At 42.0% G+C, this 57,671-nt stretch carries 64 protein-coding genes (1 of these 64 cut by a window edge); 58 read left to right on the top strand and 6 right to left on the bottom strand.

Going from position 1 to position 57,671, the window contains the following annotated elements:
• Positions 1-131: 131 nt before the first annotated feature.
• From ACP69X_RS12000 to ACP69X_RS11860, 29 genes are all read left to right on the top strand, one after another.
• Positions 132-659: a YqhR family membrane protein gene (locus ACP69X_RS12000; protein WP_041086150.1), complete on the top strand. Its 528-nt coding sequence runs from the start codon at positions 132-134 to the stop codon at positions 657-659.
• 108 nt (positions 660-767) lie between these two features.
• Positions 768-1,211: a type II 3-dehydroquinate dehydratase gene (gene aroQ / locus ACP69X_RS11995; RefSeq protein ID WP_034280247.1), complete on the top strand. Its 444-nt coding sequence runs from the start codon at positions 768-770 to the stop codon at positions 1,209-1,211.
• The gene (locus ACP69X_RS11990) at positions 1,205-2,269 is read left to right on the top strand and encodes a M24 family metallopeptidase (RefSeq protein ID WP_175297149.1); all 1,065 of its coding nucleotides are present in this window, start codon (positions 1,205-1,207) and stop codon (positions 2,267-2,269) included. The genes aroQ and ACP69X_RS11990 overlap by 7 nt, the downstream gene beginning before the upstream one ends.
• A 25-nt stretch (positions 2,270-2,294) precedes the next feature.
• A complete protein-coding gene (gene efp, locus ACP69X_RS11985) occupies positions 2,295-2,852 on the top strand; it encodes an elongation factor P (RefSeq protein ID WP_024422954.1) in 558 nt (185 codons plus the stop codon).
• Positions 2,853-3,180: 328 nt separating this feature from the next.
• Positions 3,181-3,462 carry a YqhV family protein gene (locus ACP69X_RS11980; protein ID WP_039179893.1) on the top strand — a complete coding sequence of 94 codons (282 nt, stop codon included), beginning with the start codon at positions 3,181-3,183 and terminating at the stop codon, positions 3,460-3,462.
• Positions 3,463-3,528: 66 nt separating this feature from the next.
• Positions 3,529-4,452 (top strand): stage III sporulation protein AA, encoded by a 924-nt coding sequence (gene spoIIIAA / locus ACP69X_RS11975; RefSeq protein WP_073979623.1) that lies wholly within the window; start codon positions 3,529-3,531, stop codon positions 4,450-4,452.
• A complete protein-coding gene (gene spoIIIAB / locus ACP69X_RS11970; RefSeq protein WP_024428003.1) occupies positions 4,446-4,961 on the top strand; it encodes a stage III sporulation protein SpoIIIAB in 516 nt (171 codons plus the stop codon). The genes spoIIIAA and spoIIIAB overlap by 7 nt, the downstream gene beginning before the upstream one ends.
• Positions 4,962-4,980: 19 nt before the next feature.
• Positions 4,981-5,187, top strand: a complete 207-nt coding sequence (gene spoIIIAC, locus ACP69X_RS11965; RefSeq protein ID WP_003153142.1) for a stage III sporulation protein AC — start codon at positions 4,981-4,983, stop codon at positions 5,185-5,187.
• Complete coding sequence (spoIIIAD, locus tag ACP69X_RS11960) at positions 5,184-5,597, top strand: stage III sporulation protein AD (RefSeq protein ID WP_087978339.1); 414 nt, start codon at positions 5,184-5,186, stop codon at positions 5,595-5,597. The genes spoIIIAC and spoIIIAD overlap by 4 nt, the downstream gene beginning before the upstream one ends.
• Positions 5,598-5,616: 19 nt before the next feature.
• Complete coding sequence (gene spoIIIAE, locus ACP69X_RS11955; protein ID WP_212040006.1) at positions 5,617-6,810, top strand: stage III sporulation protein AE; 1,194 nt, start codon at positions 5,617-5,619, stop codon at positions 6,808-6,810.
• Positions 6,811-6,824: 14 nt separating this feature from the next.
• Positions 6,825-7,457, top strand: a complete 633-nt coding sequence (gene spoIIIAF, locus ACP69X_RS11950; protein ID WP_426052702.1) for a stage III sporulation protein AF — start codon at positions 6,825-6,827, stop codon at positions 7,455-7,457.
• On the top strand, positions 7,450-8,118 hold the full coding sequence (gene spoIIIAG / locus ACP69X_RS11945; protein WP_338527462.1) for a stage III sporulation protein AG: 669 nt from the start codon (positions 7,450-7,452) through the stop codon (positions 8,116-8,118). The genes spoIIIAF and spoIIIAG overlap by 8 nt, the downstream gene beginning before the upstream one ends.
• A complete protein-coding gene (locus ACP69X_RS11940; RefSeq protein WP_024428006.1) occupies positions 8,118-8,750 on the top strand; it encodes a SpoIIIAH-like family protein in 633 nt (210 codons plus the stop codon). Before spoIIIAG ends, ACP69X_RS11940 begins: the two co-directional genes overlap by 1 nt.
• A gap of 195 nt (positions 8,751-8,945) precedes the next feature.
• Positions 8,946-9,428, top strand: a complete 483-nt coding sequence (gene accB / locus ACP69X_RS11935) for an acetyl-CoA carboxylase biotin carboxyl carrier protein (RefSeq protein ID WP_039179875.1) — start codon at positions 8,946-8,948, stop codon at positions 9,426-9,428.
• 11 nt (positions 9,429-9,439) lie between these two features.
• A complete protein-coding gene (gene accC, locus ACP69X_RS11930) occupies positions 9,440-10,789 on the top strand; it encodes an acetyl-CoA carboxylase biotin carboxylase subunit (protein WP_041086141.1) in 1,350 nt (449 codons plus the stop codon).
• A 25-nt stretch (positions 10,790-10,814) separates the two neighbouring features.
• Positions 10,815-11,222 carry an Asp23/Gls24 family envelope stress response protein gene (locus ACP69X_RS11925; RefSeq protein WP_034280262.1) on the top strand — a complete coding sequence of 136 codons (408 nt, stop codon included), beginning with the start codon at positions 10,815-10,817 and terminating at the stop codon, positions 11,220-11,222.
• A gap of 209 nt (positions 11,223-11,431) precedes the next feature.
• Positions 11,432-11,827: a transcription antitermination factor NusB gene (gene nusB, locus ACP69X_RS11920; protein ID WP_012010530.1), complete on the top strand. Its 396-nt coding sequence runs from the start codon at positions 11,432-11,434 to the stop codon at positions 11,825-11,827.
• An 11-nt stretch (positions 11,828-11,838) separates the two neighbouring features.
• Positions 11,839-12,690: a bifunctional methylenetetrahydrofolate dehydrogenase/methenyltetrahydrofolate cyclohydrolase FolD gene (gene folD, locus ACP69X_RS11915; protein ID WP_039179869.1), complete on the top strand. Its 852-nt coding sequence runs from the start codon at positions 11,839-11,841 to the stop codon at positions 12,688-12,690.
• A 70-nt stretch (positions 12,691-12,760) separates the two neighbouring features.
• The gene (xseA, locus tag ACP69X_RS11910; protein ID WP_426052701.1) at positions 12,761-14,107 is read left to right on the top strand and encodes an exodeoxyribonuclease VII large subunit; all 1,347 of its coding nucleotides are present in this window, start codon (positions 12,761-12,763) and stop codon (positions 14,105-14,107) included.
• Positions 14,104-14,364: an exodeoxyribonuclease VII small subunit gene (locus tag ACP69X_RS11905; RefSeq protein ID WP_003215880.1), complete on the top strand. Its 261-nt coding sequence runs from the start codon at positions 14,104-14,106 to the stop codon at positions 14,362-14,364. The genes xseA and ACP69X_RS11905 overlap by 4 nt, the downstream gene beginning before the upstream one ends.
• Positions 14,348-15,244, top strand: a complete 897-nt coding sequence (locus ACP69X_RS11900) for a polyprenyl synthetase family protein (protein WP_426052700.1) — start codon at positions 14,348-14,350, stop codon at positions 15,242-15,244. The genes ACP69X_RS11905 and ACP69X_RS11900 overlap by 17 nt, the downstream gene beginning before the upstream one ends.
• A gap of 150 nt (positions 15,245-15,394) precedes the next feature.
• Positions 15,395-17,296, top strand: a complete 1,902-nt coding sequence (dxs, locus tag ACP69X_RS11895; RefSeq protein ID WP_426052699.1) for a 1-deoxy-D-xylulose-5-phosphate synthase — start codon at positions 15,395-15,397, stop codon at positions 17,294-17,296.
• Entirely contained in the window at positions 17,293-18,147 is an 855-nt protein-coding gene (locus tag ACP69X_RS11890) for a TlyA family RNA methyltransferase (RefSeq protein WP_073979629.1), read from the top strand. The genes dxs and ACP69X_RS11890 overlap by 4 nt, the downstream gene beginning before the upstream one ends.
• A 369-nt stretch (positions 18,148-18,516) precedes the next feature.
• Entirely contained in the window at positions 18,517-18,966 is a 450-nt protein-coding gene (gene ahrC / locus ACP69X_RS11885) for a transcriptional regulator AhrC/ArgR (RefSeq protein WP_024422938.1), read from the top strand.
• A gap of 33 nt (positions 18,967-18,999) precedes the next feature.
• A complete protein-coding gene (recN, locus tag ACP69X_RS11880; protein WP_034280267.1) occupies positions 19,000-20,733 on the top strand; it encodes a DNA repair protein RecN in 1,734 nt (577 codons plus the stop codon).
• Between the two features lie 198 nt (positions 20,734-20,931).
• Complete coding sequence (gene spoIVB, locus ACP69X_RS11875; protein ID WP_041086128.1) at positions 20,932-22,209, top strand: SpoIVB peptidase; 1,278 nt, start codon at positions 20,932-20,934, stop codon at positions 22,207-22,209.
• A gap of 295 nt (positions 22,210-22,504) precedes the next feature.
• Positions 22,505-23,308, top strand: a complete 804-nt coding sequence (spo0A, locus tag ACP69X_RS11870) for a sporulation transcription factor Spo0A (RefSeq protein WP_041086125.1) — start codon at positions 22,505-22,507, stop codon at positions 23,306-23,308.
• A 456-nt stretch (positions 23,309-23,764) separates the two neighbouring features.
• A complete protein-coding gene (locus ACP69X_RS11865) occupies positions 23,765-24,865 on the top strand; it encodes a Rap family tetratricopeptide repeat protein (protein WP_073979631.1) in 1,101 nt (366 codons plus the stop codon).
• 228 nt (positions 24,866-25,093) lie between these two features.
• On the top strand, positions 25,094-25,831 hold the full coding sequence (locus tag ACP69X_RS11860) for a glycerophosphodiester phosphodiesterase (RefSeq protein ID WP_041086120.1): 738 nt from the start codon (positions 25,094-25,096) through the stop codon (positions 25,829-25,831).
• A gap of 36 nt (positions 25,832-25,867) precedes the next feature.
• Here ACP69X_RS11860 and ACP69X_RS11855 read toward each other — a convergent pair whose 3' ends face one another.
• Complete coding sequence (locus tag ACP69X_RS11855; RefSeq protein WP_039179838.1) at positions 25,868-26,104, bottom strand: DUF2627 domain-containing protein; 237 nt, start codon at positions 26,102-26,104, stop codon at positions 25,868-25,870.
• 149 nt (positions 26,105-26,253) lie between these two features.
• Here ACP69X_RS11855 and ACP69X_RS11850 point away from each other — a divergent pair, with 149 nt between their 5' ends.
• The 9 genes from ACP69X_RS11850 (at position 26,254) to ACP69X_RS11810 (ending at position 36,680) form a co-directional block, all read left to right on the top strand.
• Positions 26,254-28,326 carry a sigma-54 interaction domain-containing protein gene (locus ACP69X_RS11850; RefSeq protein ID WP_041086117.1) on the top strand — a complete coding sequence of 691 codons (2,073 nt, stop codon included), beginning with the start codon at positions 26,254-26,256 and terminating at the stop codon, positions 28,324-28,326.
• A 123-nt stretch (positions 28,327-28,449) separates the two neighbouring features.
• The gene (yqiS, locus tag ACP69X_RS11845; RefSeq protein ID WP_426052698.1) at positions 28,450-29,343 is read left to right on the top strand and encodes a phosphate butyryltransferase; all 894 of its coding nucleotides are present in this window, start codon (positions 28,450-28,452) and stop codon (positions 29,341-29,343) included.
• Between the two features lie 26 nt (positions 29,344-29,369).
• The gene (gene bcd, locus ACP69X_RS11840; protein WP_073979633.1) at positions 29,370-30,464 is read left to right on the top strand and encodes a branched-chain amino acid dehydrogenase; all 1,095 of its coding nucleotides are present in this window, start codon (positions 29,370-29,372) and stop codon (positions 30,462-30,464) included.
• 33 nt (positions 30,465-30,497) lie between these two features.
• A complete protein-coding gene (buk, locus tag ACP69X_RS11835; protein ID WP_426052697.1) occupies positions 30,498-31,619 on the top strand; it encodes a butyrate kinase in 1,122 nt (373 codons plus the stop codon).
• Positions 31,609-33,033 carry a dihydrolipoyl dehydrogenase gene (lpdA, locus tag ACP69X_RS11830; RefSeq protein WP_426052696.1) on the top strand — a complete coding sequence of 475 codons (1,425 nt, stop codon included), beginning with the start codon at positions 31,609-31,611 and terminating at the stop codon, positions 33,031-33,033. Before buk ends, lpdA begins: the two co-directional genes overlap by 11 nt.
• Positions 33,034-33,050: 17 nt before the next feature.
• Positions 33,051-34,043, top strand: coding sequence for a thiamine pyrophosphate-dependent dehydrogenase E1 component subunit alpha (locus ACP69X_RS11825; RefSeq protein WP_041086107.1), 993 nt, complete (start codon positions 33,051-33,053; stop codon positions 34,041-34,043).
• Positions 34,044-34,055: 12 nt separating this feature from the next.
• Entirely contained in the window at positions 34,056-35,039 is a 984-nt protein-coding gene (locus ACP69X_RS11820) for an alpha-ketoacid dehydrogenase subunit beta (protein WP_024422925.1), read from the top strand.
• A 19-nt stretch (positions 35,040-35,058) separates the two neighbouring features.
• Entirely contained in the window at positions 35,059-36,321 is a 1,263-nt protein-coding gene (locus ACP69X_RS11815; protein ID WP_041086103.1) for a dihydrolipoamide acetyltransferase family protein, read from the top strand.
• A gap of 65 nt (positions 36,322-36,386) precedes the next feature.
• Positions 36,387-36,680: a YesK family protein gene (locus ACP69X_RS11810; protein WP_041086101.1), complete on the top strand. Its 294-nt coding sequence runs from the start codon at positions 36,387-36,389 to the stop codon at positions 36,678-36,680.
• A gap of 13 nt (positions 36,681-36,693) precedes the next feature.
• Here the strand turns inward: ACP69X_RS11810 and ACP69X_RS11805 are convergent, their stop codons facing one another.
• A complete protein-coding gene (locus tag ACP69X_RS11805) occupies positions 36,694-37,590 on the bottom strand; it encodes a YegS/Rv2252/BmrU family lipid kinase (RefSeq protein WP_041086099.1) in 897 nt (298 codons plus the stop codon).
• Positions 37,591-37,759: 169 nt separating this feature from the next.
• Here ACP69X_RS11805 and ACP69X_RS11800 point away from each other — a divergent pair, with 169 nt between their 5' ends.
• The 6 genes from ACP69X_RS11800 (at position 37,760) to ACP69X_RS11775 (ending at position 42,279) form a co-directional block, all read left to right on the top strand.
• The gene (locus ACP69X_RS11800) at positions 37,760-38,197 is read left to right on the top strand and encodes a BrxA/BrxB family bacilliredoxin (RefSeq protein ID WP_024428021.1); all 438 of its coding nucleotides are present in this window, start codon (positions 37,760-37,762) and stop codon (positions 38,195-38,197) included.
• 195 nt (positions 38,198-38,392) lie between these two features.
• On the top strand, positions 38,393-39,157 hold the full coding sequence (locus ACP69X_RS11795) for a transporter substrate-binding domain-containing protein (RefSeq protein WP_041086095.1): 765 nt from the start codon (positions 38,393-38,395) through the stop codon (positions 39,155-39,157).
• Between the two features lie 114 nt (positions 39,158-39,271).
• Positions 39,272-39,928 carry an amino acid ABC transporter permease gene (locus tag ACP69X_RS11790; RefSeq protein ID WP_041086093.1) on the top strand — a complete coding sequence of 219 codons (657 nt, stop codon included), beginning with the start codon at positions 39,272-39,274 and terminating at the stop codon, positions 39,926-39,928.
• On the top strand, positions 39,921-40,643 hold the full coding sequence (locus tag ACP69X_RS11785; protein ID WP_338527467.1) for an amino acid ABC transporter ATP-binding protein: 723 nt from the start codon (positions 39,921-39,923) through the stop codon (positions 40,641-40,643). Before ACP69X_RS11790 ends, ACP69X_RS11785 begins: the two co-directional genes overlap by 8 nt.
• Positions 40,644-40,763: 120 nt before the next feature.
• Entirely contained in the window at positions 40,764-41,717 is a 954-nt protein-coding gene (locus tag ACP69X_RS11780; RefSeq protein ID WP_024422917.1) for an aromatic acid exporter family protein, read from the top strand.
• A 52-nt stretch (positions 41,718-41,769) separates the two neighbouring features.
• Positions 41,770-42,279, top strand: a complete 510-nt coding sequence (locus ACP69X_RS11775; protein WP_411264257.1) for a L,D-transpeptidase — start codon at positions 41,770-41,772, stop codon at positions 42,277-42,279.
• A gap of 38 nt (positions 42,280-42,317) precedes the next feature.
• Here ACP69X_RS11775 and prli42 read toward each other — a convergent pair whose 3' ends face one another.
• Positions 42,318-42,410 carry a stressosome-associated protein Prli42 gene (gene prli42 / locus ACP69X_RS11770; RefSeq protein WP_149126490.1) on the bottom strand — a complete coding sequence of 31 codons (93 nt, stop codon included), beginning with the start codon at positions 42,408-42,410 and terminating at the stop codon, positions 42,318-42,320.
• Between the two features lie 101 nt (positions 42,411-42,511).
• Between prli42 and mce the strand changes: the two genes are divergently transcribed.
• Genes mce through ACP69X_RS11750 form a run of 4 tightly spaced genes read left to right on the top strand, consistent with a single transcriptional unit; the run spans position 42,512 to position 46,007 of the window.
• Entirely contained in the window at positions 42,512-42,934 is a 423-nt protein-coding gene (gene mce / locus ACP69X_RS11765) for a methylmalonyl-CoA epimerase (protein ID WP_411264256.1), read from the top strand.
• Positions 42,927-44,390: an acyl-CoA carboxylase subunit beta gene (locus tag ACP69X_RS11760; RefSeq protein ID WP_411264255.1), complete on the top strand. Its 1,464-nt coding sequence runs from the start codon at positions 42,927-42,929 to the stop codon at positions 44,388-44,390. The genes mce and ACP69X_RS11760 overlap by 8 nt, the downstream gene beginning before the upstream one ends.
• A 16-nt stretch (positions 44,391-44,406) precedes the next feature.
• Positions 44,407-45,528 (top strand): tripeptidase T, encoded by a 1,122-nt coding sequence (locus ACP69X_RS11755; RefSeq protein WP_073979640.1) that lies wholly within the window; start codon positions 44,407-44,409, stop codon positions 45,526-45,528.
• A gap of 14 nt (positions 45,529-45,542) precedes the next feature.
• Positions 45,543-46,007: a chemotaxis protein CheW gene (locus tag ACP69X_RS11750; RefSeq protein WP_039179788.1), complete on the top strand. Its 465-nt coding sequence runs from the start codon at positions 45,543-45,545 to the stop codon at positions 46,005-46,007.
• Positions 46,008-46,043: 36 nt separating this feature from the next.
• Here the strand turns inward: ACP69X_RS11750 and ACP69X_RS11745 are convergent, their stop codons facing one another.
• Together ACP69X_RS11745 and ACP69X_RS11740 are read right to left on the bottom strand one after the other, a co-directional pair.
• The gene (locus tag ACP69X_RS11745; RefSeq protein WP_426052695.1) at positions 46,044-46,862 is read right to left on the bottom strand and encodes a membrane protein insertase YidC; all 819 of its coding nucleotides are present in this window, start codon (positions 46,860-46,862) and stop codon (positions 46,044-46,046) included.
• Positions 46,863-46,890: 28 nt separating this feature from the next.
• Positions 46,891-47,172, bottom strand: coding sequence for a hypothetical protein (locus tag ACP69X_RS11740; protein ID WP_039179781.1), 282 nt, complete (start codon positions 47,170-47,172; stop codon positions 46,891-46,893).
• A 180-nt stretch (positions 47,173-47,352) separates the two neighbouring features.
• Between ACP69X_RS11740 and ACP69X_RS11735 the strand changes: the two genes are divergently transcribed.
• The 10 genes from ACP69X_RS11735 (at position 47,353) to ACP69X_RS11690 (ending at position 57,431) form a co-directional block, all read left to right on the top strand.
• On the top strand, positions 47,353-48,345 hold the full coding sequence (locus ACP69X_RS11735; protein WP_041086846.1) for a carbon-nitrogen hydrolase family protein: 993 nt from the start codon (positions 47,353-47,355) through the stop codon (positions 48,343-48,345).
• A gap of 114 nt (positions 48,346-48,459) precedes the next feature.
• On the top strand, positions 48,460-49,704 hold the full coding sequence (locus tag ACP69X_RS11730) for a DNA polymerase IV (RefSeq protein WP_039179779.1): 1,245 nt from the start codon (positions 48,460-48,462) through the stop codon (positions 49,702-49,704).
• Positions 49,705-49,802: 98 nt separating this feature from the next.
• On the top strand, positions 49,803-51,212 hold the full coding sequence (gndA, locus tag ACP69X_RS11725; RefSeq protein ID WP_041086071.1) for an NADP-dependent phosphogluconate dehydrogenase: 1,410 nt from the start codon (positions 49,803-49,805) through the stop codon (positions 51,210-51,212).
• A 114-nt stretch (positions 51,213-51,326) separates the two neighbouring features.
• Positions 51,327-52,175, top strand: a complete 849-nt coding sequence (locus tag ACP69X_RS11720) for a GRP family sugar transporter (protein WP_039183192.1) — start codon at positions 51,327-51,329, stop codon at positions 52,173-52,175.
• A gap of 12 nt (positions 52,176-52,187) precedes the next feature.
• The gene (locus ACP69X_RS11715; protein WP_426052694.1) at positions 52,188-52,973 is read left to right on the top strand and encodes an SDR family oxidoreductase; all 786 of its coding nucleotides are present in this window, start codon (positions 52,188-52,190) and stop codon (positions 52,971-52,973) included.
• 135 nt (positions 52,974-53,108) lie between these two features.
• Positions 53,109-53,420 (top strand): PTS sugar transporter subunit IIB, encoded by a 312-nt coding sequence (locus ACP69X_RS11710; RefSeq protein WP_041086064.1) that lies wholly within the window; start codon positions 53,109-53,111, stop codon positions 53,418-53,420.
• A 3-nt stretch (positions 53,421-53,423) separates the two neighbouring features.
• Positions 53,424-53,756 (top strand): PTS lactose/cellobiose transporter subunit IIA, encoded by a 333-nt coding sequence (locus ACP69X_RS11705; protein ID WP_426052693.1) that lies wholly within the window; start codon positions 53,424-53,426, stop codon positions 53,754-53,756.
• A 25-nt stretch (positions 53,757-53,781) separates the two neighbouring features.
• Complete coding sequence (gene celB, locus ACP69X_RS11700; RefSeq protein WP_041086060.1) at positions 53,782-55,128, top strand: PTS cellobiose transporter subunit IIC; 1,347 nt, start codon at positions 53,782-53,784, stop codon at positions 55,126-55,128.
• Entirely contained in the window at positions 55,112-56,518 is a 1,407-nt protein-coding gene (locus ACP69X_RS11695) for a glycoside hydrolase family 1 protein (protein WP_426052692.1), read from the top strand. The genes celB and ACP69X_RS11695 overlap by 17 nt, the downstream gene beginning before the upstream one ends.
• A gap of 190 nt (positions 56,519-56,708) precedes the next feature.
• Positions 56,709-57,431, top strand: coding sequence for a GntR family transcriptional regulator (locus tag ACP69X_RS11690; RefSeq protein ID WP_075611607.1), 723 nt, complete (start codon positions 56,709-56,711; stop codon positions 57,429-57,431).
• 46 nt (positions 57,432-57,477) lie between these two features.
• Here the strand turns inward: ACP69X_RS11690 and zwf are convergent, their stop codons facing one another.
• Positions 57,478-57,671 carry the 3' end of a glucose-6-phosphate dehydrogenase gene (gene zwf, locus ACP69X_RS11685; RefSeq protein WP_269103299.1) on the bottom strand. 1,282 nt of this gene lie beyond the right edge of the window, so only the last 194 of its 1,476 coding nucleotides appear in the window; its start codon lies off the right edge, out of view — the gene reads right to left on this strand; the stop codon is at positions 57,478-57,480.

The raw sequence follows: 57,671 nt of genomic DNA, 5'->3' as shown, positions 1-57,671 counted from the left end.
CGATTATCTACTAGAATTCTATCTACCTCTTTTTAGCCAGTATACCCTGTTTTAAAAATTTTACACTCACGTATGGAAATCCTTTTTTTTCATGACATTTTGGACATACTACTTGCTGGAGGTGTTCACAAATGAAACGTGATGAAAAGAAAAACCAAGAAGAAAAAAATCAGTCCGTGCAAACGACATCACTTGTGGCAAGAGCAGCTGCTACAGGCTTTGTAGGCGGTGTTTTTTGGGGCTTTATTGGGTTTCTGACCCATGTGTTTCATTTTTCAGAGGTGAGTCCCAATATGCTGCTTCAGCCATTTGTGCTTGGAGAATGGAAAAAGGGAGGACTTGGTACTTTTATCAGTATTGTGCTGTTAGGAATTTTATCGATTGGAGCCGCCTTTATTTATTATGGGCTTTTAAAAAGGATCAAAGGCTTTTGGATGGGTTTGGTTTATGGCGGGCTTTTATGGCTCCTTGTTTTTTACGTATTTAATCCCATTTTCCCAGATGTCAAGCAAGTACAAGACTTGCAGCAAAGCACCATTGTTACGACATTTTGCCTATATATTTTATATGGCATGTTTGTCGGGTACAGCATTTCGTTTGAATATAATGAATTGACGAGTCAAAAGCTTGCGAGGGCACTCGGGAAAAAGACAGAATAAAGTGTAAATCACCTATTCATATGATAAAATATTTTTGGAAACGAAAGGTTTCTAAGGAAAAAGAAACAGATCTCAATATAGATTGAATTAGGGTGAAGGAGTGGTCATATGCCTCATTTTCTTGTACTGAATGGACCCAATTTAAATAGGCTTGGCAAAAGAGAGCCTGCTGTTTATGGAAGTAAGACGCTGACAGATTTAGAGACGGATTTGTTCCAGTTTGCAGAACGAGCAAACATCCAATTAACGTTCTTTCAATCAAATCACGAAGGGGATTTGATTGATGCGCTCCACGAAGCAGAAGATCAGTACGATGGTGTCGTGTTTAACCCGGGTGCATTTACCCACTACAGCTATGCGCTGAGAGATGCCATTGCAAGTATTTCTTTATCAGTCATTGAAGTACATATCTCAAATGTTCATAAGAGAGAGGAATTCCGCCATCATTCTGTACTTGCTCCAGTATGCCAAGGGCAAATCGTTGGACTAGGCTTAGAAGGGTATAAATTGGCGATTCGTTATTTAGTCAGTGAAGGGGGAGCAGTATCATGAAACTTGAAAAACTAAGAACACTTTTAAGTGAATTAGAGATCGATGGCCTTGTCATTACGAGCAGCTTTAATTTACAGTACATGACCAGCTTTACCGGATCTGCCGGCCTTGCAGTTGTTTCAAAGGACCGGGCAGCTTTTATCACGGACTTCCGTTATACAGAGCAAGCGAAGGACCAAGTCAAAGGTTATGACATCATTGAACATAAAGGAAACATTGTGGAAACGGCTGCCCAAACGGCGAAGGAATTTGGAGTAAAAAGCCTTGGGTTTGAACAAAACCATATGACATTTGCCACATATCAGCAGTACGTAGCCAAAGCAGGTGATATAGAGCTTGTTCCAGTCTCTGAATCAGTTGAAAAGTTGCGCTTGATTAAGTCTAGTGAAGAGATTAAGATATTAGAGGAAGCTGCGAAGATTGCAGATCAAGCCTTTGATCATATTCTCACTTACATCAAGCCGGGCCTGACGGAAATTGCTGTCATGAACGAGCTTGAATTTTTCATGAGAAAAGAAGGTGCTGAAGGATCTTCATTCGATATGATTGTTGCCTCTGGTGTTCGTTCAAGCCTGCCGCACGGAAGAGCGAGTGAAAAGGTAATTGAATCTGGTGATTTAGTGACACTCGATTTCGGTGCTTACTATAAAGGCTATTGTTCTGATATGACAAGAACAATAGCTGTCGGAACACCAAGCGACAAGCTAAAGGAAATTTATCATATCGTATTAGAAGCAGAAAACGCTGGTGTGGATAGAATCAAGCCAGGCTTAACAGGAAAAGAAGCTGATCGCATCACACGAGACATCATTGAAAAGTACGGCTATGGTCAATACTTCGGGCATTCAACCGGACACGGCCTAGGTATGGAAGTACATGAAGCGCCAGGCCTTTCCTCACGATCAGAGGTCGTTTTAGAAGAGGGAATGGTCGTCACAGTTGAGCCGGGGATTTACTTGCCAGATGTCGGCGGCGTGAGAATTGAGGATGATATTGTCCTGACAGCTGACGGCAATAAACGATTGACCCACTCACCGAAAGAACTTATCATATTATGATGGTGAAATGTAGGAGGATGACAAAATGATTTCAGTAAACGATTTTCGTACTGGCCTGACAATTGAAGTGGACGGCGGTATTTGGCGAGTAGTGGATTTCCAGCACGTAAAACCAGGGAAAGGCGCAGCGTTTGTTCGTTCGAAACTGCGTAACCTGCGTACTGGTGCCATTCAAGAAAAAACATTCCGCGCAGGTGAAAAAGTAGCGAAAGCTCAAATCGAAACAAAAACAATGCAATACTTGTATGCTAATGGCGATCAGCATGTCTTCATGGATACAAGTTCTTATGAGCAGCTTGAACTAAGTGAAGCACAAATTAAAGATGAGCTGAAATATTTGCTTGAAAATATGTCTGTTCAAATCGTGATGTACGGTGCTGAAACACTTGGAGTAGAACTTCCAAACACAGTAGAACTAGAAGTAGTAGAAACAGAGCCTGGTATTAAAGGTGATACAACATCAGGCGGTTCAAAACCTGCAAAAACTGAAACTGGTTTAATCGTCAACGTTCCTTTCTTTGTGAACCAAGGAGATAAACTAGTAATTAATACATCAGACGGCTCATACGTTTCAAGAGCGTAATGAACGAAAAAAGGCTGTAAACCTCGTGTTTACAGCCTTTGTCTTCTTTTCAGCGTGATAGAAAACCTTTGCAGTCTAGGAAGGGTGAGCACTGGCGCGGAGCGAATTTGTTATTCGTGAGCACCAGCGCGCAGACCTGACACCGAATGCGAGGGTTTGTCTACACGCTGAGACTGTAAACCTCGTGTTTACAGTCTTTTTTTATTGAAAAATGACTCCTCAAGACTGGTCTTCTCTCAATTCTCTCATTCATCTCTCTTCCTTCCTGAAAAACAAGACTACTTCTAGCTGGTCAAGCATATAGTGTAAAAAAAGCTGGAGGTTCTATATGAAACAATTTCTCCCAGGCATACACCCGTCGGTCGCTGCAATGGCAGGCATGAGATTCTTATCCGCCGCCATTGAACTGACGGCAGCCATCCTCATTTTAATCACAAATGATGTACGGAAAGCGGTGGTCATCAATAGTATATTGGCGATCATCGGGCCGCTCATTTTTATCATCACGATGACGATTGGAATCTATCAAATTGCAGGGCAGCTATCCTATGCAAAGCTCGTGTTCATTTTCATTGGTGTCGTGTTTATTCTTGTTGGGATCTATAAGTGAAACGGCTTGGCATAATTAACGGCTCACATCATACATTTTAGAGAAGAAAAAAAGGAGGGGAATTCGTTGCGGAGTTTGTTGGATATTCTCCCTCACTCGATTGGACAAGAACTCAGGTTGCTGAATGAGGCGGAATGGGCGCAAATAGAAGAAATTCGCATTCGCACGGATCGTCCGATTGAATTGATGCAGGGAGGAAGACCACGTTTCCTTTCTTATCACACAACCTGGGAAGATGCGTCTCAGCTATTAGGCAGGCTGAGCAATTACAGCATGTACACACTTGAGGAAGAGCTAAAACAGGGCTATATCACCATATCTGGCGGACACCGAGTAGGACTTGCAGGAAAGGTGGTCGTTGAAAACGGATTTGTCAAAGGGCTAAGAGATATTTCTTCATTTAATATCCGCATTGCGAAAGAAAAAATCGGGATTGCGCTTCCCTTTCTTCCTTATTTATATGAAGAGCACTGGCACAATACACTGATCATCGGTCCCCCGCAAACGGGAAAAACCACATTGCTCCGAGATATAGCACGTCTTGCTAGTACTGGCACAAAGACAATCCCTCCTAGAAAAACAGGCATTATTGATGAGCGTTCTGAAATCGCCGGTTGTATAAGAGGGGTGCCGCAGCATCATTTTGGCCACCGGATTGATGTACTCGATGCGTGTCCAAAGGCTGAAGGGTTGATGATGATGATTCGGTCAATGAGCCCAGAGGTCATGATTGTCGATGAAATCGGAAAAAGTGAGGATGTCGAGGCACTTTTAGAAGCGATTCATGCTGGAGTCAACATCATCGTTTCAGCTCATGGCTACTCACTTGAAGATGTATATAAACGTCCTTCATTTAAGCCGTTATGGGAGCTCCGTGTCTTTGAACGATATGTTGAATTAAATCGAAACAATGGACCGGGTACGATCGGGCGGATGTACGGCGGGGACGGCCAAGAGATGAAATGGAGGCGGGGAGTGGACGTATGTTAAAGCTCATTGGCGCTATTTTCATTGTCGCGGCCACGACTTGGGGAGGATTCGAGTTTGCCAAACGATACAGCGACAGACCTAAACAAATTCGGCAGCTGCGATTTGCTCTCCAGTCTCTTGAAGCTGAAATTATGTATGGCCAAACCCCTTTAGCGCGGGCTGCAGAGCAAATTGCAGCACAGGTAGGTCCTCCTGTGAATCAGCTGTTTGAACAATTTGCAGAAAAGCTGAAAGTGGGGACTTTTTCTGCACGTCATGCATGGAACGAAAGTCTTGAAGATGTTTGGAAAAAGACTGTATTGAAAAAAGGCGAATATGAGGCGCTGAAGCACTTTGGGGAAACTCTTGGCCAGCATGATGTCACTTCTCAGCAAAAGTACATCAAGCTTGCTTTAGGCCATTTGGAATCAGAGGAGAAAGAAGCAGAAATCGCCCAAGCGAAAAATGAAAAAATGGTCAGAAGCCTCGGGTTTTTAAGCGGATTGTTACTGATTCTTTTATTGATGTGAGAGGAAGGGAGTCGAGAGCATGGGCGTTGATGTAAACGTCATTTTTCAAATTGCCGGAGTAGGCATCGTCGTGGCCTTTCTCCATACGATTTTAGACCAAATGGGGAAGAAAGAGTACGCTCAGTGGGTGACGCTGCTTGGGTTTATCTACATTTTGTTTATGGTGGCAACCATTGTAGACGATTTGTTTAAAAAGATTAAAGCCGTATTTCTATTTCAAGGATAGGGGAGGGCTTACAAATCGAAATCATACAAATTGTTGGACTTGGTTTAATCGCTACTTTTTTAGCATTAATCGTCAAAGAACAAAAGCCAACCTTCGCCTTTATGCTTGTCGTTTTTACTGGATGTGTGATTTTCCTTTATTTAATTGATCAAATCTATGCCATTATCTCAATGATTGAAAAAATTGCAGCAAGTGCCGGCGTCAATATGAAGTATGTTGAAACCATATTGAAGATCATCGGCATTGCCTATATTGCGGAATTTGGTGCTCAGCTGACGAAAGATGCTGGGCAAGGCGCCATTGCATCAAAAATAGAGCTAGGCGGTAAGATTCTCATCTTGGTCATGGCAGTCCCGATTTTAACAGTCATCATTGAGACGATCTTAGGAATGATCCCGTCCATGACGTAAATGAAAAGAGGTGATGACAATGAAACGGGTGACCGCTGTAATGGGATTGATGCTTTTCTTTTGGCTGATTGCTCCGCATGCAGGGGCAGAAGAAAAAGAACCTTTATCTAATGAACAGCCAGCAGCAGAGGAAGTGGCGAATGGACAGGCTGATGCACTTGAGCTTCATTCCATCAGTGACTTTTGGGAAACCATTTTGGACGAGTATGGCGGCTTTTTGCCAGAAAGCCAAAAGGGCACAGTGAAGGAAATGATTGACGGCGATAAAGAGCTGTCTCCCCAAACATGGCTGAAAGCCTTTGTACATTATCTATTTCACGAGGTCATTGCAAACGGAAAGCTCCTAGGTACTCTCATTTTACTCACCATCTTTTGTTCGCTTTTGCAGCTTTTGCAAAATGCCTTTGAACAAAGCACTGTCAGCAAAGTCGCATATGCTCTTGTTTATATGGTACTGATTATTATTGCACTCAACAGCTTTCATGTGGCGATTTCCTATGCCACAGAAGCCATTCAAACGATGACCAGTTTTATTCTTGCTCTTATTCCTCTTTTACTAGCGCTTATTGCTTCATCAGGCGGACTTGTCTCAGCCGGATTCTTTCATCCCGTTATTTTATTTTTAATGAACACGAGCGGTGTTTTCATTCAATATGTTGTTCTCCCGCTCATCTTTTTATCAGCAATATTAAGCATTATCAGTACCCTGACCGAACAATACAAGGTCACTCAGCTTGCGCAGCTGTTAAGAAATGTGGCAATTGGCGGGCTTGCCGTTTTTTTAACCGTTTTTCTCGGCGTCATTTCCGTTCAGGGTGCATCTGCAGCGGTTACTGATGGAATCGCTCTTCGTACAGCCAAATTCATTACCGGAAACTTCATCCCTGTCCTAGGCAGAATGTTTACAGATGCGACGGATACCGTGATCAGCGCCTCTGTTTTACTTAAAAATACAGTTGGACTAGTTGGGGTCGCCATTTTGATTTCAATTGCCGCCTTCCCGGCGATTAAAGTACTTTCGTTAGCCCTTATATATAAGCTTGCTGCAGCGATCCTTCAGCCGTTAGGGGGCGGACCCATCATTAGCTGTCTTGATGTCATTTCAAAAAGTGTGCTGTATATATTTGCCGCACTTGCTGTTGTGTCGCTCATGTTCTTTTTAAGCATTACCGTCATCATTACTGCGGGTAACCTGACCATGATGATGAAGTAAGGAGGGGACACCTTTTGAGCTTTCTCACGGAATGGATCACAAGTATTATTCTCTTTATCTTATTTGCGATTGTCATTGATCTTCTGCTTCCCAATTCGAGCATGCAAAAGTATGCAAAAATGGTCGTCAGTCTGCTGCTCATCGTGGTAATGCTCAATCCGATTTTTGCTTTATTTCGAGCAGATCCTGACCAAATTTTTGCAGAATTGATGAAAGGGAAGGAAGAAGCGCAGTCAGAAGAAATAAAAAATCAGATGAATTTAGAAAAAAAAGAAATACAAGCCTCTCAGCGTGCATATATTTTAAAGCAAATGGCTGTCCAACTAGAAAAAAGCGCAAAGGAGCCACTGGAGAAGGAGAGCTATGAAATGAAACACGTAGAAGTGCTGGCTGATGGGGAGCATCTGGATCAGAATATGGAGGCGGATCAATTTCGCATCAAAGCAGTTCTTTCCCCGCTCACAGGTGATGCTGTAGAAACGGTGGCAAAGGTGGACATTGATCTCTCCAGGCAAAAGGAGGAAAGCGCTGAATCTTCTAGCAAAGAGATCACAAGGGTGAAAGAGACACTGGCTGATGTTTGGAATACGAGTCCTGAGCACATCGCGCTGAACATTGAGGGAGGTGACGCAGCAGATCATGAATAACAAGGACTGGAAACAAAAGCTGAAATCATTCTTCCAGCCGCCTGAAAAAGGTGAAGGGAAACCCAAATTAACGAAGCACCATTACTTGCTGCTTGTATTCATTATCGGCGTATCTTTCATGTTAGTCAGTCAGATCTTGTCACCGCCATCAAGCAAACAACAAGCTGCGGTTCCTGCTGCAAAAACATCCTCAGAAGAGCAGGAGGTATTCAAACCGGCATCCTCAGGTAAACCAAAGAATTCAATTGAGGACGTGGAGCAAGAATACGAAAACCAGCTGAAAGAAATTTTAGAGACCATCATCGGCGTTGAGGATGTATCCATCGTGGTCAATGTAGATGCAACGTCTTTAAAAGTGTTTGAAAAAAACAAATCCAATAAAAGTACAACGACCGAGGAAACAGATAAAGAAGGCGGCGTACGAAGTGTCACCGATCAAACAAAAGAAGAAGAAGTCGTCATCATCAAAAATGGCAATGAAGAAACACCAGTCGTTGTGCAAACGAAAAAACCAGAAATTCGAGGTGTCCTCGTTGTTGCTCAAGGAGTAGACAACGTTCAAATAAAGAAAACCATCATTGAAGCGGTTACACGAGTGCTTGATGTACCGAGCCATAGAGTGGCTGTTGCCCCTAAAAAAATCAAGGAGGATTCGGAATGATGTTAAAAAAACAAACGGTTTGGCTATTAACGATGCTAAGTTTAGTTGTCGTATTAAGTGTGTACTATATCATGTCTCCACAGGGTGAAAATGCAGTGACAGTAGAAGATACGAAATCAAAAGGGACTGAAGAGAAAAAGGTTGAAACCGAAAAAGGGACGGACAAGGGAATGGAAAAAGGCGCTGATAAGAAATCCACTGACAAAGAAACAAACGGCAAACAAGAGGATATCGAAACAAGCGGTGAAGAAGGAAAGGCTGTGTCAGAGCAAACAGACGATGAGCTATTTACAACATACAGACTAGAGCTTGAAGATAAACGAAGCAAGCAGCGCGAAGAATACAACGAAATCGTTTCTAGTGACGATGCGACGGCACAAGAAAAAAGTGAAGCATACGATCAAATGACAGCACTTAGTGAGGCAGAAGGAACTGAGCGTCAGCTCGAGACCTTGATCAAAACAAAAGGCTATAAAGATGCGCTCGTAAGTGCTGAAGGAGATAAAGTGAGCATCACGGTTCGTTCTGATAAAAAATCAAAGTCTCAAGCGGCCGATATTATTGATATGGTCACAAAAGAAATGAGAGGTCTTGATAACGTAGCTGTCACTTTTGAGCCCACTAATCAATAAAAAATGAATTGGCGCCCTTTGCCGAAAAGGGCGTTTTTTGATGCGGCTTGACGCCCCTTCCAAGGTGCTTTCGCGAGACGCTTCGCCACAATAGTAGTTGAATTCATTGAAATCCTCCTGTAAGATGTGTATAGTACGTACTTTTAGTACTAGCCTATAATTAAAAGATAAATCCATACATAGGGGTGCAAATCCATGTTAAAAATTGAAGAAATTCATGAACTGATTAAATTAATTGACGACTCTACAATCGACGAATTTACGTACGAAAACGAAGGTGCGAAAATCAAACTGAAGAAAAATAAAGAAGTCGTTCAGCAAGTTGCGGCACAAGCACCAGTGGCTCCTGTCCAAGCAGCTCCAGCTCAACAAGCTCCTACAGCACAAGCTCCAGCTCAGACTGAAGCCCCTGCACAAGAGGCAACTGCGTCTGAAAATCTGCATAAAATCACATCCCCAATGGTTGGCACATTTTATGCTTCCTCTTCACCAGAAGCAGATCCATACGTGACAACAGGTTCTAAGGTGAAGGAAAATTCAGTTGTATGTATCGTTGAAGCGATGAAACTGTTTAATGAAATCGAAGCAGAAGTAAAAGGTGAAATCGTCGAAGTATTAGCTGAAAACGGTCAGCTTGTAGAATTCGGACAACCCCTCTTTCTAGTGAAAGCAGAGTAAGGAGTACGATCATGATTAAAAAGCTATTAATTGCAAACAGAGGAGAAATCGCAGTTAGAATTATCCGCGCTTGTAAAGAGCTTGGAATTGAAACTGTTGCGGTATTTTCTGAAGCGGATCGCGATGCGCTGCATGTACAAATGGCTGATGAAGCATATTGCATCGGACCGACTGCTTCTAAAGATAGTTATTTAAATGTCACGAATATTGTCAGCGTAGCAAAATTAACAGGAACAGATGCGATCCATCCAGGATACGGCTTTTTAGCAGAAAATGCAGACTTTGCAGAGCTTTGCGAGGAATGTAATGTGATCTTTGTTGGACCAACCGCGTCAGCGATTTCCAAAATGGGAACGAAAGATGTCGCGCGAGAAACAATGAAGAGTGCAGGCGTCCCGATCGTTCCTGGTTCGCAAGGAATTGTAAAAGATCTGGATGATGCTGTTTCAACAGCAGCTAGTATTGGGTATCCTGTCATTATTAAAGCAACTGCAGGCGGAGGCGGTAAAGGAATCCGTGTGGCTCGTACAGAAGAAGAGCTTATTAACGGAGTCACCATCACGCAGCAGGAAGCGGCGCAAAACTTTGGGAACCCAGGTGTCTATTTAGAAAAGTTCATTGAAGACTTTAGACATGTGGAAATTCAAGTGCTTGCAGATCAGCATGGCAATACCATTCACTTAGGAGAGCGTGATTGCTCGATCCAAAGAAGAATGCAAAAGCTGCTTGAAGAAACGCCATCACCAGCACTGAATGCAGACATCCGTGAACAAATGGGGGAAGCAGCCGTAAAAGCAGCAGAAGCTGTTGAATACACAGGTGCTGGAACAGTCGAATTCATTTATGATTATAATGAAGAGAAGTTCTACTTCATGGAAATGAATACTCGTATTCAAGTAGAGCATCCTGTGACAGAAATGGTCACAGGTGTAGACTTGATCAAAGAACAGATCAAGGTTGCATCAGGTGAGAAGCTTTCTCTTACACAAGAGGATGTCGTATATGAAGGCTGGGCAATCGAATGCCGTATCAATGCAGAGAACCCAGAGAAAAACTTCATGCCTTCAGCTGGTGAAATTAAAATGTATCTTCCGCCAGGCGGTTTAGGAGTACGTGTTGATTCTGCCGCTTATCCGGGCTATGTGATTCCGCCATATTATGACAGCATGATTGCAAAAGTGATCACATATGGTAAGTCGAGAGAAGAAGCGATTGCGAAAATGAAACGTGCGCTTCAAGAATTCGTCATTGAAGGAGTCTACACAACGATTCCATTCCACCTTAGATTGCTCGAGCATGAAACATTTGTGAGCGGTAATTTTAATACGAAGTTTTTAGAAACATACCAAATCATGAAATAATTACAGCTTTCGGAGGTGAATGATCGTGTCAGAAAACAATTTGCTTGAAATGAACCTTGATGAAGATCAATTGGGAAAAGTGCAAATTGCACCAGAAGTGATTGAAGTCATTGCTGGGATCGCCGCTTCAGAAGTCGAAGGCATTGCCGAAATGCGAGGCAATTTCGCTGCTGATGTAGCAGAACGCTTTGGTAAGAAAAATCACCGTAAAGGTGTAAAAGTAGATGTCTCTGATGAAGGCATCACAATCGATGTGTATTGTGTGGTTGAATTTGGCCTATCCATTCCAAAGGTATCCACTGCTGTACAAGAAAATATCCGTCAAACCCTTTTAAACATGACTGCCTTAACGATTAATGAAATTAACATTCATGTTGTTGGCATTCAATTTGATACAAAAGCACCTGAGGCTGAAGTAGATCAAGAAATGTAAAGAAGGGTTCAAGTGAAACCAAGGAGGCATTGCCTCTTTGGTTTTTTAAAGCCCATTTTGGGTGATTTCCGAATATTGATAACGTCACGCGTTGATTGATTCGTTTTTCGTCACAGCTCGCATGGATCTTGGTGCGACCACGGTCAAAATATGTTATGATCTCTGTATGGCTTAACGACAAGCGGATAAAGTGGTTAAAGGAGTAAATAATGAAAAGAAGAACTGCAAGAGAAAAGGCGCTACAAACATTATTTCAAATTGATGTGAGCAATATTGATCCGAAAGAGGCCATTACACATGCGCTGGATGAACAAGAATCAGATCCTTTTTTCGAGGAACTGGTTTTCGGTGTGCTTGAACAAAAGGACAAGCTTGATGACATGATCTCCCAGCATCTAGTGAATTGGAAACTCGATCGTATTGCAAACGTAGACAGAGCCATTTTAAGGCTGTCTGTGTACGAGATGGTGTATCAAGAAGACATCCCAGTTAGTGTCTCAATGAATGAAGCGATTGAACTCGCCAAATTATTCGGCGATGATAAAGCACCGAAATTTGTAAATGGTGTACTTTCGAACATTAAAAACGACCTAAAGCAGCAATAGGAGGATTCGACATGACAGCAACAATCATCGATGGGAAAGAAACAGCAAAAGAAAAGCGTGAACAATTAGCAAAAGAAGTAGAAGAGCTAAAACAAAAAGGAGTCACACCTGGTCTTGCCGTTATTCTAATCGGTGATGATCCGGCTTCACTTTCTTACGTACGCGGGAAGAAAAAAGCAGCAGAAGCAATGGGCATGCATTTCCAGCTTGATCATTTAGATGCTTCTTTAACAGAAGAAGAATTGCTTCAGCTGATTGATCAGTACAATGCGAACGATCAATTCCACGGGATTCTTGTTCAACTTCCACTGCCTAAACACATTTCTGAAAAAGCCGTTATTGAACGTATTTCACCTGAGAAAGATGTAGATGGTTTCCATCCTTTAAATATCGGGAAAATGCTGCTTGGGGAAGATACATTCCTTCCTTGTACACCAGCAGGCATTGTTGAATTATTGAACAAAACGGGTGTCGATCTTTCTGGAAAAGAAGTGGTTGTTGTGGGGCGCAGCAATATTGTCGGCAAACCAGTTGGACAATTGCTGTTAAATGAAAACGCAACGGTTACTTACTGCCATTCAAGAACAGCGAATATTTCAGAACACACGTTAAAAGCGGACATTTTAGTTGTTGCCGTCGGTCGAGCAAACTTTATTAAAGCTGACCAAATCAAAGAAGGCGCAATTGTCATCGATGTAGGAGTCAATCGTTTGGATACTGGGAAGCTTGTTGGGGATGTTGATTTTGAAGGAGCAAAAGAAAAAGCTTCTTACATCACACCAGTCCCTGGCGGAGTTGGTCCAATGACGATTACGATGCTTGCACACAATACGGTTAAATCAGCAAAACGTACATTAGCATAAGCTTTATCCATTCATCCACCTGCATGTTGCCGGTGGATGAATGTGCGTTTTTGAAGAGGAGGAATACGTCATGAGTGAAAAAGCCTTTGTGACGGTCACAGCCCTTACAAAATACATAAAAAGAAAATTTGATGTTGATCCGCATTTAGAAGATATTTGGATCAAAGGTGAGTTATCCAATGTGAAGATTCATTCAAGAGGTCATGTGTACTTCACCTTAAAAGACGAAAACGCACGCATGCAAGCTGTCATGTTCCAGCGTTCCGCAGCAAAGCTGCCTTTTACACCAAAAAGCGGAATGAAAGTGTTTGTACGCGGCGGGATTCAAGTATATGAACCAAGCGGCAACTATCAATTATATGCAAAAGAAATGCAGCCTGATGGTGTTGGTGCTCTTCATCTCGCTTATGAAGAGCTGAAGAAAAAGCTGGCAAGTGAAGGCTTATTTGATGTGCGCTATAAAAAACCAATTCCTGAATATCCAGAGATTGTTGGTGTCATTACATCCCCAACAGGAGCGGCTGTCCGGGATGTCATTACAACGATTAACCGGCGCTATCAGCAGGCGAAAATCATTGTGCTTCCGGCGCTTGTCCAAGGTGAAAATGCCATCCGTTCAATCGTAGAGCGGATCAAGGAAGCAAATGAAAAACAGCTCTGTGATGTCTTGATTGTCGGAAGAGGAGGCGGTTCGATCGAAGAACTTTGGGCCTTTAATGAAGAAGCTGTCGCAAGAGCGATCTTCGCATCAGACATTCCAATCATTTCTGCAGTGGGGCACGAAACGGACTTTACGATCAGTGATTTCACTGCAGACATGAGAGCACCCACACCAACAGGAGCAGCCGAGCTCGCTGTTCCAAGCACAGCCGATTTAATAGAACGAATCAAATCCATCGACATTCAGCTGACAAGGGCCGTGAAGAATCGAACTTCACAAGCGAAAGATCGTCTTGTGGCGCTGCAATCCTCTTATGCTTTCCGATTTCCAAAACGATTGCAGGAGCAAAAAGAGCAGCAATTCGATTTGGTATTTGACCGTTTTCAAAAACAGCTGACGAGACAAATTGAACAAAAACGCAGTCAACTAGATCGCCAGACATACAGGCTGAAGCCGCTTCATCCAAAAGAGCAGCTGCTTCAGGCGAAAAAACGCCATGCCAATGAAACAGAACAGCTCATCCGCAGCATGAATGTGCAAATGAAAACAATTCATTCGCAGTTCCAATCTGTTCTTGGTAAACTAAATGCATTAAATCCACTTCAGGTGATGGAAAGAGGCTACAGTTTAGCCTATAAAGATGATGAACTGATTAAAAGTGTGAACCAAGTTGATACGAAGGATCAGCTGGCTATTACCATGAAGGATGGACGTCTGATTTGTGAGGTTATTGAGAAGGAGGGGCAATCATCATGACAGAATCAAATAAACAAAAAGAAGAACAAATGACATTTGAGGAAGCGATGAAAGGTCTTGAGGAGATCGTTGGGAAGCTCGAAGAAGGAGATGTACCACTTGAGCAAGCCATTCATTATTTCCAAGAAGGAATGACACTTTCAAAGCTTTGTCATGAAAAATTACAGCACGTTGAAAAGCAGATGGATTTCATTTTAAAAGAGGACGGTGAGCTGGCTCCTTTCTCAGTGAAGGAGGCAGATGCTGGTGACAAGTAATTTGCAGGTTTTTTTAACAACACGAAAACAGGCCATTGAAGATTATTTATTTACATATGTTCAGGAATTGGAGATTCCAGAAGATCTAAAATCTTCGATGCTTTACTCTCTTAAAGCTGGAGGGAAAAGACTTCGTCCTGTTCTCGTTCTTGCTTTATTACATGCCTACGGAAAAAACGAAGAAGACGGCATACCGGTTGGCTGTGCTGTAGAGATGATTCATACGTATTCATTGATACATGACGATCTTCCTTGCATGGACGATGATGACCTTCGCAGAGGAAAGCCGACCAACCATAAAGTATACGGGGAAGCAACAGCGGTTCTCGCAGGTGATGCACTTTTAACAGAAAGCTTCCGTCTGATTACATCGGAGTTATCTAGCAGCGTCTCTGCTGACCAAAAGCTCAGAATCGTAGATGAGCTTGTGAGGTCAGCAGGTGCACTAGGAATGGTTGGCGGTCAATTTGATGACATGGAAGCAGAGCAAAAACAAGTCCCGCTTGCAGAACTAGAATCCATTCACGCCCGGAAAACAGGAAAGCTTCTCACATTCAGCGTCACAGCAGGTGCCATGCTGGCAGGAGCATCAGATGACGATATCGAAAAACTAAGAGAATTCAGCTATCATATTGGCATTGCTTTTCAAATCCGTGATGACATTTTAGACCTCGAAGGAAGCGAAGAAAAAATAGGAAAACGGGTCGGCTCTGATACAGCGAATGAAAAGTCGACATATCCTTCTTTATTAACGCTTTCAGGAGCAAAAGAAAAACTGCATGAACACATCACACGTGCAAAAGAAATTGTCTCAAATCTTGAATTAGAGCAGCAATTGCTGCATGAGTTATGTGATCTAATCGCCTCAAGAGATCATTAAAAACAGCCTAGATTTGAGGGTCTTCGAGCAATTGTGGTAAACTGTAAACAGTTTATCATGATGAGACAACTCTTATTCCCGCTTGGTTTTCAAAGGAATAAGGCATTATATATGTAGATAGAAATTTTGTTGAAAGCGAGTTGATCCTGATTGGATCTTTTATCAATAAAAAATCCAACGTTTCTAAAAGGAATGTCAAATGCAGAATTAGAGGAGCTTAGTGCTGACATTCGCATGTTTTTAATTGAGTCCTTGGCTAACTCTGGCGGGCATATCGGTCCGAACCTGGGTGTCGTTGAACTTACGGTTGCCCTTCATAAAGTATTTGACAGCCCGAAAGATAAATTCCTTTGGGATGTTGGACATCAGTCTTATGTTCACAAACTGTTAACTGGAAGAGGGGCGGAGTTTGATACACTTCGTCAATATAAAGGACTTTGCGGTTTTCCTAAACGAAATGAAAGTGAGCATGATGTTTGGGAAACAGGCCACAGCTCAACCTCATTATCTGGCGCGATGGGTATGGCAGCGGCGCGGGATATTAAAGGGACAGATGAATATATCCTGCCGATTATCGGAGATGGTGCATTAACCGGAGGTATGGCGCTGGAAGCCTTGAATCATATCGGTGATGAAAAGAAAGATATGATCGTTATCTTAAACGATAATGAAATGAGTATTGCACCAAACGTCGGTGCAATTCACACAATGCTTGGCAGACTACGCACAGCAGGCAAATACCAATGGGTAAAGGACGAGCTTGAATATTTATTCAAGCGGATCCCAGCCGTAGGCGGAAAGCTTGCTGCTACAGCAGAGCGTATTAAAGACAGTCTCAAGTATTTACTTGTGTCTGGCATGTTCTTTGAGGAAATGGGATTCACTTACTTAGGTCCTGTCGATGGACATTCTTATGACGATCTTTTTGAAAACCTTGAATATGCAAAGAAAACAAAAGGCCCTGTCCTGCTGCATGTCATCACGAAAAAAGGAAAAGGCTATCAGCCGGCAGAATCCGATAAAATTGGGACATGGCACGGCACAGGTCCATACAAAATTGATACTGGTGATTTTGTAAAACCGGCAGCAGCTGCACCGTCATGGAGTGGTCTTGTCAGTGAAACTGTCAGAAAGCTGGCGCGGAAAGATGAGCGAATTGTGGCCATCACGCCTGCGATGCCTGTTGGCTCAAAACTTGAAGGCTTTGCAAAGGAATTTCCAGAGCGAATGTTTGATGTAGGAATTGCTGAGCAGCATGCAGCCACAATGGCAGCTGGGCTTGCGACGCAGGATATGAAGCCATTTTTAGCGATTTATTCAACGTTCCTGCAAAGAGCCTATGATCAAGTGCTGCATGATATTTGCCGTCAGAACCTCAATGTCTTTATCGGGATTGACCGTGCGGGTCTTGTCGGCGCAGATGGAGAAACGCATCAAGGTGTGTTTGATATTGCCTTTATGCGTCATATGCCGAATATGGTGCTCATGATGCCGAAGGATGAAAATGAAGGTCAGCACATGGTCAATACAGCCATTCAGTATGATGACGGTCCTATTGCCATGCGTTTCCCGCGTGGAAATGGGCTGGGCGTGAAAATGGATGAACAGCTGAAAACCATTCTGATTGGGTCTTGGGAGGTTCTTCGTCCAGGGAAGGATGCCGTCATCTTAACATTTGGTACGACGATTAAAATGGCGCTGCAAGCAGCTGAGGAACTTCAAAAAGAAGGAAAATCAATTCGTGTCGTCAATGCTCGATTTATTAAGCCGCTTGATGAAGCGATGCTAAATGACATTCTTTCAGAAGGGATTCCGATTTTAACAATTGAAGAAGCTGTGCTCCAAGGCGGATTTGGCAGCAGCGTATTAGAATATCTACACGACAAAAAAGCATCACATATCAAAGTAGAACGTATGGGTATCCCAGATCAATTTATTGAGCATGGAAGTGTTGATGCCCTGCTTGAAGAAATTGGTCTGACGAAAGCACAGGTTGCTGAGACTTTACGTGACCTGCTTCCCGCAGCACCAAGAAAAGGAATTGGATCATGACATCAAAGAAAGAACGACTTGACGTTTTATTAGTCGAACAAGGACTAATGGAAACAAGAGAGAAAGCAAAGCGTGCCATCATGGCAGGAATCGTTTACTCAAATGAAAACCGTTTGGATAAACCAGGAGAGAAAATTGCTCGTGATACTCCGCTCACAGTGAAGGGGAATCCTCTCAAATACGTAAGCCGCGGCGGGTTAAAGCTCGAAAAAGCGCTCAAAGAATTTGACCTGACAGTTGAAGGGAAATTGCTGATTGATATTGGCTCATCAACAGGTGGATTTACTGATTGTGCACTTCAAAATGGAGCGGTCAAATCATATGCTGTAGACGTTGGCTACAATCAGCTTGCGTGGAAATTAAGGCAGGATGACAGGGTCATCGTCATGGAGCGCACCAATTTCCGCCATTCCGTTCCAGCTGATTTTACTGAAGGATTACCAGAAGTGGCTTCAATTGATGTATCTTTTATTTCACTTAAACTCATTCTGCCAGCTTTAAAGCATATTCTTGTTCCGGGTGGGGACTGTATTGCACTCGTCAAGCCTCAATTTGAAGCGGGCAGAGAGCTTGTTGGGAAAAAAGGCATCGTGCGCGAGCCGTCTGTTCACCTCGGTGTACTAGAGGAAATGAATCAATTTGCTGCTAAAGAAGGCTATGATGTAAAGGATGTTTCATTTTCGCCTATCACTGGTGGAGACGGAAATATTGAATTTCTGCTTCATTTAGTGCTTCATCCTGATCAAGAAGAAAATGTGGCACTTCCTGCTTCAGAACTTGAGAAAGTCGTTAAGGAAGCCCATTCTGTATTGAAAGAAAAGAAAAACAGCCCTGAGCCGGCTGACACATGAAATCATTGAAACAAAAGGAATAATAGCTCGCTATTATTCCTTTTCAGATTGTTGACAAAGGGTTAAAATGATCTTTATTTTAGCCCTTTGTCTTCTTTTCAGCGTGATAGAAAACCTTTGAAGTCTAGGAAGTTCGAGCACTAGAGCGGAGCGAATTTGACATTCGTGAGCACCAGCGCGCAGGACTGACACCGAATGCGAGGGTTTGTCTACACGCTGAAAGGAATAATAGCTCGCTATTATTCCTTTTTACATGGTCAAAAGACGAGAATCGACAGGATCTCACGTAATGCTTGTTTTTTGAAGTGAGCATCATATAACATAGAACATAAAGACAAACTGAGAATAAAACGCCTAGGGGGGTCAAATATGAATAAAGGTCAAAGGCATATTAAAATTAGAGAAATCATTGCAAGCCAAGAGATCGAAACACAAGATGAATTGGTCGATATTTTGAAAGCCGATGGATATAACATCACACAAGCGACCGTTTCTAGAGATATTAAAGAATTACATTTAGTGAAAGTTCCGACGAACAATGGAACATATAAATACAGTCTTCCTGCGGATCAGCGGTTTAACCCGCTGTCAAAGCTGAAGCGATCCCTAATGGATGCATTTATCAAAATGGATGCTGCCAGTCATTTAATTGTTCTGAAAACAATGCCGGGTAATGCTCAGGCGATTGGTGCTTTAATGGATAATTTAGATTGGGAAGAAATTATGGGAACGATTTGCGGAGATGATACCATTTTAATCATTTGCCGCACCCCAGATGATACAGAGACAGTTTCGAGCAAAATTTTAGAGCTTCTATAAAGAATCAGGTTTACTAAAAGAGGTGTCAAATGAGTGTTAGCAGAACTAACCATTAAAAACTTTGCAATCATTGAAGAGTTAACGGTTTCATTTGAAAAAGGACTCACGGTCCTAACAGGGGAAACAGGTGCCGGAAAATCCATCATGATTGATGCTGTCTCACTTCTCGTGGGAGGAAGAGGGTCCTCTGAATTTGTCCGCTACGGTGAAAAAAAAGCAGAGCTGGAAGGGCTTTTTCTTGTACCAGCCGATCATCCTGTATTTGCTCTATGCGAAGAGCAGGGAATTGACGCATCAGATGAAATGATGATCCTCCGCCGTGATATTAACAACAGCGGGAAAAGCATTTGCCGCATTAATGGAAAGCTTGTCACCATCTCACTTTTACGTGAAGTAGGACGGCTTTTGCTTGATATACATGGTCAGCACGATAACCAGCTGCTTATGGAAGATGAAAATCATCTGCATTTGCTCGATCAATTTGGAGCAGAAGAAATTGCACCAGCTCTCTTGCAGTATCAAGAAGCATATGATCAATATATGAAGACGGCTCAAAAGCTAAGACAGCTGTCCGAGAATGAGCAGGAAATGGTGCACCGCTTAGATTTACTGCAATTTCAGCTAGAGGAGATTGAGGCAGCGCAGTTAGAGCCGGGAGAAGATGAGCGGCTTCAGGAAGAGCGTCATCAAATCAGCAACTACGAGAAAATCTATTCCTCACTCCAAAACGCGTATAACGCTTTGCGTAATGAGCAAGGAGGACTAGATTGGGTTGGCATGTCCTCAAGCGAGCTTGAGCAAGTGTCTGAGATCAATGATGATTTGAAAAAGCTATCTGAACAAGTATCGAATTCCTACTACTTATTAGAGGATTCAACTTTTCAAATGCGAAGCATGCTGGATCAATTAGAATTCGATCCGGCTCGTCTTGATTTTATTGAATCCAGGCTGAATGAAATGAAGCAGTTAAAACGAAAATACGGCACAACCGTTGAGGAAATTTTGGAGTATGCGGCGAAGATTGAAGAAGAAATAGATCAAATCCAAAATCGAGACAGCCATCTGCAGACGCTCAAAAATAAATTGGATGCGATGAGCCGTGATGCCCTGCTGGAAGCACTTAACGTTTCGGAGTTACGTAAAAAATGGGCCAAAAAGCTAGCGAAGCAAATTCAAACGGAGCTCAAGGATTTGTATATGGAGAAGTCATCATTTGACACAGCTTTTTCTGTTCGATATGCGCCTTTTGGCAGCACCGATTGTCCGCTATTAGACGGAAAACCGGTCCAGCTCGGGAAAAATGGAATCGACCAAGCACAATTTGTCATTTCTACAAATACAGGCGAACCGATGAAATCTTTATCGAAAGTAGCCTCAGGTGGAGAAATCTCACGTGTCATGCTCGCTGTGAAGAGTATTTTCTCAGCCAAACAAGACGTCACATCCATTATTTTCGATGAAGTTGATACAGGCGTGAGCGGCAGAGTCGCACAAGCCATTGCTGAGAAAATTTACAAAGTTGCGTCTGGATCACAAGTGCTCTGTATTACACATCTGCCTCAAGTAGCCGCAATGGCTGACACACATCTCTTCATTTCGAAACGCTCGAAAGCGGGCAGAACACTGACGAGTGTCAAACCATTAAGTCATGAAGAAAAAGTGAGTGAAATTGGCCGGATGATTGCCGGTGTGGAAGTGACTGAGCTGACAAAACAGCACGCAAAAGAACTATTGCACCAAGCAAATGATGTCAAAACAACAGGGTAGTTGAATCATCAGCTGCCTTTTTTATGTTGTGTAAAAGCCGGCGTATATACCCATAAAATCGTCTTTTTCTTTTATCAATTTATCCAATCATTTTCTAAAGCTGCCGGTTATAAATCCTCTCGAAGAAGGCAAAAGTAAAGATGTAGCCAAAACATGAGTGTTCTGGTGTGGGTAAGGAGCGAGGAGAGTGAAAAATGAATGCCCGAAAAGATGAGAAAAGCCATTGGTGTGATTCTCCTTGTTTCTTTAATAAGTACAGGGTTTATGAGCATAGTGAAGGAATACATCAGCATTCCAACAAATGTTGCTGTATTTGAAAAACAGAAGCACTCAATTGACACATCGATTGAAGCGTCAGCCAATGCTTCTTCACCAGCCTTTAGCCTTTCAGAGAAAAAGAATCAGCTGGATATTACAGGACAAAAGGCGGGAAAAGCCGAAATTGTTTATGATTTTAAAGGATTTCCTATTAAGAAAACAAAAGTTGACGTTCTCCCTGAATTAAAAGTCGTTCCTGGAGGACAATCCATTGGCGTCAAGCTCCACTCTGTAGGAGTTCTCGTTGTAGGTTTTCATCAAATCACAACAGCAGACGGCAAAAAATCACCAGGTGAAGCCGCAGGCATTCAATCAGGGGATATGATCATTGAAATAAATGGTCAAAAAATGGAGAAAATGAATGACCTCACCCCATTTATTCAGAAAGCAGGGAAAACGGGTGAAACGCTTCGTTTGCTCATAAAGAGAGATCATAAAACCTTTCAAACAACATTAACACCGGCAAAAGATGCAAGTGAAGGCATCTATCGAATTGGTCTTTACATTCGTGATTCTGCAGCAGGAATCGGCACGATGACCTTTTTTGAACCTTCATCTAAAAAATATGGTGCCCTTGGGCATGTGATTTCTGACATGGATACAAAAAAACCAATTGTTGTCGACAATGGTGAAATTGTCAGATCAACCGTGACATCGATTGAAAAAGGCACAGGAGGCAATCCTGGAGAAAAATTGGCGAGATTTTCTTCCGAAAGAAAAACAATAGGAGATATCTCCCGCAACAGCCCTTTTGGTATCTTTGGTACGTTAACGGAAAAGCTTGAAAATCATGTAGCAGATAAGCCACTTCCAGTCGCTTTATCAAATGAAGTAAAAGAAGGCCCAGCAGAAATTTTAACCGTTGTGGATCATGATAAAGTGGAGAAGTTTGATATTAAAATCGTCAGCACAACACCGCAGAAATTCCCAGCAACTAAAGGAATGGTATTGAAGGTAACAGATGAGCGGCTCTTAAGCAAAACGGGCGGAATCGTCCAAGGAATGAGCGGAAGCCCTATCATCCAAAATGGCAAAGTCATTGGAGCTGTCACACACGTATTCGTCAATGATCCGACTAGCGGGTACGGCGTACACATTGAATGGATGCTGTCAGAAGCAGGCATCGACCTTTATCAAAAAAACAAAAAAGCAAGCTGATCATAGCTGATCATCAAACTGCCGCGAATCTTCCGGCAGTTTTTTTCTACCCTTTCTTTCTCTTCCATCATGTTATAAAATAAGGAAAAAGAGATTTTTCGACAAAATGGAAAAAAGCATGTTGTCAAATTGCAATAATCGTCGATTCGTTAAGAAAAACGTAGAAAAAGCTAGATAATGCTCTATTATTCGGAAAATTAAAGTTTTTTAAAGGGGATAGCATGGTTTTGTCGAATTGAACACTCAGAAGAGAAATGCAAAAGACTAAAGGAATCGACATTGGGGAGGAAAGAACGTGGAGAAAATTAAAGTGTGTGTAGCTGATGACAATCGAGAGCTTGTTGGCCTTTTGACAGAGTACATTGAGGGACAGGAAGATATGGAAGTACTTGGTGTGGCGTATAATGGTCAGGAATGCCTGACATTATTTAAAGATAAAGAGCCCGACGTTCTCCTCTTAGACATTATTATGCCTCATTTAGACGGTCTTGCTGTACTAGAACGCCTCCGTGAAAACAATGAAATGTCAAAACAGCCAAGTGTGATTATGCTAACGGCATTTGGACAAGAAGATGTCACGAAAAAAGCAGTTGATTTGGGCGCATCCTATTTCATTTTAAAGCCATTTGATATGGAAAACCTAGTAGGTCATATTCGTCAAGTCAGTGGAAACGGCACACAAGTTACCCATCGCTCTTCATCAATCCAAAACAGTGTTCTTCGTAACAAACCTGAACCGAAACGTAAAAACTTAGATGCGAGCATTACAACCATTATTCATGAGATTGGCGTGCCTGCTCATATTAAAGGCTATTTATACTTAAGAGAAGCGATTTCTATGGTGTACAATGACATTGAGCTTCTCGGAAGCATTACTAAAGTGTTGTACCCAGACATTGCAAAGAAATTTAACACGACTGCCAGCAGGGTAGAACGAGCGATTCGTCATGCCATTGAAGTCGCTTGGAGCAGAGGAAACATTGATTCCATTTCCTCACTCTTTGGTTATACTGTCAGCATGTCAAAAGCGAAACCAACCAATTCAGAATTTATTGCCATGGTAGCTGATCGTCTGCGCTTAGAGCATAGAGCTAGCTAGTTTATTTTTCATGAAAAAACGTTTCTTCATTGAGACGTTTTTTTATTTTGAAACATGTTGTCAAAAATTGGTTAGGTTGATAAAATCATTTTAATGTTTAAATTGGACAAACGGGCTGCTTTATTTTCAGAATAAAATGAAAAATAAAGCATGAAAAAAATAAAAAAGACATAGAGTAGTGGTAATCAGCTGCGCCAATCGATCATGAAGTCTTCAAAATAGAAGAAGAAAACGCTCATTCGTAAGAAAAAGGATGAGAGGAAAAGGTCTTATGGATTTGGTAATTAAAGCAAACGAGATCGAAAGTTCTATTTCTATTGACCTGATTGGTTGGCGTTTTAAAGTCACTGGCTTCTTAGAGATTGTGCCATTTGAACTGAATATTCCCATTGTCGAATTTAATAATTTTCACATTCTTTTACTATGCTATAATAATGAAAAGAAGAGGGTGAGGTTATGGGAAAGCTGAAAATCCACTCTGCTGAGGTAGCGAACGAAATTAGCAAGTGGACGAGGGTCATTTCTCAGAATGACTTAGAAAAATCTGCTGTCTATAAAGCGAAAATTCAGAATTTGCTAAAAAATACAGATGAAGACCGTGAAGTTCTCCTTTATTATCAGCTTGTTGACGGCAGACATGAAATGTTACTTGGAAATATTGAAAAAGCCAATCAAATTATGAAAAGTGTCGGAACGCTCGATGAGAAGGCAGATGACATTATTAATTTTTATTTTTACTTTTACAAAGGCCAATATGCTGCATATGTGAAAAAGTATGATGAAGCCATTAGCTTTTACAAAATTGCAGAACAGCGGCTAAAACGTGTGAATGAAGATCTGGAAGTAGGAACTTTTCACCATAAGGTCGCTTCGATCTATTACGAACTGAAACAAAATTTCATATCCATTAATCATATTAAAAAAGCTATCGATACATTCAAAGCGCATGAAGAGTACACAGCACAGGCAATTGACAGCTTGATTTTACATGCAAGTAATTGTATTGATTTGTTCCAATTCGATGAAGCAGAGAAAAAGTATAAAGAAGCACTTGAGAAAAGTGAGCGCATTAACAATGAAGTGCTGATTGGGAAATGTTATCACAATTTAGCTGTTCTTTATTATGCAAAGCATGATTATGATAAAAGCGCACATTATGCAAAAAAAGGAATGGGCATTCAAATTCACCGTGACAATAGTCATTATTACATCCAATCTTTATATGTTCTGGCAAATGCCTTAGTACATCTAGGAGATCAAGAGGCGAGGGAATATATTAAAGAGGGGATTTTGTATAGTTGCGATATCCAAAATAATGAATATATAGTAAAATTTGAAATTTTAGATTTGATGTGCGAGAATAGTGGGGCAGCAGACGTATTCTCTGAAAAATTAGACTACATAGAAAAAAATAGATTATATGTGGAGCTTGAGGATTTGTCTGAACAAATATCGAAATACTTCAAGGAACGAAATGATTATCAAAATGCCATTCGTTTTCTTGAAAAGAAATTCGATGCACAAATACTTCAAAAGAAAGTGGAGGTTATCTTATGAAAAAGTTGTTGTTAGGTGTAACCGTTGTTACAGCAGTCGCAGTTGTTTCTTCCCTTTTTGCTCTTGACGCAGAGACGACAGAGCAAGCCATCAGAGCGATTACGTGATCGAATTTATCTGTCAACCTCTTCATGCGAATCAGAAGAGGTTTTTTTTATGCGCTCAAAACTGGAAAAACGAAAAAAGACACGTCATAATGAAAGGAAGCATCATATTTAGAGGTGACCTATGACGAAAATTTTTGCACACAGAGGCTTTAAAGGCATTTATCCAGAAAACACCATGATAGCCTTCGAGCATGCACTCCATTCCGGAGCTGACGGAATTGAGCTGGATGTTCAGCTGACGAAAGACGGTAGACTTGCTGTCATTCATGATGAGAAACTGAACAGAACAACGAATATGAAAGGTTTAGTGAAAGATCATACATATGAAGAATTAAAAGCGGGAGATGCGAGTCATTCTTTTTATGAAGAAACCGGTGCTGTATCCATTCCTCTTTTAGAGGAAGTATTAGAGCTAGTGACGCAGCAATCATCATTGATCATTAATATTGAACTGAAAAACTCCATTTATCGATATCCAGGTATCGAGGAGAAAGTAAAAAAGCAAATCGAGCATTTTCAAATAGAAGACCGTGTACTTGTTTCATCGTTTCATCACGGCAGTTTAGCTCTTTTTCACAAACTGATGCCGCATGTTGAACTTGCTGTACTCACAATGGATGTGATTCATCAGCCGGAGAAGTATATAAAAACAGTACCAGCAAGAGGCTATCATCCAAATATTAAGGGTGCAGGCGTGACTAAAGAGGTCGTGTCAGCTCTCCATGCATCTCAGCAAGTGATCAGGCCGTTTACAGTAAATAGTGAAAAGCAAATGAAAAACATGTTTTCCTTAGGTGTCGATGGCATTTTCACTGATTTTCCTGACCGAGCCGTGAAAATAAGAGAAGAAATGAAATAAAGACCTGCTATCATCAGCGGGTCTTTTTTTCACGTTTTATCTCTGCTTAAAGCGAGCAGTCACTTTATTTCGTTTACGGTCTCTATATAAAATAAAGCCAGCCACTACATAAAGCCCTCCCCCTAAAAATAACAACCCTGCAATTCCTTGCAGCCATAAAAATGGAAATGGTGCAATGATGATGCCGAAAACAGTGTCACGCAGCAGCTTAATCCCAAGTGCAGCAAGCGCGCCAGGTATTAAAATAATCACTAGTGCAAGTATTCTCCCCATCAAATGTCCCCTTAAACGTCATTTACTTCCATTGTCTAATTCAAAAAATATTTTGTCAAGAAAGGAAAACGTGGTAATATAAGAGTTGTGCAATTTTTTGCAACGGAAAAATATGGTGTGCAAATTTTTTCATATAAAGGGGTAACGGGATGCAGAGAGTCTTGATTGTCGGTGCAGGACAGGGTGGATCAGCATTACTAGAAACATTGCTGAAAACAAATATGATTCAAATCATTGCGATCGCCGACCTTGATCTTGAGGCACCGGGGATGGCAGAAGCGAAAAAGAATGGAATTGATACAACAACGGATTGGAAAGAATACATAAAAGATGACATTGATATCATCATTGAAACAACAGGCAGTTCAGCAGTGCTGAAAGAACTGATGGAAAAAAAGCCAGAGCACGCAGTCATTGTTCCAAGTTCAATGGCTTATGTCATATCAGAATTAATGTCAGAAAAACAGCAGCTAATTCAAATATTAAAGGAACAAACCTATAAGCATGACCGCATTTTTAATGCAACGAACGATGGGATGATTTTTATAAACATGGACGAAGAAGTCGTCCTGTTTAATCGATCAGCGGCCAAAATGGTTGGATGCTCGCAAAAAGATGCGATTGGCCGCCACATACGAGAAGTGATTCCAAACACAAAACTTCCCGACATTTTAAGATCGAGAGAGCCAGAATTTAATCAAAAACAATTTCTGAACCAGCAAATACAAATTGTCACAACGCGTTTGCCGATTATTGATGACGCGGGGAGAATGCTAGGTGCTTTATCCATCTTTAAAGATATTACAGATGCCGTTGAGCTTGCGGAGGAAGTAACCAACCTTAAAGAAGTGCGAACAATGCTGGAGGCAATCATTCAATCGTCAGATGAAGCCATATCGGTTGTTGATGAGCAGGGAAAAGGGATCTTGATCAACCGAGCTTATACGAAAATGACTGGATTAACAGATAAAGAAGTTGTGGGGAAACCAGCAGGTGCAGATATTTCTGAAGGAGAAAGCATGCATTTGAAGGTACTTGAAACAAGAAGGCCGGTCCGAGGTGTCAGAATGAAAGTCGGGCCGAATAAAAAAGATGTGATCGTCAACGTAGCGCCAGTTATCGTTGATGGCATCTTAAAAGGTAGTGTCGGCGTCATTCATGACGTATCAGAAATTCAATCACTCACGAATGAACTAAATAAAGCAAGGCAGCTTATCCGGACACTTGAAGCAAAGTACACATTTGAAGACATCATTGGAGAAAGTGAGCAAATGCTTGTGGCACTTGAGCAGGCAAAGCTAGGCGCAAAAACGCCAGCCACCATTTTACTCCGGGGGGAATCAGGTACTGGAAAAGAGCTGTTTGCGCACGCCATTCACAATGAAAGTGACCGGAAATATAATCGCTTTGTACGGGTCAACTGTGCAGCCTTATCAGAGACCCTTTTAGAGTCAGAGCTTTTTGGTTATGAAGAAGGGGCGTTCTCTGGTGCAAGGCGCGGCGGGAAAAAAGGGCTGTTTGAAGAGGCAAATCAAGGCAGCATTTTTTTAGATGAAATTGGTGAAATGACGCCAAGTACACAGGCGAAGCTGCTGCGCGTCATGCAGGAGAAAGAAATTGTAAGAGTAGGCGGAACAAAGGCCATACCGGTCGATGTTCGTGTGATCACGGCGACAAATGTCAATATTGAAAAAGCGATGGCAGAAGGAAAGTTCAGAGAGGACTTATATTATCGCATGAACAGATACCCGATTTCCATCCCGCCGCTAAGGCAGCGCCTTGAGGATATTGACTCGTTAAGCAAACGTCTCATCCAAAAGATTAATTTAGACTATGGACGAAACGTGCGCGGGTTAACAGAACAGGCACTTCATAGACTGCGATCATATAAGTGGCCTGGAAACGTAAGAGAGCTTGAAAATGTACTTGGACGAGCCATGATCTTTTTAAACCCGCAAGAAGAATGGATTGATGAGGGGCATATTTCGTTCATGGAGTCTGAAGATCAGGAAGAAAAAGAGCAGCAGGAACTGGCTGTCAGTCAATTTGAGGGAGAGACGCTTTCGGATGCTGTTGAGGCATTTGAGGCGCAGCTGATTAAACAAACCCTTGAAAAGCATCAATTCAATCGCACGAAAACAGCGAAAACGTTAGGGATCAGCATTCGGAACCTTTACTATAAAATGGATAAATATCAACTTGCAAAAGATAGCATGCAATAAAATGCATGTAACCTGCAATAGATTGCACGAATGTCATGCAAACTGCCTCATTTTACTGCATTTCAAACTGGCACGGAACTTGCATATAAAACATGAACCGAGCACAAGGAAAGGTGGGCATATATGAAGCTTGACGATCTGATTATGAAAGCCGCCCAGCTGCAGAATAAAACGGCGGCTGTGGCTCATGCAGAAGACGAAGAAGTGCTTCATGCCATCAAGATGGCAATTAAGCGAAAGGTCGCTCGCTTTCTCCTGGTTGGGAACAAACGCAACCTGAAGGAGCTAGTGAAACAGCATGATATCGATGAGGATTGGATAGATATTATTCATTCAGATTCTCCAGAAGAATCTGCCAAAATAGCCGTGCAGGCAGTGAGCGAGAAGCATGCAGATATTTTGATGAAGGGGCATGTCCCGACAGCCGTTCTTTTAAAAGCGGTACTGAATAAAGAATATGGGCTCAGGACAGCAAGTGTCCTATCACATGTCGCAGCATTCGAAGTACCGGGCTTTGACCGCTTTATTTATGTTACAGATTCTGCGATGAACATCGCGCCCGATTTAAATATGCTGAAAGAGATTACGATCAATTCTGTTCAAGTAGCACAAGCTGTCGGAAACGACATGCCAAAGGTTGCAGTGCTCTCTGCGGTCGAGGTCGTGAATCCGGCAATGGATTCAACTTTAACTGCGGCAAGTCTTGCGCAAATGAATCGGCGGGGGCAAATTTCTGGATGCCTGATTGATGGGCCTCTTGCTTTAGATAATGCCATTTCTCAAACGGCAGCTTCTCATAAAAATATTACGAGTGATGTAGCCGGCCATGCAGATATTTTGCTTGTGCCAACAATTGAGTCAGGAAACATTCTTTATAAATCTCTCATCTACTTTGCACATGCGAAGGTGGGAGCTGTGGTGGCAGGAGCGAAGGCGCCGATTGCTTTAACAAGCCGGTCTGATTCAGCTGAAAGTAAGCTTTATTCAATTGCGCTTGCCATCTGTACATCAAATTAAGCGGAAGTAATAGGAGGAATAACACAATGGAACTTTTTAAATATATGGAACGTTACGATTATGAACAGCTTGTATTTTGTCAGGATGAGCAGTCTGGCTTAAAAGCGATTATTGCGATTCATGATACAACACTTGGGCCTGCACTAGGCGGAACGAGAATGTGGACGTATGAAAACGAAGAAGCAGCCATTGAGGATGCACTGCGTCTAGCAAGAGGAATGACTTATAAAAACGCGGCAGCAGGACTTAATCTTGGCGGCGGAAAAACAGTGATCATCGGTGACCCGAGAAAAGACAAAAACGAAGAAATGTTCCGTGCATTTGGACGTTACATTCAAGGGCTGAATGGCCGCTATATTACAGCGGAAGATGTCGGTACAACGGTAGAAGACATGGACCTCATTCATGAAGAAACCGATTTTGTCACAGGGATCTCTCCTGCATTTGGTTCATCCGGAAATCCGTCTCCAGTCACAGCTTACGGTGTATATAAAGGAATGAAAGCCGCTGCCAAAGCTGCTTTCGGTACAGATTCATTAGAAGGAAAAACAATTGCTGTCCAAGGTGTTGGAAATGTGGCCTACAATCTGTGTAAACATCTGCACGAAGAAGGCGCACAGATTATTGTCACAGATATCAACAAAGACTCTGTCAAGCGAGCTGTTGAAGACTTCGGCGCAAAAGCAGTCGATCCTGACGATATTTATGATCAAGCATGTGATATTTATGCACCGTGCGCACTTGGTGCAACCATTAACGATGTAACCATTCCAAAGTTAAAAGCAAAAGTGATTGCAGGTGCTGCAAATAACCAGCTAAGAGAAACGCATCACGGAGACCTTATCCATGAAATGGGGATTGTATATGCTCCTGACTATGTGATCAATGCAGGCGGTGTGATTAACGTGGCTGATGAGCTTTATGGCTATAATGCAGATCGTGCGATGAAAAAAGTCGAAGGCATTTATCAAAATATTGAACGTGTGATTGAAATTTCAAACCGTGATGCCATTCCAACTTATAAAGCGGCAGACCGATTGGCTGAAGAGCGAATTGAAAGAATGCGCAAATCAAGAAGTCAATTCTTGCAAAATGGTCAACATATTTTAAGTCGTCGCTAATTGGAAGAATGAGTTGAAACGGAGGTTTTGTTTTTGCTGACAAAAGAATGGCGTATTCTCACGATTAATCCTGGCTCTACTTCAACAAAAATTGGTGTGTTTCATAATGAACGTTCTATTTTTGAAACGACACTTAGACATACAGATGAGGAATTAAAGTCGTTTCCTCATATCATTGATCAATTTTCTTTCCGCAAAGAAACCATTTTGAAAACACTGCATGAACAGGGGATGAATATCTCAAAGTTTGATGCAGTGTGCGCGCGTGGCGGTCTCCTTCGTCCGATTGAAGGAGGCACATATGAAGTCAATGAGCAAATGGTGAAAGATCTAAAAGAAGGATATGCCGGCCAGCATGCATCCAATCTCGGCGGAATCATTGCGAGAGAAATCGCACTTGGCCTGAATATCCCAGCTTTTATTGTCGATCCAGTTGTGGTGGATGAACTAAAGCCAATTGCTCGTATTTCAGGGCTGCCAACGATCAAAAGAAAAAGCATCTTTCATGCATTAAATCAAAAAGCGGTCGCAAGAAAAACAGCGGCTTCTTTTGGAAAAAGTTATGAAGATTTGAACATGATTATTACTCATATGGGCGGCGGTATCACCATTGGTGTTCATGAAAAAGGGAAAGTCATCGATGTGAATAATGGTTTGCATGGCGAAGGTCCTTTCAGTCCTGAGCGTGCGGGAACCTTGCCGACAGGTGATCTTGTAAATCTTTGTTTTTCGGGAGAGTATACCCAAGAGGAAATGCTCAAACGCATTATTGGCGAAGGCGGACTTGCGGGCTATCTTGGCACGACAGACGCTGTAAAAGTGGAACGCATGATTGAAGCAGGTGATGAGCGTGCGGCGCTCATTTATGAAGCAATGTGCTATCAAATTGCCAAGGAAATTGGTGCGGCTAGCGCTGTTTTAAAAGGAGCAGTTGACGTCATTGTATTAACAGGCGGACTTGCGTACAGCAAACAAATTACATCAAGTATTCGCGGCTATATTGACTGGATTTCAGATGTTGTCGTGTATCCAGGTGAAAATGAGCTGCAATCGTTAGCGGAAGGTGCGCTTCGTGTTTTAAAAGACGAAGAATCACCGAAAGAATACCCAAATGATCAACAGGAAAAGAAAGGAGTGACAAGTCATGGCAACTGAATATGACCTCGTCATTCTTGGTGGAGGCACAGGCGGCTATGTAGCAGCCATCCGTGCCTCACAGCTTGGATTGAAAACAGCAGTTGTAGAAAAAGAAAAGCTCGGCGGAACATGTCTTCATAAAGGCTGCATTCCGTCTAAAGCGCTGCTCAGAAGTGCAGAAGTTTATCAAACCGTCAAACGCGCAGCTGACTTTGGTGTTGAGGCAGGCGGCATTGCTTTGCACTTTGCTAATGTGCAGAAAAGAAAAACAGAGATTGTCGAAAAACTAGCAGGCGGCGTCAAACACTTAATGAAACAAGGAAAAATTGATGTATATGAAGGGATCGGCCGTATTCTTGGCCCATCTATCTTTTCGCCAATGCCAGGAACGATCTCCGTAGAAATGGCAAATGGAGAGGAAAATGAAATGCTTATTCCAAAGCAGGTCATCATTGCAACAGGCTCAAGACCGCGGGTGTTGCCAGGGCTTGAAGCAGATGGAACACACATCCTCACATCAGATGATGCACTTGAACTGCCAGAGCTTCCGCAGTCGATGCTCATTGTCGGAGGCGGAGTGATCGGAATCGAGTGGGCATCTATGCTCAATGATTTTGGTGTGAATGTCACTGTGATTGAGTTTGCAGACCGCATTTTGCCAACAGAGGATCATGACATTTCTAAAGAAATGGAAAAGCTATTATCTAAAAAAGGCATCACTTTTGTGACAAATGCGAAGGTACTGCCAGATAGCGTAGAAAAGCAGGAAAATCTCGTGACAATTCAAGCGGAAAAGGATGGAGACATTCAGACATTTGAAGCGGAAAAACTCCTTCTTTCAGTCGGCAGAGTACCTAATATCGAGGGCATAGGTCTTGAAAACACGGACATCCAAACCGAAAAGCAAGGCATTGTCGTGAATGAACATTATCAAACGAAAGAATCGCATATTTACGCAATAGGAGATGTCATTGGTGGGCTTCAGCTGGCACATGTGGCTTCACACGAAGGTATGATTGCTGTTGAACATATGGCTGGGAAAGATCCAAAGCCGCTCGATGAAACGCTCGTATCTAAATGTGTTTACTCTCACCCAGAAACCGCTAGTGTTGGACTCACTGAACAGGCGGCAAAAGAGCAGGGCTTTGAAGTCAAAATAGGGAAATTTCCATTTATGGCGATTGGAAAAGCGCTTGTGTATGGGGAGTCTGATGGATTCGTCAAAATCATCGCCGATCAAAAGACAGATGATATTTTAGGAATTCATATGATTGGTCCTCATGTAACAGATATGATATCTGAAGCTGGATTAGCCAAAGTACTTGATGCAACGCCGTGGGAAGTGGGGCAAACGATACATCCGCACCCGACCTTATCAGAGGCGATTGGCGAGGCAGCCCTTGCTGTTGACGGGAAGGCGATCCATTTTTAATCAAGGAGGGAAACATGATGAGTAACATGCGTCATCAGGAATTAGGATTATCAGATGAACAAGCAATTGACATATATAGAACAATGCTTCTAGCAAGAAAAATCGATGAACGGATGTGGCTTTTAAACCGTTCAGGAAAAATTCCATTCGTCATTTCTTGTCAAGGACAGGAAGCGCAGCAAGTCGGTGCTGCATTTGCCCTTAATAGACAAGAAGATTACGTCTTACCTTACTACCGTGATATGGGGGTTGTCCTTGCTTTTGGGATGACAGCAAAAGATTTAATGATGTCTGGTTTCGCAAAACAAGACGATCCAAACTCAGGCGGAAGACAAATGCCGGGGCATTTTGGACAAAAAGCAAATCGAATTGTGACCGGATCTTCACCTGTAACAACGCAGGTTCCTCACGCGGTGGGAATTGCCCTTGCTGGACGATTAGAGCAGAAAAACTTTGTCAGCTTTGTCACGTTCGGTGAAGGCTCATCAAACCAAGGAGATTTTCACGAAGGCGCTAACTTCGCTGCTGTGCATAAACTGCCTGTGATTTTCATGTGTGAAAACAATAAGTACGCGATTTCCGTGCCATATGACAAACAAGTGGCCTGTGAACGCATTTCAGATCGTGCGATTGGATATGGGATGCCTGGCGTAACTGTAGATGGAAATGATCCGCTTGAAGTATATGCCGCTGTCAAAGAAGCGAGAGACCGTGCGGCTAGAGGCGAAGGCCCGACATTAATTGAAACAATCTCTTACCGTTTAACTGCGCATTCAAGTGATGACGATGATTCAAGCTATCGAGAAAAAGAAGAAGTGCTCGAAGCAAGAAAGAAAGATCCGCTCATCCAATATGAAACGTATTTAATCGAAGGAAACGTCATGACTTCTGAAATGAAAGAAGAGATGACAAAAGAAATCATGCAAATCGTAAACGAAGCTACTGATGAAGCGGAAAACGCAGCTTATGCTGAGGCAGAAAGCGCACTTCGTTACGTGTATGCGGAGTAAGGGGGAAGAAAAATGCCTGTTATGTCATATATAGACGCCATTACACTGGCGATGAAAGAAGAAATGGAACGAGATCCGAAAGTGTTTGTGCTCGGAGAGGATGTCGGGAAAAAAGGCGGCGTATTTAAAGCGACAGCGGGTCTTTACGAGCAATTTGGAGAAGCGCGCGTCATGGATACACCTCTTGCAGAATCAGCCATTGCTGGTGTAGGTATTGGGGCAGCGATGTATGGAATGCGTCCAATTGCAGAAATGCAATTTGCGGATTTCATTATGCCTGCAATCAACCAAATCATTTCAGAGGCTGCAAAAATTAGATACCGATCAAATAATGATTGGAGCTGTCCAATGGTCATCCGCGCACCTTACGGGGGCGGAGTACACGGGGCACTTTATCATTCACAATCGGTCGAAGCGATTTTTGCTAACCAGCCTGGTTTGAAGATTGTGATGCCTTCTACACCTTATGATGTCAAAGGTCTTTTGAAGGCTGCAGTGCGTGATCCAGATCCTGTATTGTTCTTTGAACATAAACGTGCATACCGCCTTATTAAAGGAGAAGTGCCTGAAGAGGATTACACTCTTCCGATTGGAAAAGCAGATGTGAAACGAGAAGGCGATGATATTACGGTCATTACATATGGCCTTTGTGTCCATTTTGCGCTGCAAGCAGCAGACCGCCTTGCAAAAGACGGCATTTCCGCTCATATTCTCGATTTGAGAACAGTGTACCCGCTTGATCAGGAAGCGATTATAGAAGCGGCTTCTAAAACAGGGAAAGTGCTTCTGTTAACGGAAGATACAAAAGAAGGCAGCATCATGAGTGAGGTTGCGGCGATCATTTCTGAGCATTGCTTATTCGATTTAGACGCACCAATCAAACGCCTGGCAGGACCAGATATTCCGGCAATGCCTTATGCGCCGACAATGGAGAAATTCTTCATGGTCAACCCGGATAAGGTAGAAGCTGAAATGAGAGAGCTAGCGGCGTTTTAAGAAAGAGGAGGGTTTCAAAGTGGCAATTGAACAAATGAAAATGCCTCAGCTAGGTGAAAGTGTAACAGAAGGAACCATTAGCAAATGGCTCGTTTCACCTGGCGATCATGTGAATAAATACGATCCGATTGCGGAAGTCATGACGGATAAAGTGAACGCAGAAGTCCCGTCTTCTTTTACAGGAACGATTACAAAGCTATCGGCTGAGGAAGGCGAAACGCTGCAAGTAGGAGAAGTATTCTGTGAGATTGAAGTTGAAGGAAGCGAGCAGCAGAGCGAGACAGAAGCAGCAGCACCTGAGCAAAGCGAAGCGCCTGAAGCAGATCAAACAAATGAGAATCAAAGTCAAAAGAAACGTTACTCTCCAGCCGTTCTTCGTTTAGCAGATGAGCATGGCATTGATTTAACAGCTGTTCAAGGTACGGGAGCAGGCGGCCGAATTACTAGAAAAGATTTGCTGCAGCTCATTGAAAACGGCGGCGTCAAAGAGAAGACAGTAACTGTCAATGAACGTGCTGTTCAATCGGAGCCTGCGCAGCCATCTCCATCTAAAGCAAAAGCGGTGCCTCCCGTCCCTTCCATGCCTGGTGATGTTGAGCTGCCAGTCACGCCTGTCCGGCAGGCAATTGCGGCAAATATGCTGAGAAGCAAACATGAAATTCCGCATGCATGGACGATGATGGAAGTCGATGTGACAAATCTAGTGACAAGAAGAAATCAGCTGAAGGATCAGTTTAAAGCAAAAGAAGGCTTTAACTTGACGTTCTTTGCGTTCTTTGTCAAAGCAGTGGCTCAGGCCTTAAAGGAATTCCCTGAAATGAACAGCATGTGGGCTGGAGATAAAATTGTGCAGAAGAAAGCGATCAATGTTTCGATTGCTGTCGCTACAGATGACGCGCTTTTTGTTCCAGTCATTAAGGATGCGGATGAAAAGACCATTAAGGGCATCGCCAAAGAAATTCATGAGCTTGCGTCTAAAGTGAGACAAGGAACACTCAAGCAAAGTGATATGGAGGGCGGTACTTTCACTGTCAACAATACCGGATCATTTGGTTCGGTACAATCAATGGGAATCATTAATTACCCGCAAGCGGCGATTTTACAAGTAGAATCGATCGTGAAGCGTCCGATGATTGTAAATGGCATGATTGCGGCTAGAGACATGGTCAATCTTTGTCTTTCATTAGATCACAGAGTACTAGATGGTCTTGTATGCGGCAGATTCCTTCAACGAATTAAACAAATCCTTGAAGGCATCGACGAGCAGACATCTGTTTATTAATCATTATGTTCCCCCCTCCCGGCATGAGAGGGGGATTTCCACATCTAGGAGAAAGGAGCGATGATATGTCTGGACTAGATTTTTTTGCTTTTCTAACGATTGGTCTCATGTTTATCACAGCGATTGCGTTTGCTTTTCTGAGGTACATATCTAAATCACGCAATCATCCTGAAAGATTACTACTCATCATATCGATCGTTTCAATCATTCAAATTGTGTATTGCTTGCTGATTATCGGCGGGTTTAAAGGAGTAGCCAATAGCTTTTTAGGAATATCACTTCTCGCCGGGACACTGCTCGGATATGCGCTTGAATATTTATACAGACGCTATATCAAAAAAACGCCCGAATCAAAATGATGCTGGGCGTTTTTTATTCTGCTGCTGGAACAATAAAGGTCAAATGCTGTTTTAACACCTCTAAAGATGCGGGGGCCTTCATATAAACCTCACCATCCGTATCGGCATCCATTTCTTCTTCCGTCTGGATACGAATACTGGACGCTTGAATGAGAGATAGATCGCCAGTGAAATCCTCCAACTCTTCACGGTTCATCGAAAAGATTTCCTTTAAAGCGGAGAAACTCGTATTTCTACAAATTAAGATTTCCGCTTTTCCATCATCAATGGATGCATTTGGCAAATCGATTTTATTTGTGCCGATAAAATGTCCATTCATGACAAGAACGATGACAGCTTCCTCTTCCCAGCTTTCCTTCTCGGTCTCAATACGTACGTGAAAAGGATCTGTTTGCTGCAGAGTGCGCAGGGCACTTGTGAAATAGCTGATTTTGCCGAGTACGGCTTTTTCCTTGTCATTAATATTGGTGGACGTGTCTGCAATCAGCCCAATGCCCCAAAAGTTTAACAAGTATCGATCTTCAGCCTTGATTAAATCAACCTTTTTTTCTATGCCGTCTACAATCATTTGAGCGGCTTTTTGCATCTGTTGGGGAATACCAAGCGTTCTAGAAAAATCATTGCATGTCCCGCCTGGTAATATCGCTACCGCAGGCCTTTTTTCTAAACCGCCAATACCGTTTATGCATTCATGCACGGTACCATCTCCGCCTAATATGATGAGCAATTCCACCGTCTCATCAATATGACGGCAAAAATCATAAGCATCATTTGGCTGCTTTGTTGCTTTTAGAATGAGTTCATCAATATGTAGAGAAAGAAGAGGCACTGTTTGACCGAGTGTTTTTTCCATGTTTTTTTGTCCAGCATTTCCATTATAAATGAGCATCGCTTTTTTGAATTGTGCCATCACGCAGTTCTCCCTTTCATCTCTTTATCATCACTTTTCCCCAATTTGACAGCTCATAAACGATGTTCGGAAAAAGAGCCGACGGATAAGACAACACATTTGCCCGCAGGCGTTTTCCTTGATATGATGGAGTTAAAATGGTTATGGTACGCAAAAGGAGTGGACGGACATGAATATTGATTTTAATTTATTTATGAATGATATTGTAAAACAAGCGAGAGAAGAAATTAAGCAGGCAGGTTACACTGAGCTTACGTCAGCTGAAGAGGTAGACGAAGCACTGACTAAAAAAGGAACGGCACTTGTTATGGTGAATTCAGTATGCGGCTGTGCAGGCGGTATTGCAAGACCAGCTGCCGGCTATTCTGTTCATTATGATAAGCGTCCAGATCAATTACTGACAGTGTTTGCTGGGCAGGACAAAGAAGCAACAGCAAGAGCTCGTGAGTATTTTGAAGGATTCCCGCCATCTTCACCATCCTTTGCCTTATTAAAAGATGGAAAAATCATTAAAATGGTTGAGCGTCATGAAATTGAAGGGCATGAGCCAATGGAAGTCGTGTCAAAACTACAAGCCGCTTTTGATGAGCATTGCGAAGAAATCTAACATATGACTTTTGAATGAATAAATATAAAGCAGTCCGGTCTTTAGATCGGTCTGCTTTTTGTTTTATAAGACAATAGAATCAAAATAATTTTAGCAAAATACTATTGCATCTTAAAAAGAAAGTGTTTAAAATACATTATAGTGAATAAATATTCAAATTAATACATGATTTTAAATACTGGGAGGCATCATCATATGAAAAAGTGGTTATTATTACTTATGACAGCTGGTCTTGCAGCTGCACTCGCAGCATGCGGAACTTCTTCTAATAATTCAAACGCATCAGGAGATGACAAAACACTCGTGATGGCGACATCAGCAGATTATCCGCCATTTGAATCAAAAGACGGAGATAAAATTGTCGGTTTTGATGTAGATCTTGCAACAGCACTAGCGAAAAAGAACGGCTACAAGCTAGAAATTCAAGATATGGACTTTGCTAGCCTTGTATCAGCCCTTAAAACAAACAAAGCTGATATTGTTCTTGCAGGAATGACACCTACAGAAAAACGTAAAAAGCAAGTTGATTTCTCTGATGTTTATTACAATGCTAAAAACTTGGTTGTATCAAAGAAATCTAGCGGTATTAAGGCAGAGAAAGATTTAAAAGACAAAACAGTCGGCGTTCAATTAGGTTCTATTCAACAGGATGAAGCAAATGGACTGCAAAAGAAATATAACCTAACAGTCGAAGACCGTAATAAAATTTCTGATATCATTCAAGAGATCAAAGCAGGCCGTTTTGATGCAGCAATTATTGAAGATAAAGTAGCTGCTGGTTACTTGAAAAAGGAAAAAGACTTCCAAGCATTTGGATTGAACAGCTCAAACGAAGGTTCAGCCATTGCATTCAAGAAAAATAGCGACTTAACAGCGAAGTTTAATAAATCATTAAATGAAATGAAAGATAATGGTGAACTTGATAAATTAATTAAAAAATGGTTTGCTGATGAAAAGTAAGTCAGGAAAAGGATCAGCGTCATTCAAGAAAATCAAGTAGAAAAGCGCTGAAAAGTTCAACTCGTGTTGAACTTTTTTCCTGTTTTGTATGAAGGCAAAAAAAAGGAGAATGTCATGTTTGATTTTAAAGATGTAATACCTCAGATGCCCTTTATTCTAGAAGGGCTTAAGGTCACGCTTTCTATTGTAGTGGTATCCCTTTTCCTTGGATTTATCTTAGGGATTTTATTAACGCTTTGTAAAATTAGTGTGTTTAAACCGCTCATTTGGCTTGCAGACTTTTATACGTCAATTTTCCGAGGCACACCGCTTGTGCTTCAATTGCTCATTATTTATTTTGGTCTGCCGCAGCTTCTTGGGTTCCAAATCGATCAATACTGGGCTGCTGTAGCGGCATTTTCACTCAACTCGGCGGCATACGTATCTGAAATTATTCGTGCGGGTATTAATGCCATTGATAAAGGTCAAAAAGAAGCGGCCGTTGCTTTAGGCATCCCTTATGCTAAAATGATGAAGGACTTATTGCTTCCGCAGGCGTTTAAAAATATTTCACCTGCACTTGTGAATGAAACGATTACACTGACAAAAGAATCAGCGATTGTAACAGTCATCGGACTGGGTGATGTCATGAGACGAGCCTATCAAGCAGGGGCCGTCACGTATAATTATCTTGAACCGCTTATTTTTGCGGGTCTTATCTATTATGTCATCGTGCTTGTTCTCACCTTTGTCGGCAAGTCGGTGGAAAGGAAGTTAAAATCAAATGATTAAAATAGAGAAACTCACAAAATCTTTTGGTAAAAACGAAGTTTTAAAAGGGATCGACACGACCATTAAAGAAGGGGAAGTTGTTGCGGTTATTGGACCATCTGGTTCAGGAAAATCGACCTTCCTCCGCTGCATGAATTTACTTGAAAAGCCGACTTCTGGTGTCATTACGATTCAGGACACCGAAATCACTAATCCAAAAACGAATGCACTAAAAGTGCGTGAGAACATCGGAATGGTATTTCAGCATTTCCATCTGTTCCCGCATAAAACGGTGCTGGAAAATATCACATATGCGCCAATGAATGTGAAGAATCAATCGAAGGAAGACAGCATCAAGCAAGCTGAAGACCTGCTCAAAAAGGTAGGGCTTTTAGAGAAAAAAGATGATTTCCCGAACCGTTTGTCCGGCGGTCAAAAGCAGCGTGTGGCGATTGCACGTGCGCTTGCAATGACACCAGACATTATGCTGTTTGACGAACCAACGTCTGCCCTAGATCCAGAAATGGTCAAGGAAGTATTAGAGGTCATGAAAGAGCTGGCTCAATCTGGAATGACACTCGTCATCGTCACACATGAAATGGGCTTTGCAAAAGAAGTGGCTGACCGTGTAATTTTTATGGATGACGGGAAAATTGTAGAGGATGCAAACCCAGTACAATTTTTTGAATCACCATCTTCACAGCGTGCGCAAGACTTCTTACAAAAAATATTATAAAGAAAAAAGAGAAGGAGACTTAACATCTCCTTCTTTTTTTGATTATAATGGGGAAAGTAAAAAAAGTTCATCATTTCACAAAAGTGAATGGAAACAAGACAGAAAAGAGTGAATCACATCATGTTTAAAATCGGCTACCGAACGCTGAAAACAGCATTAGGAACAGCGATCGCTATTTATATTGCACAATTGCTTGGCTTGCAAAATTATTCAGCTGCCGGGATTATTACGATCCTGTGTATTCAGGTGACAAAGAAAAGATCCCTCTTAGCATCGGGAGCCCGCTTTGCAGCATGCAGTCTCGCTATTTTATTTTCTTATTTATTTTTCGATCTGATTGGGTATCATCCTTTTGTGATCGGTTTGATGCTGCTTGTCTTTATTCCGACAACGGTTCTGCTTCGAATTAAAGAAGGGATTGTCACAAGTTCAGTCATCATCCTCCATTTATACATGTCTGGCGGGATTACCCTGCATCTCATTTGGAATGAACTGCTGCTGATTACCATTGGTGTTGGGGTAGCGCTGATTATGAACCTGTATATGCCTAGTGTTGATAAAAAGCTCAAACGCTACAGCGAACAGATTGAAGCCAACTTTGCTAAAATCTTTGAGGAAATCGAGCAATACTTAATGACAGGGAAGCAAGACTGGACAGGAAAAGAAATACCAGAGACACATCAATTGATTAAAGAAGCAAAAGCTCTCGCATATCGTGATGTTGAAAACCATGTATTAAGACATGAAAACCTGTACTATCATTATTTCAACATGAGACAAAAGCAATTTGAAATCATTGAGCGTGTGCTGCCCAAAATTACGTCGATTTCCGTCACAACGGAGCATGGACAAATCATTGCAGAATACATTAGAGACTTACGCGAACATATTCACCCAGGGAACACAGCGCATAAGTTTTTAAGACGTCTCATTGATATGAAAGAAGAGTTCGACGCACTTCCGCTCCCGCAAACACGAGAAGAATTTGAGGCAAGAGCGGCACTCTTTCATTTCCTCGGTGAAATGGAACAATATTTAGTACTGAAAAGCTATTTTAAAGGGATGAAAGAATAGAGACGCATGAGTTCCTCCTTCATTGGTCAATCTAATGAAAAAGGAGGAGCCTATGCGTCTTTTATTTTATACCGTACTGACCATGTCCCTTTCACCAATCTGGCCGCTTGGACAAAACCCACTGCCAGGAGACCCATTTATCATTATTAATAAACAAACAAATGAACTTGCCTTTATTGATCAAGGGAAAATTCAAAAAGTATATCCTGCCTCTACAGGAAAAACAGCAGATTTAACGCCAGAAGGTGAATTTACCATTATGATCAAAGCGAAAGATCCCTATTACAGAAGAAAAAATATTGAAGGCGGTGCGAAGAATAATCCTCTTGGACGAAGATGGATTGGATTTGATGCACGAGGAACAGATGGTAGAACCTATGGAATTCATGGAACAAGTGATGAAACTTCGATTGGGAAATTTATCACGGCAGGCTGTGTGAGACTTCATAATCAAGATGTAGAGCTGCTGTTTGATCAGCTTCCAATTGGAACAAAGGTATGGATTACAAAATCAAGTGCTTCCTTTGAAACGCTTGCCAAAGACAAACAGGCCATTCGTTGATATCGCGAATCACCTGCTTGTCTGCTTTTATTCAATCCTTATAAAAAGGCTGCTGCTCCTGCTAAAAGTGAAGAAACTAACAGCAGGCTAATCATAAGCAATACCATAAATTTCATGAATTTTTGAGACATATCGCACCCCTATAACCGAAGATTTTTGCGACAAGCGCAGTTGTCTTTATTTTATCTGGTTTTTTCATATGCGACAAGTGATCAGCAAAGGAAGTGAACGGATGACACAAATCGATCATATTGCCATTGCCGTCTTTTCTATTAAAGAAACATCTCAAACGCTTCATCAGCTATTTAACTGGCATTTTTCAGACATACAAGAGATTCCTGAGCAGGAGATTAAAGCATCCTTCGCTTCACTTGATGATCTGTACATTGAATTAATTGAGCCGATGTCAGCACGCAGCAAACTACATAATTTCTTAACAAAAAGAGGAGAGGGGCTTCATCATATTGCGCTAAAGTCGGGTGACATTCAAGCTGATCTTAGCCGTCTCGATCACCTTGGCGTGCAGCTTCTCCAAAAAAAAGCACAGACGGGCGCCAGTGGAAAGCAAATTGCATTTATTTCACCTAAAGAAACGTCAGGTGTGTTATTTGAATTGTGCGAGTCCTTGAAAGGAGAGAAACATAGTGATGAATGAATCGTTCAATGACTTGTCTGAATGGCGAAAGAAAGCGTTAATGGGCGGCGGCGAAAAAAGAGCAGCGGCTCACAAGAACAAAGGAAAGCTGACGGTTCGAGAGCGGCTTCATGAACTTCTTGACGAGGGCAGCTTGATGGAAATTCAGTCATTTGCAACAGGCAATCTGTCAGAGCATGTTGGTGACGGTGTCGTCATTGGAACGGGACTCATTCATGGAAACCCTGTCTGTGTTTATGCACAAGATGCAACAGTATATGGGGGCTCTTTAGGCGAAATGCATGCGAAAAAAATAGCCTCTTTAATGGATCTGGCCGCTAAAAATCAGATACCAGTCATCGGTCTAAAAGACTCAGGTGGTGCGAGAATTCAAGAGGGTGTGGTATCATTAGAAGGATACGGACAGATTTTTAAACGGAATGTGCTGTACTCTGGTCGAATCCCGCAAATATCTGTTATTTTAGGTTCATGTGCTGGAGGTGCAGTCTATTCTCCTGCATTGACTGATTTTGTCTTCATGACAGAGCAAACAGCTCATATGTTTTTAACCGGTCCGAAAGTAATAGAAAAGGCAACAGGAGAAACGGTCTGTCCTGACCGTCTTGGCGGTGCAAGTGTTCAGCATCAGACAAGCGGGAATGTGCACTATACTGGGAAAGATGAGAAGGACGTGTTAAAAGCGGTTCGAACTCTTTTAACGTACATACAAACGAAACAACAGGCTGTCATGCATGCTGGGGCACGAAAGCACGATTCCGCCGATCCAGGCAGAATTCTGCCAAAGGATCCATCACGCACCTATGATGTCAAACAAGTGGTGACAGCGATAACCGATCCAGACTCATTCTTTGAAACGCAGCCTTGTTTCTCAAAAAATATTGTCACAGGTTTTGCCAGATTACAAGGAGCCTCTATTGGTGTTGTTGCCAATCAGCCAAAGGTGCTGGCAGGCAGCCTTGATCTTGACGCTGCCGATAAAGCGGCCAGGTTTATTCGATTTTGCGATGCGTTTCATATTCCGATCTTAACCCTTGTAGACGTTCCAGGTTTTTTACCAGGGGAGAAAGCTGAGCATGCAGGAATTATCCGCCACGGTGCAAAGCTTTTATATGCGTATGCTGAAGCAACCGTTCCCAAAATCACTGTGATTTTAAGAAAGGCGTTTGGCGGTGCTTATGTCGCGATGAATAGCAAGGGCTTAGGCGCTGACTTTGTTTATGCATGGCCAGAGGCCGAAATTGATGTCATGGGGAAAACGTTCGCAGACGAAATCGTTCATCCTGCTTCGCGCGAGTCTGAAAACAAACCAAGTGTATGGAAAGCGGCTCAGGCAGGTCTGATAGACGATATTTTTATGCCAGCTGAAACGAGAGAGCGATTGATCCGCTCATTTGATTTGCTTCGCAGTAAGGAAGAAGATAGACCGTTAAAAAAGCATGGCAACATGCCGCTATAAGAGGAGGAGCATCATCATGATCAATGAAAAACGCTTACTAGACGAATTTTTAGAATTAGTTCAGGTTGATTCAGAAACAAAACACGAAGAGAAAATTGTTGAAGTATTAAAAGAAAAATTCTCGCAGCTTGGTCTTAAAGTGGTTGAAGACGATTCAAAAGCGGCAACAGGCCACGGTGCAGGCAACCTTGTCTGCACATTAGAAGGGAACCAAGAGGCAGATACGATTTATTTCACTTCTCATATGGATACAGTTGTACCGGGAAATGGCGTAAAACCAGTCATTGAGGACGGCTATGTGAAAACAGATGGAACAACCATTCTTGGTGCTGACGATAAAACAGGACTTGCTGCTATGTTTGAAGCGATCCGTGTGCTGAAAGAGAAAAATTTACCGCACGGGAAGATTGAATTTGTGATCACGGCAGGCGAAGAATCAGGACTTGTTGGAGCAAAAGCGTTAGACCCAAATTTGATGACAGCGAAATACGGCTATGCCCTTGATTCAGATGGCAAGGTCGGTACGATTATCGTAGCTGCACCAACACAGGCAAAAGTACGCGCAACGATTTACGGAAAAACCGCTCACGCAGGTGTCGCACCTGAAAAAGGCGTGTCTGCGATTACTATTGCATCAAAAGCAATTGCCAGCATGCCGCTTGGCCGGATCGATGAAGAAACAACGGCGAATATCGGCCGTTTTGAAGGCGGAACACAAACGAATATTGTGTGCGATCAAGTCGATATTTTGGCGGAAGCACGCTCTTTAGAACCAGCAAAAATGGAAGCTCAAGTAGCGAAGATGAAAGAAGCCTTTGAAAAAACCGCTAAAGAAATGGGCGGAAGTGCCGATGTACAAATTGACATCATGTATCCAGGCTTCAAATTCTCACACGGCGATCAAGTCGTAGAAGTGGCGAAAAAAGCGGCAGCAAAAATTGGCCGTCCTTCAGAACTGCAGACGAGCGGCGGCGGCAGTGATGCAAACGTCATTGCAGGCAACGGCGTCCCAACTGTCAACCTAGCTGTTGGATATGAAGATATTCATACGAAAAATGAGAAAATGCCGATTGAAGAATTAGTCAAAACAGCTGAAATGGTTCTCGCCATTATCGAAGAAACGACAAATCCATCGTAAAGGCAGGAGACTCTGTGAGCGCGCAAAAGATTATTATTTTTCAGGTGGGGCAAGAGGAGTTTGGCATTAGTGTAGAGCATATTCGTTCGATTGAGAAGGTCCCTTACTTACAAGAAGTATCGAACCTTCCAAAAGAAATTAAAGGGCTGATGTCATTAAGAGGAGAGGTCATTCCTGTCAGTGACACAGGTGTGATGCTTCACGGAAAGCCTCTTGATGTAAACGAGCAGTCAAAGGTGCTGCTATTTGAAGTAAACGATCAAATGATTGGCTGTCTTGTCTCAGATGCAAAAGATATTATCGATATCGAGCAAAGCGAGATCAAGCCATTTCATATGAACACGAAGGCCTCTGAATATTTCTTCGGCGTTGTGGAGAGAGAAAACAAAATGATTTTACAAGTGGACCCAAATAAGTTCCTTGGGAAAATTGAGGACCTCGATCAATTGCCAGACCGGTTGAAAGAAGAATTGGCATAATGAAAAGCCCCTTATCTTTAGATAAGGGGTTTATTTTTATTCAGCAGCTGGTTTGACTTGTTCGTTAGCCGCAGCTTTCGTTTTTGATTTTTGGTACATGACATTTAAAATAATCGTTTGAATCGTGAGTAGTAGTCCGCTTGTCATCCAGTATAAAGGAAGAGCAGCGGGTGCATTAATTGAAAGAAACAGCATCATGATCGGGAAAATCATGCCCATCACTTTCGCCTGCTTCAGCGCAGCCTCTGTCTGGGTGCCTGATTGCTTCGCATATTTTTGCGTGACATAAAATTGTAAGAAATACATAGCCCCTGCAAATATCGCCACCAATAAATCGGTTTGTCCTAAATTAAACCATAAGAACGTATGAGTTGCGATCTCAGGTGTTGAGCGGATTGCTGAGTAAAAGCCAAGAACAATTGGAATTTGAATCAGCATCGGCAGACAGCCCATGGCAAGCGGGTTCACATTGTTCTCTTTATATACTTTCATCATTTCCATTTGCAGTTCTTTTTGTTTTTCAGGTTCTTTCGTTTTCTTCAATTTGTTTTGTATTTGGTCAATCTGAGGCTTCACCAGTGCCATTTTTTCCTGCATGACTCTTTGCTTCTTAAATTGATTCGCAAAAAGCGGGAAAATCAGCAGGCGAACAATCAAGGTGACGAACATAATCGATAAACCATAATCATCATGAAAGAAGTTCGCAAGCCAAATGATCAGCTCAGAAAAAGGCTGAACAAAATAATGATGGAAAAACCCATCAGAGCTCGTATTCGTTTGCGCACTCGCTGCAAATGCAGGTGACGCAATCATCATCAAACATAAAGTCGTAAAAACAGTCAATAAACGTTTCAATTCGTTTCCTCCTCATGATTAAAAAAATTTAATTAGCGAGAGGAAGCGAATGGTCTTCATCATCATTAGATGATCTTTTCATTCGAATGACTTTACTAATCCAAGTTGTAATGCGATCATATATGATAAACAGAAAGTCTGTTCGATTCAAGCAAGATGCGTCCAACTCTTCCAAACGATGCCCACCAAGGTGTTCGTTCATACGGCAGTCTTTTAGTAAAAACGCAATGCCGATGGCCGTCAGCGCTGGAAGAATAATCGTAAAGAATTCAACAAGGAAAAAGACTTCATTGAATGTATCAATAATCATGATTATCACATCCATTTCATTACTCACAGTGTACTATACACATGGTTAAATGTCTAACAGAACCGCGTGTTTTCTCCATTAAATAAAACTCCTTATTCTGTATAAAATAGTAAATGTCATCCAAACTTCATATTTCCTATCCTATAATGAGGGGGATGAAAAGAAATGGAGGTTTTGAATATGACAAGTATTTACCCAAAGTTTCGAGCAGCTGCGGTACAAGCAGCACCAGTCTATTTAAATTTGGAAGCAACCGTTGAGAAATCATGTGACCTGATTGACGAGGCAGCTTCAAATGGTGCAAAGCTTGTGGCATTCCCAGAAGCATTTTTACCAGGTTATCCTTGGTTTGCTTTTATTGGTCATCCAGAATATACAAGAAAGTTCTATCATGAATTATATAAAAATGCAGTTGAAATCCCTAGCTTAGCCATTCAAAAAATCAGTGAAGCAGCAAAAAGAAATGAAACGTACGTTTGTATATCATGCAGTGAAAAAGATGGCGGCTCTCTCTATTTAGCTCAGCTTTGGTTTAATCCAAATGGGGATTTAATAGGAAAACATCGGAAAATGAGAGCTTCTGTAGCAGAAAGACTCATTTGGGGGGATGGAAGTGGCAGTATGATGCCAGTGTTTCAAACTGAAATTGGAAACCTGGGCGGATTGATGTGCTGGGAGCATCAAGTCCCGCTAGATCTTATGGCGATGAATGCCCAAAATGAGCAGGTACATGTAGCCTCTTGGCCAGGTTATTTTGATGATGAAATATCAAGCAGATATTATGCCATCGCGACACAGACATTTGTGCTGATGACATCATCTATATATACGGAAGAAATGAAAGAGATGATTTGTTTAACGCAGGAGCAAAGAGATTACTTTGAAACATTTAAGAGCGGGCATACGTGCATTTACGGGCCGGATGGGGAGCCGATCAGTGATATGGTTCCAGCTGAAACAGAGGGAATTGCTTACGCTGACATTGATGTAGAAAGAGTCATTGATTACAAGTATTATATTGATCCGGCTGGACACTACTCCAATCAAAGTTTGAGTATGAATTTTAATCAACAGCCTACTCCGGTTGTGAAACAATTATATCCTCAAAAAAATGAAGTATTCACATATGAGGACATTCAATATCAACATGGTATACTTGAAGAAAAAGTGTAAATGAACGTGAAACCTTCTCTTTTTTAGAGAAGGTTTTTTTGAGGAAAGATGAAATAAATCAATGTATAATCAAAAATAGCTGATCAAAATTCAGGTAGATAAGAAAATGGGGTTATGCCAATGTCAAATATTATTTTTCATATAGACATGAATGCTTTTTATGCCAATGTAGAAATGGCGTATGATCCTTCTTTGCGAGGGAAACCTTTAGCTATCAGCGGAAATGCAAAAGAGCGTAAAGGGATTGTTGTGACGTGCAGCTACGAGGCGAGAGCATTAGGTGTGAAGCCCCCGATGCCCTTGTGGGAGGCGAAGCGGCTATGTCCGGGACTCATTGTCCGCACACCGAACTTTGACCGGTACCGCAGCTCCTCACAAGAGATGTTTACAATACTAAGAGAATACAGTGATTTAGTCGAACCTGTATCGATTGATGAGGGCTACATTGATTTAACGCATACGCCATATGCCGAACATGCGGTAAAAACGGCTCATGATATTCAAACAAGGCTAGTAGAGGAGCTGATGCTTCCTTCAAGTATCGGCATTGCACCGAATAAATTTTTAGCGAAAATGGCGTCTAATTGGAAAAAGCCAATGGGAATCACCATATTGCGTAAACGAGATGTTCCGAACATGCTTTGGCCGCTACCTGCTGGTGACATGCACGGGGTTGGACAAAAAACGGCAGATAAATTGAAAACCATCGGAATTCATACTATAGAAGACTTAGCGAAAGCGAATGAGTATACGCTAAAAGAATTGCTTGGCATTAATGGACCGAGATTAAAGCAAAAGGCGAATGGTGAACATGACGGCATCGTGGACCCAGAAAGAATATACGAATTTAAATCCGTCGGCAATTCATCCACTCTGCCTCATGATTCGGATGATTCAGATGAACTTGTCACGTTAATTGATAAGCTGTCACAATCTGTGAGTGCAAGGTTAAAGAGAAAAGAAGTGATGGCGAATCGGCTGCTCATCATGATTCGGTATGCAAGCTGGAAAAATATCACGCGAAGTATCATGCTCACAAATCCAACGGATCGAAAGGAAGACATATTTGAAGCGGCAAAACAGTTATTCCTGAAACATTGGAATGATCAGCCAGTGAGGCTCTTAGGTGTAACGGGGACAGACCTAGTCGAACGAAAAGCAGCCGTTAAACAGCTTGATTTATTTTCATATACAGAAGATGCAAAAGAAGAGCCCCTCCAAACCATTTTAGATGGACTGAAAGAAAAATATGGAAAACCATTGGTGCAAAGAGGGATCACCATTAAGGAAAAAGAGAGTAAAACAAGCGGGACAAGTTTTAATAAAGATTTTTTTCAGGACGAAAGAGGAAATGACTAGCCTGAAAACTTGATAAAAGAGGTGATGTTGTGGTAATTTCAAAGGGTACATCATTTCAGCAGTAATCAATATAGTGTGTTAGAAGGGACGTCAGAATTATGTCAAAACAACAAATCGGTGTGGTTGGACTAGCCGTTATGGGGAAAAACCTTGCCCTCAATATTGAAAGCCGCGGTTTCTCCGTATCCGTTTATAACAGATCTAGCAGCAAAACAGAAGAGTTTCTTCAAGAAGCAGAAGGAAAAAACGTTGTTGGCACATACAGCATCGAAGAATTTGTTCAGTCGCTTGAAACACCGCGTAAAATTCTTTTAATGGTAAAAGCTGGTGCAGCAACAGATGCAACCATTCAATCATTACTTCCTCACCTAGAGAAAGGTGACATTTTAATTGATGGTGGAAATACATATTACAAGGATACACAAAGACGTAATCAAGAGCTTGCAGAAAGTGGCATTCACTTTATTGGTACAGGTGTTTCCGGCGGTGAAGAAGGCGCGCTAAAAGGTCCTTCCATCATGCCAGGCGGTCAAAAAGAAGCGCATGAGCTAGTGAAACCAATTTTAGAAGCGATCTCTGCGAAAGTAGATGGCGAGCCTTGTACAACGTATATCGGCCCAGATGGAGCAGGACATTATGTCAAAATGGTTCATAACGGTATCGAGTACGGAGATATGCAATTGATCTCTGAATCATACTTTATCTTGAAGCATGTTGCTGGATTGTCAGCAGGGGAGCTTCATGAAGTATTCTCAGAGTGGAATAAAGGCGAGCTTGACAGCTATTTAATCGAAATTACAGCTGACATTTTCACAAAAGTGGATGAAGAGACAAACCAGCCGCTTGTGGATGTGATCTTAGATAAAGCTGGTCAAAAAGGAACTGGAAAATGGACAAGCAAAAGCTCACTTGATCTAGGTGTCCCGCTTCCAATCATTACTGAGTCTGTTTTTGCGCGCTACATTTCAGCAATGAAAGATGAGCGTGTGGAAGCAAGTCAATTGATCCAAGGTCCTGAGCCTGCGCAATCAGCTGAGAATAAACAAGAGCTGATTGAAGCGGTTAGAAAAGCCCTATTCATGAGTAAAATCTGTTCTTACGCACAAGGCTTTGCGCAAATGAAAGCAGCGTCTGATGAATATAACTGGGATTTAAAATACGGTGAAATTGCGATGATCTTCCGCGGCGGATGTATCATTCGTGCAGCCTTCTTACAACAAATTAAAGAAGCATATGACCGTAATCCTGAACTGAAAAACCTATTGCTTGATCCATACTTTAAGGATATTGCTCAAAACTATCAATCATCACTTCGTAAAGTCATTTCACTTGCAGTTGAACAAGGAGTTCCTGTTCCTTCATTCTCAAGTGCACTTGCTTACTTTGATAGCTATCGCACAGCTGTCCTTCCAGCGAATTTAATTCAAGCACAGCGTGACTATTTCGGTGCACATACGTATGAGCGCACAGATAAAGAAGGCGTATTCCATACTGAATGGATGAAATAAACAGAACGACTGAAAAACCTTACCTTTGGTAAGGTTTTTTTGTTTGCATATTTTCGGCTAAAAATGAGAAAAAGAGGGATGCTATGTAAAAAAGACAAGAAAGTAGGGATAGAAGTGGGCATCTTATATGCACTTCTCCCAGCGATATTTTGGGGAAGTATTGTTCTCATCAGTGTCAAACTAGGCGGGAATGCGTATCAGCAAACCCTCGGCATTACGCTCGGCGCGTTTTTATTTTCGATTGTAGCTTTTTTCATCAAGATGCCAGAGCTGACACCGCTTATATTTGCGGTTTCCGTCATTTCAGGCATTTTTTGGAGTATTGGACAAATGAATCAGCTTTCAAGTGTCGCTTTTCTCGGCGTGTCTAAAGCGGTTCCTTTATCAACGGGCATGCAGCTTGTGAGCACGACCCTATTTGGCGTCATGGTCTTCAAAGAATGGCAGACAATGACGGTCATACTCATTGGTTCCTGCGCCATTTTACTGATCATTGCAGGTGTTGTCATGACATCGCTCGGTCAAAAAAAGAACGGCGGCGAGAATGGCAGAGGCAATTTTAAAAAAGGGATCATTATTCTACTCATATCCACCGTCGGCTACGTCGGATATGTTGTCATTTTAAGATGGTTTGATATTGATGGCTGGTCTGCACTCGTCCCGCAATCTGTCGGCATGCTGCTTTCATCCTTAGCGATTAGTTTAAAGCAGGATCCATTTAGTAAATATACGTTTAGAAATATCATTGCCGGTCTTGTTTGGTCAACAGGAAATCTTGGTCTGCTTTTGGCCATTCCATTAATTGGCGTAGCCGTAAGCTTTTCGATGTCACAAACAGGGATTGTTATCTCAACGCTAGGCGGCATTTACTTATTAAAAGAGAAAGCATCGAGAACAAGCTTTGTCATTGCAGGCTGCTTGATGATTATTGCAGGCGGTGTGCTGCTAGGCTTTACAAAATAGGAGGTTACACGAATGTATCCAGATTTAGAAGGAAAAACAGTTGTAATTACAGGCGCAGGTACAGGAATTGGCCAAGCGATGGCACGCCGATTTGGACAAGAAAAAGCCAATGTGGTGATCAATTACTTCTCCGATAAAGAAAATCCGGATGACACCATTGCAGAAATTCAAAAACATGGCGGACAGGCTGTGAAAATCAAGGGAGATGTATCAAAGGAAGAGGATATGCAGGCGATGATTAATAAAGCTGTTGATACATTCGGCAGTCTTGATGTGATGATCAATAACGCAGGCATTGAAAATGAAGTGCCTTCCACCGAAATGACACTGGATAATTGGAACAAAGTGATGTCTACCAATTTAACAGGTATGTTTCTAGGATGCCGTGATGCACTGAGGTATATGACAGATCATGGGATAGAAGGCTCGATCATTAATATGTCGTCGGTTCATCAGCAAATTCCTTGGCCTCATTTTGTGCATTATGCAGCTAGTAAAGGAGGCGCCAAGCTTTTGACAGAAACATTGGCGCTTGAATATGCCCCTAAAAAGATCCGTGTGAACAGCATTGCACCAGGCGCCATTGATACCCCGATTAATGCGGAGAAATTCGATGATCCAGCCTTGAAAAAAGGCGTGATTGAGCTGATTCCAATTGGCTATATTGGAAAGCCGGAAGAAGTGGCAGCATGCGCTGTCTGGCTGGCATCAAAAGAAGCAAGCTATGTTACGGGCCTAACGTTATATGTAGACGGCGGCATGACAAAGTATCCTGGGTTTCAGGCAGGAAAAGGATAATATAAAAAAAGAGCGTAAAATACGCTCTTTTTTATATTAAATACAGACAAATAAAATTAAATGTCTAGACATTTAAAAATAAAAATATATAATATTAATTGGAAGCGCTTTTATTACAACAATGGGGTGAGAGAAATGAAACGTATTTTATTAGCATGCAGTTCAGGAATGTCTACGAGTTTACTAGTGACAAAGATGAAAGCACATGCCGATTCAATTGGGGACGAAGCAGAAATTTGGGCAGTTGGGCAAGATCAAGCGAGAAAAGAAATGGCGAATGCGGATGTTGTGTTAATCGGACCGCAAATGAGCTTTTTAAAAGGAGACCTGCAAAAAGAAGCAAAAAAATACGGAATTGAGGTAGAAGTCATTGATATGCAGGCGTACGGGCTTGCTGATGGACAAAAAGCGTATGAACAGGCACTTACACTGATGGGGGAATCTTAAAGGATGGAAAAGAAAACACTCGAAGGGCTCACGGAGGAACAGGTCAGCTTTCAATTGATTTTACACAGTGGGAATGCACGCAGCAAATTGCTCGAGACTCTGAAACAATATCGAGAAGGTCTAGAAGAACAGGCTTTTGGTCTCATGAAAGAAGCGGAAGAAGATTTACGGCATGCACATGACATCCATTTTCAACTCGTACAGAAGGAGGCAGGAGGAGAAACAACATCCTTTTCCTTACTGCTCATGCACGCCGAAGATCACTTAATGTCGACCATTACCATCAAGGAGCTTGTGGGAGAGCTCCTGCCGATATTCCAATCGCTGAAACAATAAAGGGTGTAAACAAGGGGGGAAACCAATGTTTGATAAAATAAGTGCCATTTTGGTTCCGATTGCTGGGAGATTGAACAACAACCGCTATTTAGGCGTATTACGGGATGCCTTTATGCTTGCGTTCCCGCTCACCATCTTTGGTTCCATTATGGTTGTGCTGATGAATTTGCCATTTTTAGATAAAATCATGAGTAAAACCGTACTGGAAGGCGTCCAGTCTGCACTGAATATCGCACCGAGTGCGACCATCAGCATTATGAGTGTGTTTGTTGTATTTGGGATCGGCTACTATTTATCAAAAAGCTATGATGTAGAAGCTGTCTTTGGCGGCGTGATTGCTTTAGCCTCTTTCTTGCTTCTAACTCCGTTTTTACTAGAACAAGAAGGCGGTGCAACGATTGCAGGCGTCATCCCAGTCGATCGTTTAGGTGCAAAGGGGATGTTCCTAGGAATGATCACAGGCTTTTTATCTGCTGAAATTTATCGTTATTTTGTCCAGAAGAAATTTGTGATCAATATGCCGCAAGGGGTTCCGCCAGCTGTTTCCAAGTCTTTTGCTGCACTGATCCCGGCTACTTTGACACTTACAACCTTTTTATTAATTAATATCATCATTACACAAGGCTTCAAAACAAATATGCATGATCTGATTTATCATGCAATTCAGGCGCCGCTTGTCGGTCTTGGAAGCGGTATCATTCCGACGTTGATCGCTGTTTTCTTTATACAAATTCTTTGGTTCTTTGGGCTCCACGGCCAAATTATTATCAACTCTGTCATGGATCCGATTTGGAATACATTATCCATTCAAAACCTAGAGAGCTATACAAAAACAGGTGAGGTTCCTAATATCATCAGCAAGCAGTTTATTGAAATCTATACGGTTGGAATGGGTGGAACCGGTATGACGCTTGCTGTTGTATTTACCATTTTAATTTTCCTGAAAAGTAAGCAATTAAAACAAGTAGCCAAGCTCGGCTTAGGACCAGGATTATTTAACGTCAATGAACCGATTATCTTCGGTTTACCAATTGTTATGAATCCGCTTATTCTGATTCCGTGGATTTTGGCGCCAATGGTCATTACATGTATTACTTATTTTGCGATGGCATCAGGCATTGTACCGCCGCCTACAGGCGTGAATATCCCGTGGACAGTACCGATCTTTATTAGCGGAATGATGGCGACTAATTCACTAGCTGGCGGTCTGCTTCAGTTATTTAACCTGATGATTGTGTTTGTCATTTGGTTCCCGTTCCTGAAATTTATTGACCGGATGAATGTGAAAAATGAAAAAATAACGACAACAGAAAATACGAAGACAGCAAACATCAAAGGTGAAGGAGACTCAATACATGTCGATGGAAACTAACAAGCAATCATATACATTCCCAGAAGGTTTCTGGTGGGGATCTTCTGCTTCGGCGACGCAAACAGAAGGGAGTGTCCCCGGAGATGGAAAGGGACCGAACATTTGGGATCATTGGTTTGAACAAGAGCCTACTCGTTTTTTTGATGGCGTAGGGCCGAACGTGACATCTCAATTTTATCGAAAATATAATGAAGATATCCGTCTAATGAAAGAAATTGGCCACAATTCATTTCGGTTGTCGATTTCATGGTCACGTCTTTTACCTGAAGGAACAGGTGCCGTCAATGAAGAAGCTGTGTCCTTTTATAATGATGTAATCAACGAACTGATTGCACATGATATCGAGCCATTTGTGAACCTATACCATTTCGATATGCCAATGGCGCTGCAGGAGAAAGGCGGCTGGGTGAACAGACAGGTGGTCGACGATTATGTCAGCTATGCGACATTATGCTTCCAATTATTTGGTGACCGGGTGAAAAAATGGTTTACCCATAACGAACCGATTGTCCCTGTAGAAGGCGGATATATGTATAGCTTTCATTATCCAAACGAAGTCGATTTCCAAAAGGCTGTGCAGGTCGGTTTTCATGAACTGTTATCAAATGCGAAGGCGATTGCGGCTTATAAAGAGATGCAGCAAGACGGTAAGATTGGCATCATCTTAAACCTGACCCCTTCGTATCCGCGAAGTCAGAATCCGCGCGATGTAGAAGCAGCAGAGATGGCCGATGCTTTCTTTAACCGCTCCTTCTTAGATCCTGCGGTGAAAGGACATTTCCCGGAAAAACTAGTAGAAGTCTTAAAGAAAGAAGGCTTTATGCCAAGTATGGAAGAAGGGGACCTTGAGCTGATTCAAGAGAATACGATTGATCTTCTTGGCATCAACTATTATCAACCAAGAAGAGTGAAAGCGAAAGAGTATATGCCGCATCCTCAAGCACCATTTATGCCGAACCATTACTTTGATTCTTTTGAGATGCCGGGAAGAAAAATGAATGTGTATCGAGGCTGGGAAATCTATGAAAAGGGCATTTACGATATATTGAAAAAAGTCCAGACAGACTATAATAATATCGAATGCTTTATTTCTGAAAATGGAATGGGTGTCGAAGGAGAAGAGCGGTTTAAGGATGAAGAAGGAATGATTCATGACGATTACCGCATTGACTTTATATCTGAGCATCTCAAATGGGTGCATCAAGCCATTCAAGAAGGAAGCAATGTGAAAGGTTATCATCTGTGGACATTTATGGACAACTGGTCCTGGTCGAATGCATATAAAAATCGTTATGGATTTGTCTCAGTTGATCTTCAAAAAGACGGGAAACGAACGATTAAGAAGAGTGGATACTGGTTTCAATCAGTTTCAAAGAATAACGGTTTTTAATCAAAATACTTGCTCTTTCCTTGAAAAGGGCAAGTATTTTTCTTATGTGACGGTAAGTGGATGAAACAAAAATGGCTGGCACCTTTTAAGCTCACATCCCTTAGTGTAGAATGAGAGGAAGGCTACAAAAACGCCATATTCCTTCTAGAAATAAGGCGCTATGAAAAAACAAGTCAGTTGGTGGTGTGAGATGAAGAAGTACGAACTCATTTCAGAAGAAATCAGAAAACGAATAGGAACAGCATATTATCCAGAAGATCAACCCATTCCAGATGAAAACTCGCTTGCCGCTGAATTTCAATGCAGCAGAATGACGATGAAGCGTGCGCTTGATCTTCTCGTTGCAGAAGGTCTGCTCTTTAGAAAAAGAGGCCACGGTACATTTATTGTAAAGGCAGCGCTCAATCAAGGGGCCATCAATGTCTCAGGCCATGAAAATAAAGGGTTCACAAAAGTCATGGCGGATAAAAACGTCACGACTCAAATCATTCACTTTGATGTCCATTTTCCAAGCGAAGAGGTGGCAGCCCATCTATCTATTGACTCAACCACACCTGTTTATGATATCATCCGGCTCCGTCTAGTGGATGAAGAGCCTTATGTATTAGAAAAAACGTTTATGCCTGTCAATCTCATTAAGGGCATAGATGAAGAGGTTCTACTTGGTTCTATCTATAGCTACATTTCAAATGATCTTCATTTAAAAGTAGCAGGAGCGCACAAGAAAATCAGAGCGGCTAAATCAGATCAGCTGGATCAGCAGTATTTGGGCTGTGACCCAACGGATCCCGTGCTTGAAGTCGAGCAGGTTGCTTATTTAAACACCGGGCGGCCGTTTGAATACTCATTTAGTCATCACCGCTATGATAAATTTGACTTTTCAACGGTTGAAATCACGAAAACAGGACGTTAAAAAAAGAGCAGAACCCCCGAGGGAGACTGCTCTTTTTTATATGGTTTTATATATTCCACCAATGATATCCATCTTTTTCTAGAAGCTCATCCGCTTCTTTCGGTCCCATAGAACCAGCAGGATAGTTTGGTTTTAATGTTTTGTTTTCTGCCCATTTCTCAGAAATCGGATCAACAAAGTTCCAAGAAAGTGCTACTTCATCCCAGTGAGCAAAGTTTGTTGCATCGCCTAGTAAGCAGT

This window comes from Bacillus sp. DC4300-2b2 (genome assembly GCF_049895685.1).
GTDB lineage: Bacteria > Bacillota > Bacilli > Bacillales > Bacillaceae > Bacillus > Bacillus safensis.
This window is presented reverse-complemented; position numbering and strand designations above follow the sequence as displayed.

Coding starts and splice junctions, on each gene's coding strand:
- ACP69X_RS11890 (WP_073979629.1), top strand. CDS start 17,293: ATGACATCAAAGAAAGAACGACTTGACGTTTTATTAGTCGAACAAGGA.
- ACP69X_RS11795 (WP_041086095.1), top strand. CDS start 38,393: ATGAAAAAGTGGTTATTATTACTTATGACAGCTGGTCTTGCAGCTGCA.
- aroQ (WP_034280247.1), top strand. CDS start 768: ATGCCTCATTTTCTTGTACTGAATGGACCCAATTTAAATAGGCTTGGC.
- spoIIIAE (WP_212040006.1), top strand. CDS start 5,617: ATGAAACGGGTGACCGCTGTAATGGGATTGATGCTTTTCTTTTGGCTG.
- nusB (WP_012010530.1), top strand. CDS start 11,432: ATGAAAAGAAGAACTGCAAGAGAAAAGGCGCTACAAACATTATTTCAA.
- ACP69X_RS11850 (WP_041086117.1), top strand. CDS start 26,254: ATGCAGAGAGTCTTGATTGTCGGTGCAGGACAGGGTGGATCAGCATTA.
- ACP69X_RS11905 (WP_003215880.1), top strand. CDS start 14,104: ATGACAGAATCAAATAAACAAAAAGAAGAACAAATGACATTTGAGGAA.
- bcd (WP_073979633.1), top strand. CDS start 29,370: ATGGAACTTTTTAAATATATGGAACGTTACGATTATGAACAGCTTGTA.
- ACP69X_RS11900 (WP_426052700.1), top strand. CDS start 14,348: ATGCTGGTGACAAGTAATTTGCAGGTTTTTTTAACAACACGAAAACAG.
- ACP69X_RS11980 (WP_039179893.1), top strand. CDS start 3,181: ATGAAACAATTTCTCCCAGGCATACACCCGTCGGTCGCTGCAATGGCA.
- efp (WP_024422954.1), top strand. CDS start 2,295: ATGATTTCAGTAAACGATTTTCGTACTGGCCTGACAATTGAAGTGGAC.
- ACP69X_RS11740 (WP_039179781.1), bottom strand. CDS start 47,172: ATGATTATTGATACATTCAATGAAGTCTTTTTCCTTGTTGAATTCTTT.
- ACP69X_RS11695 (WP_426052692.1), top strand. CDS start 55,112: ATGTCGATGGAAACTAACAAGCAATCATATACATTCCCAGAAGGTTTC.
- ACP69X_RS11825 (WP_041086107.1), top strand. CDS start 33,051: ATGAGTAACATGCGTCATCAGGAATTAGGATTATCAGATGAACAAGCA.
- spoIIIAG (WP_338527462.1), top strand. CDS start 7,450: ATGAATAACAAGGACTGGAAACAAAAGCTGAAATCATTCTTCCAGCCG.
- ACP69X_RS11710 (WP_041086064.1), top strand. CDS start 53,109: ATGAAACGTATTTTATTAGCATGCAGTTCAGGAATGTCTACGAGTTTA.
- ACP69X_RS11820 (WP_024422925.1), top strand. CDS start 34,056: ATGCCTGTTATGTCATATATAGACGCCATTACACTGGCGATGAAAGAA.
- ACP69X_RS11855 (WP_039179838.1), bottom strand. CDS start 26,104: ATGGGGAGAATACTTGCACTAGTGATTATTTTAATACCTGGCGCGCTT.
- ACP69X_RS11800 (WP_024428021.1), top strand. CDS start 37,760: ATGAATATTGATTTTAATTTATTTATGAATGATATTGTAAAACAAGCG.
- ACP69X_RS11775 (WP_411264257.1), top strand. CDS start 41,770: ATGCGTCTTTTATTTTATACCGTACTGACCATGTCCCTTTCACCAATC.
- celB (WP_041086060.1), top strand. CDS start 53,782: ATGTTTGATAAAATAAGTGCCATTTTGGTTCCGATTGCTGGGAGATTG.
- ACP69X_RS12000 (WP_041086150.1), top strand. CDS start 132: ATGAAACGTGATGAAAAGAAAAACCAAGAAGAAAAAAATCAGTCCGTG.
- folD (WP_039179869.1), top strand. CDS start 11,839: ATGACAGCAACAATCATCGATGGGAAAGAAACAGCAAAAGAAAAGCGT.
- ACP69X_RS11810 (WP_041086101.1), top strand. CDS start 36,387: ATGTCTGGACTAGATTTTTTTGCTTTTCTAACGATTGGTCTCATGTTT.
- yqiS (WP_426052698.1), top strand. CDS start 28,450: ATGAAGCTTGACGATCTGATTATGAAAGCCGCCCAGCTGCAGAATAAA.
- ACP69X_RS11735 (WP_041086846.1), top strand. CDS start 47,353: ATGACAAGTATTTACCCAAAGTTTCGAGCAGCTGCGGTACAAGCAGCA.
- ACP69X_RS11690 (WP_075611607.1), top strand. CDS start 56,709: ATGAAGAAGTACGAACTCATTTCAGAAGAAATCAGAAAACGAATAGGA.
- ACP69X_RS11705 (WP_426052693.1), top strand. CDS start 53,424: ATGGAAAAGAAAACACTCGAAGGGCTCACGGAGGAACAGGTCAGCTTT.
- ACP69X_RS11755 (WP_073979640.1), top strand. CDS start 44,407: ATGATCAATGAAAAACGCTTACTAGACGAATTTTTAGAATTAGTTCAG.
- spoIIIAC (WP_003153142.1), top strand. CDS start 4,981: ATGGGCGTTGATGTAAACGTCATTTTTCAAATTGCCGGAGTAGGCATC.
- ACP69X_RS11940 (WP_024428006.1), top strand. CDS start 8,118: ATGTTAAAAAAACAAACGGTTTGGCTATTAACGATGCTAAGTTTAGTT.
- xseA (WP_426052701.1), top strand. CDS start 12,761: ATGAGTGAAAAAGCCTTTGTGACGGTCACAGCCCTTACAAAATACATA.
- spoIVB (WP_041086128.1), top strand. CDS start 20,932: ATGCCCGAAAAGATGAGAAAAGCCATTGGTGTGATTCTCCTTGTTTCT.
- accC (WP_041086141.1), top strand. CDS start 9,440: ATGATTAAAAAGCTATTAATTGCAAACAGAGGAGAAATCGCAGTTAGA.
- ACP69X_RS11860 (WP_041086120.1), top strand. CDS start 25,094: ATGACGAAAATTTTTGCACACAGAGGCTTTAAAGGCATTTATCCAGAA.
- ACP69X_RS11730 (WP_039179779.1), top strand. CDS start 48,460: ATGCCAATGTCAAATATTATTTTTCATATAGACATGAATGCTTTTTAT.
- lpdA (WP_426052696.1), top strand. CDS start 31,609: ATGGCAACTGAATATGACCTCGTCATTCTTGGTGGAGGCACAGGCGGC.
- ACP69X_RS11715 (WP_426052694.1), top strand. CDS start 52,188: ATGTATCCAGATTTAGAAGGAAAAACAGTTGTAATTACAGGCGCAGGT.
- prli42 (WP_149126490.1), bottom strand. CDS start 42,410: ATGTCTCAAAAATTCATGAAATTTATGGTATTGCTTATGATTAGCCTG.
- gndA (WP_041086071.1), top strand. CDS start 49,803: ATGTCAAAACAACAAATCGGTGTGGTTGGACTAGCCGTTATGGGGAAA.
- ACP69X_RS11780 (WP_024422917.1), top strand. CDS start 40,764: ATGTTTAAAATCGGCTACCGAACGCTGAAAACAGCATTAGGAACAGCG.
- ACP69X_RS11805 (WP_041086099.1), bottom strand. CDS start 37,590: ATGGCACAATTCAAAAAAGCGATGCTCATTTATAATGGAAATGCTGGA.
- ACP69X_RS11790 (WP_041086093.1), top strand. CDS start 39,272: ATGTTTGATTTTAAAGATGTAATACCTCAGATGCCCTTTATTCTAGAA.
- mce (WP_411264256.1), top strand. CDS start 42,512: ATGACACAAATCGATCATATTGCCATTGCCGTCTTTTCTATTAAAGAA.
- ACP69X_RS11785 (WP_338527467.1), top strand. CDS start 39,921: ATGATTAAAATAGAGAAACTCACAAAATCTTTTGGTAAAAACGAAGTT.
- spoIIIAB (WP_024428003.1), top strand. CDS start 4,446: ATGTTAAAGCTCATTGGCGCTATTTTCATTGTCGCGGCCACGACTTGG.
- ACP69X_RS11865 (WP_073979631.1), top strand. CDS start 23,765: ATGGGAAAGCTGAAAATCCACTCTGCTGAGGTAGCGAACGAAATTAGC.
- ACP69X_RS11760 (WP_411264255.1), top strand. CDS start 42,927: ATGAATGAATCGTTCAATGACTTGTCTGAATGGCGAAAGAAAGCGTTA.
- accB (WP_039179875.1), top strand. CDS start 8,946: ATGTTAAAAATTGAAGAAATTCATGAACTGATTAAATTAATTGACGAC.
- ahrC (WP_024422938.1), top strand. CDS start 18,517: ATGAATAAAGGTCAAAGGCATATTAAAATTAGAGAAATCATTGCAAGC.